Source organism: Nocardia sp. NPDC004151 (assembly GCF_042874235.1).
GTDB lineage: Bacteria > Actinomycetota > Actinomycetes > Mycobacteriales > Mycobacteriaceae > Nocardia.
Map to the genome: position 1 here is coordinate 338,634 of NZ_JBIAMR010000002.1, position 56,563 is coordinate 395,196.

Below are 56,563 nucleotides of genomic sequence, written 5' to 3' on the forward strand. Positions count from 1 at the left end.
CCCACCCTCGCCGAACGCCGCAAACAAGAAACCCGCATGGACATAGCCCGAACCGCAGCGCGCTTGTTCGCGGAACACGGCACCTCCGAGGTAACGGCCGAACAGATCGCCTCCGAATCCGGCGTGGCATTGCGCACCTTCTACCGCTACGCCCGCACCAAGGAAGAAGCGGTAGAACCTCTCCTGGCCACCGGCGCCCAACGCTGGCTCGAGCTGGTAGCCGCCGGCCCCCACCGCCTCCCCACCCTCCCCGAACTCGAAGCGGCCATCCAAACCTCCCTCACCTTCGACGGCGCCCTCGAAGACCTCGAAATCACCCGAGGCCTCATCCATGCCATGGACGACGACCCCGCCCTCCGCACCGTCTGGCACCGCATCAACCTGGAAGGTGAACGCGACCTGCTCCGCGTCCTCACCGATTTGGCCGGCCCAACAGCAGATCCCTTGCGGCTCCGCCTCCTCGCGGCAGCTTCGGCGGGCGCGATCCGAATCGCGGTGGAGCAGTGGGCATCCGACCGCGCGCCCGCCACCGGAGCGGGATCCCCAGCAGACCTGGCGGTTCGGTCCCTGCGCGCTCTCGCCGGCGGAATCGGTCACTGAATCTGCCGTCCTTCTGACAATTCGTAACGCCCACCGGTTCCGAGCGAATTCCTCGCTAGAGTTCTCGTTCTTGTCGGCGTTCTCGAGCAGGGGTGACCATGGTGGAAGAGTGGATGTTCGACGTCCCCACAACGGGGACCAAGCATCTTCCGCCGGATTCGCGCTACATGGAGGCTCTGAGTAGCCAGGGCTACGGCTTCGAGGCCGCGATCGCCGACCTCGTCGACAACTCGATCGATGCCGGCGCCAAGGATGTCGTCATCCATTTCCTGCGGTCGGGAGACCGTTTGGTGAGCCTGCTCGTCATCGACGACGGCTGCGGAATGACCGAGGACGAGCTCGATGTCGCGATGACCGTAGGCGGTCGCCGGAACTATGGCAGCAAAGCGCTGGGCATGTTCGGCACCGGTCTGAAGTCCGCCTCCTTGAGCCACGCCGCGGCCGTCACGGTGGTCAGTCGTACCCGGACCTCGCGGCCGGTCGGGCGTCGGTGGGCAATGGAGCACGCGCTCAACGGATTCCAGTGCGACATCGTCGAGCCGATGTACGCGCAGTCCCTGATCGACCGCTACGCCGACCGGCCGATCACGTGGCAGGGCACGGTGATCCGATGGGATGGCGTCAAGAACTTCCCGCAGAACGGATCGGGTGGCCAGACCGACCGCTACCTGCAGCGCACGATCAACAAGCTCGGCATGCACCTGGGACTCCAGCTGCACCGCTTCCTGGAGCGCGACGACTTCAACATTACCGTGGCGGTCGAGGACATCGACACGGGCACTGTCTACATGGACTTCGGTGTCCTGCCGCTCAATCCGTTCGGCTATCCCGTTTCGGGGCGCCCCGGCTACCCGCGCACCTTCACCGAGAAGGCGGGGGAGGGGTCGTCGGTGCAGTTCACCGCGCACATCTGGCCTCCGAAGTCCTCCCTCGACGAGTACCGAGCCATCGGCTCGCTGATGAACCGCCAGGGCTTCTTCTTCTACCGCCATGATCGTCTCGTTCAGGCGGGCGGCTGGAACAACTTCCGACAGCCGGAGCAGCACTTGTCCCCGGCGCGAGTCGCGATCGACATCCCGGACGGTCTCGACAGCCTCATCCGCTTGACGGTCAAAAAGGACGGCGTCGACGTCGCGCCTCAGCTCTTGTCTGAACTCGAGAGCGCCGTCGACGAGCAGGGCATGCCGTTCACCCAGTTCGTCGCGGACGCGGAGGCGACCTATCGGGAATCACGGAAACGATCCGGCGCGACTCGGAAACCGGTCATTCCGCCTGGGCGAGGGGTAGATCCGACGGTTCGTGAGGTCATCGAGGACGAGCTGCCGATTCTCCCGGGCGAGGAGCCGATCGACTTCCGCTGGGCCGCACTCGAGGGTGATGTCTTCTTCGACCTGGATCGCGAAGGCCGAACGATATACCTGAACAAGCGCTTTCGAAACGCGCTGCTCGGCGGTCGCCGCGGCGGGATGAACGATGCGCCGATGATCAAGTCATTGTTGTTCCTCTTGATGCACAACGTGTTCGAGAAGGAGTACAGCGGCAGCCGGGAGAAGGACAACCTGCAGCTCTGGCAGTCGATCCTGTTCACGGCCGCGACCGCCGAGGAGAAACGGATGAGCAACGATGGATGACGGCCTATCCCTGGTGCTGTCCTGGTCGGACGTCGACTACTACTTAAGTAGAGGCGAGGCTGCGAGCATCGTTCTGTCGTCGCCGGGCTCAAGCCCGCTGATCGTCTACGAGATCAACGGCGACGGCGTGGTCCTGTTCGTCGAGCTGGTCAATCGCGCCGCCCTGCCGCGGTCTCCGTTGCCGGCGGTCGTCGTCGATCGGGTCTCCCATCACGGCACGACGATGGCCCGGATCCGCACTACGCGACCTGAACTCATGCGGGACTTCCACGACCTGATCGCCGCGATCGCCGATCGGCTGCTGCGGGACCACCACACTTTGTCGACTGCGTTCGGCGAGACCATTCAATCCTGGTCGGCGTTGCTCGATCGTGGTCGTCTGGCGAATCGGCAACGCAGCATCGGGCTGCTCGGTGAGCTCACCGTGTTGCGCTCGTTGGTGGACACCCATGGCTGGGACGAGGCTCTGCGCGCCTGGGGCGGTCCTTTCGACGAGGAGCACGATTTCGTTCTCGGCGCCGTGGGTATCGAGGTCAAGACGACTGCCGCCGAGGCGCGTCGGCACACGATCAACGGGCTGGATCAGTTGACACCCGCAGTCGGACAGTCATTGTGGGTGGTGTCGGTTCAGCTGACCCGCGGGGGACCGGGCGGGCGGACATTGGGGGAGGCGGTCGAGGCGCTCACACAGTCGGCGAGCACTGAGAACGCCTCGGCGCAGTCGCGTTTCGAGCAGGCGCTCGCGGCCTCGAAGGTCGACCGTGAGAGTGGGGACGAGGATCGGTGGATCCTGCGGAACGAGCCCTTGATCGTCGCTGCTGCCGACGTGCCGCGGATCTCCGTGGAGCACCTCGATTCCGATGCTCGTGCCCGAATCTCAGCGGTGCGGTACGACATCGACTTCGCCGGACTGCCGCCTGCCGCCGACCCGCCCGTCGATCCCGTATCGCTGCGCCTGCCCTGAGCCTCTAGGAACGAATCATCGTGAACCCGGACACCGCACGTCTGAAGCTGCACCGAGATGTGCTCGACGCCATCGGCACTCGCCCCCGACCGCTGGAACGGGCCCTCACCTACCACGCCGAAGACCTGCCCGAGCTGCAGCCGTTCGCGTCCGAGGCGGACTTCCACGCGGCGCTGCTGTCCTCGACCGCCACCGATCAGCTCGTGGAACTGTGGCGAAAGCAGCTGACCCACTGGGACTTCAAGTCTGTCGTCGAGTGGTCGCAGGAGGAGCCGCGTACCGCGCTCCGCCGCAGCGAGGTTTACCGTCTGCTCAGGATCCGGCCGGAGACCAGTGCGCTGCTGGATTCGTTCGTCCCGGTGTACGACGCCGCCGGGCCCGTGGTGATCAGCGACAAGTTCACGCCCTGGTACACCCCGCCACGGGAGGTCGGCCGATCCTTCTACTGGCCGGCGTATCGAAAGTTGTTGGAGAACAAGGGCTGGCCAGCACACGCGGTGGACGGCCTCGATGACGCCACCGACCGCGTGGTCGAGCGCCTCGCCGACCCCGCGGCAGATGCCGCGTACCAGGCCAAGGGCTTGGTGGTCGGCTACGTGCAGTCGGGCAAGACGGCGAACTTTACCGGTGTGATCGCCAAAGCAGTCGATGCCGGGTACCGGCTGATCATCGTGCTTGGCGGCACCCTGAACATGCTCCGCGCCCAGACCCAGCGCCGCCTCGACATGGAACTCATCGGCCGGGAGAACATTCTGCGCGGCGCGAACGAATACGAATCCGACTACGCCGACGACCCGGACTGGAGCAAGGGCAACTTCGTCTCGTTCGGCGCGATGCCCTCCCTGCTGGGAGCATTCGACATCGTCCGCATGACCACCCGCGACGACGACTACAAGAGTCTGCTCCAAGGCATCATGGCGCTCGAGTTCGAGAAGCGCGAACCGAGCTTGCCGCTGCACGACCAGCGCAACCTGCACCACTCGAACGCGCGTCTGATGGTGGTGAAGAAGAACAAGACGGTGCTCGGCAAGCTGGTCAAGGATCTGAACCGGATCAAGACCGACCTGCGGGAGATCCCGGTGCTCATTATCGACGACGAATCGGATGAGGCGTCGCTGAACACGACCAACATGGTCAAACCCAACGCGGAGCGCACGGCGATCAACCTGAAGATCTCCGAGCTGCTGCACCTGCTGCCCCGCGCCCAGTACGTCGGCTACACCGCCACCCCGTTCGCGAATGTTTTCGTCGACCCGTCCGACGCCGAGGATATCTTCCCCAAGGATTTCCTCATCTCCCTGCCCAGGCCGCAAGGCTATATGGGCGTCAGCGACTTTCACGACATCGACTCCGAGATCCCGCTCGATGAACGCGATTTCGCGAACTCGAACGAGAAGGCGCATGTCCGTGCCATCACGACCGCCGACGGGGATGACGACACCGACGAATTGCAGCGCGCGCTCGACATGTTCGTCCTGACCGCCGCGGTGAAGATCTACCGTGAGGACAACGACCCGAAAGCCCCCACCTACAAGCATCACACGATGCTGATCAACGAATCCCGCCTGACCGAGGACCACCGCGAACTCTCGGGCCGAATCACCCAGATGTGGTGGAACTCAGGCTATACCGGCCCCGCCGGCCACAACCGACTGCGCCGGATCTTCGACACTGACGTCGCCCCCGTTTCCGCGGCCCGCGCCGAAGGCTACGCCGACCCCGCCTCCTACGACGATCTGCAACGGTACGTCGGCGCGGCCTTCCAACGCATCGGCGGCGACGACCGCCCCATCATGGTGATCAACAGCGACAAGGAATTGGAAACCGGCGCAGCGGACTTCGACAAGCGCCCCATCTGGAAGATCCTCATCGGAGGCCAGAAGCTCTCCCGCGGCTTCACCGTCGAGGGCCTGACGGTCTCCTATTTCCGCCGCGCCACCAACAACGCCTCCACCATGATGCAAATGGGCCGCTGGTTTGGCTTCCGCCGAGGCTACCGCGACCTTGTCCGCCTCTACATCAGCCGCCAGCAGGCATTGGGGGGCAAGGAGGTTGACCTGTACCAGGCGTTCGAGGCGATCTGCCTGGACGAGGAGAAGTTCCGCGAGGAACTCCGGCAGTACTCGGTCCTGATCGACGGCGAACCCCAGGTGACCCCGGCACAGGTTCCGCCGCTGGTCTCACAGCATCTGCCGTGGCTGAGGCCGACCAGCGCGAACAAGATGTACAACGCCCAGTTGGTCGAAATCCGCTCGCCTGGTATGTGGCGCGAGCCCTTCGGATACCCGAGCCGCTCGGCTTCAGCTGATTTGCGACATAACACCGGCTTGTGGTCGCCGGTGTTCGACCGACTATCCACCGAGACAACCGATTACGCCTACAACTTCGCGGAGAAGGACGTCGTCCATCGCGTCACCGCCTTGACCGGCAGCCTCGCTCCCGACGAGTTCCTCTCCATCGTCCGTGGGATGCGTTGGCTCGTCCCAGGCATCTTCGATCCCCATATCGAATACCTGACTGAGATCACCCGAGGCTCCGCTGTCGACGAGTGGGTCGTCCTGGTCCCCCAAACAATGCGAGGCGCCACCAAGGAAATCATCCTCGGCGACGCCGGTCGACGCTTCACCCGCTGGGAACGAGCCCGCCGACGAGACCCCCTCTTCGGCGCGATCAGTACCAGCCGGCACCGCAGCATTGCGATGAGAATCGCCGGCGGCCTCCCTGATTCCGGTGACCCCAATACGGAAGCCCTGGCAGGTCCACATCGCGGCGCCCTCATGCTCTATCCGGTCGTCGAGCCGACTTTCAGCTCGGAGATCACTCCGGACGGCCACATCGACCCCGGTAAGGTCGTGATCGGCTTCGGCTTCGTCGCGCCCGCCGCCGCTCGTGCGGCTGACGACCGAGTCATCCGGTTCCGGACCATCGACTCGTCGAATGCGGTCATTGTCGACGTCCCTCATGCCATGGATTGATCCATGTCATCACGATCGATTAGTCATGGCGAGAGTTGACGACTCGCAGGCAGGGGTGTCGTGGTCGGTCTCGAGCCATCCCGCGCGGCGTCAGGCTGATCGGAATTCGTACCAGTGCATTGAAAGCCAGTTTCGCTGCTTGGGAGACGGTGTGATGCCGAACTGGCGTTCGTGAAGGTCGGCATATAGTGGGTAGGAACGTATTTCGGGTGCGACATCAATGATGTCGGAATCGTCGACCGCAATGAGTCCACGGTCGAAGAGGCTATGGAGGTCGCGGCGGAGCAGAATCCCACCATGTGGATCATGCCGGCCAACCTCGGCATAGCTGTAGAGGTGGCACGCCTCCAGCGCCGGTGCCGGCAGAGGACCTGAGAACGCGCAGCTCGCTCCATATCGCCGCAGAAGTTCCGCGCGGAAGCCTGCTTGCCCCAGCCGAACACGGACCGGCCGGATATCGTGACCGCCTCGGACCTGTGCGGCGGTTCTGTCGACCATCAGCAACGGATCGCCGCTCGCCGCGACCCGCACAGCTGTCGCGAACTCATTCCAGCGAAGTTCGCGAATACTGTTCTGGGACTTGGGACGGATGCACAAGTTACGGAGTTCGGCGGCTTGTAATGTGCCAGCGAGGTCCACCCACCCCTGGCTGTGATTCGAGCGGTACGTCGTGACCTCGGCGTCCTGCAGTTCAGGTTCATTGAAAAGGGCCTTGCAGTCGTAGCAGCGGAACGTCGGTTTCATCGTCGTTCGTCGTTCGATGTTGGTTCGGCGGCAGTCGCGGCACCGCGCGATTGGACGCCTTCCGATCCCCTTGTCGATTGACTCGATCACCGAGGCCCCGAGTAGCTCTTCCTCATCCCATACCGCGATGACGTCGCCAGGGCGGACCTGCCGGAAATTGGGGACGCGGGAGTCCCAACTGTAGTGCGACGATGCCACATCACTGTAGAGAACGCCACTGCTCAGGCGACGATAATCCGATTTGACAAGGACGAGCCATGCCCGTGTTTCAGAGGCGGTGTCGAGCATCTAACGCGTTCTCCTGGAGCATATTTGGATCGTCCGCCGGATCTCCGGCCCTATGCCAGAGGTTCAGTATGCCGCGCGTCAGCGTCCACTGCGAATAGGTGATGCGTCAGATTCAGGCAGTCATATTGAAGCCGCTGCTCCGCGGCATGCCGCGGAGCAGAAGGTCTTTGTTCGGCAGCATCAGCGATGCCGCCTGCTTGCGGCGATCCGTGTGCGGTCCGGGACGATATGGCCGGCCGCGACGAGCATGTCGTAGGCGGTTGCCTTGCGGCGGAATTCGCGCTCCACTCGTGGTGCCGTTGCCGTGTGCGATTGGCCTCGGTCAGCGACATCGGCGTCTCCGGAACCTCGTGCGTCCAGCCGGCTGGCCACACGTCGGGATCCGGTTTCTGCCCGAGTCTTTCGCGTTCGAGACGTTCCTGAATAGCCGCGACCGCCAGTCCCGCGTCCGGGACCGGCCGCCAGCACGTCAGGCCGATGACGGTCGCGCTCGTCAGGGCCAGGAAGGAACCGACGATGATGAAGGTCGTTATGGCCGACATCGCTGTCGCTGCTTTCTTTCGAGATGGAGAACGGCTGGCGTGAGCTACGCCCCGCACGACGGGGCGGTGGTCGACCTTTCCCAGTTGTTGCGATCTCTGCCCATTTGCCGATGGACGCGATCGTCGCAGCACTACAGCTGGTAGCACCCTAATCTCAACGCTGATGTACTGATCAGCTAGCGGCCTGGAATTCGGCGAAGCGTACGGCCAAACGGTCAGCGCCAGGTTTCTCCCTGTCCTTCGCGGGTACGAAGAGTCGGCGGCCGTGCATCTCTTGTATGCCATGACGTAGCATCGGCCCGTCGATCTCATCCAGCAAAGCTTGGTTGATGCGGACCTCGAAGTCGGGCGTAATTCCGAGAAAGTTCTCGTCGTACGCCGCATGGTGGATCTTGCACAGACTTAGTCCGTTATCGACAGTCGGACTGCCGTTCGGTTCGCCGTCGGCGATGATGTGGGCGGCGTCGAGGAGCTTGGCGTGCTTGAGATGACATACGGCACAGCGGCATTCGTAGGCGCGTAGGACACGGCCGCGGAACTCTGGTTGGTGTAGACGCTGTTTGGTGACCCGCTCGGCGTACTGGCGTTCCAGAGGCTGGAGTTTCAGGGGATCGCTGACCATGCGGAGGTCTTCGTTCAAGGCGATGAGAAACTGGCGGTTCGGTTGGTCGTCTGCGACGACGTAGACGCGTGGTACCGGGACGAAGACGCCGTCGGCGATCTTGCGCAGTAGGAGGAGCGGCAGTTTGTGGGTGAGGGCGGCGCGGAGCTTCTTATTGTCGCCCTCGACGCTGCCTTCGCGGTAGGCGTAGGCGAACAGGGAGTCGTGTAGTTCCTCGTCCGCGTACTTGCCTTTGGGGTCGGACAGGATCGACAGGGTTGCCAGCATGTCCTTGGGGTTGCGGATGCCGCGGTTGCGGTCGATGAGACGGTGGGTCTGGCCGTTGAGCGTGAAGTCCCACAGTTGTTCGCGGGTAACGACTCCGGTGTCTCCGACCAGTTCCTCCAGATGTAGGAAGATCTCCTCGCGGAGGATGGCCTCGGCATCCCTTTCCATGGTGGCAGTCTGCCATGGACCTAGGGCCAAGACTTGATCTTCAACGCATGCGTTTCAACGCTGTGTTCGTGGCGCTGTCGGCCATGCAGGCCAAGGCCTCGCGCCCGTGCTCCAGGATGGCGGCGAGGGTTGTTATGTCGAGGCAGAGTTCGAACTCTCGATGCGTGTCGCCGAGGATGAGGGTGACTCGGTGGTCTTGGGGGTTGGGGACGAAGCGGACTGGGCAGTCGGCGGTGGTGATGACCCAGGCGCCGATGGTCAGTTGGTCGAACATGGTGGGCTCCTTGGGGGTAGTGGCGGTTATGTTGAAAGTGCATCAGTAGCCGCGGGGAGTGGTTAACCTGTTCTGGGTAAATCAGTGGGTTGTGCTCGAATGCCCAGGGCTGCGGTCGGTTTGGGGGTTCGGTTCACCCAGTTCGGGTGCTCGCCGATGAGGGGATTGGTCATGTCGGAGACTGGCTCGACCCTGCCCAGGAGGCAGTTGGGGCGGTATCTGAGGGAGGCGCGGAGCGCGTTAGGGATGTCGCAGGATCGGGTGGCGAGGGCTGCGGACGTGAGTACCTCGGTGTTGCAGCGGCTGGAAAGCGGGATACCCACGCGCCTGAAAGTTCGTGATCTGCAGGCGATTTGCGAGGTTCTGGAGATGGCAGGGGATGCGGCCGAAGCGATGGTCGGATTGCTGCAACAAGCTGGGGAGAAGAGTTGGTGGCACGAGTACGACAGCGTGATACCGGCGAACTTCGACGTGTATGTCGGACTCGAAACTGCGGCGCGAAGGCTGACCATGTATCAGCCGGCGCTGGTTCCGGGGTTGTTGCAGACTCCCGAGTACGCCCGCGCCCTCATTCGCGCTGTCAAGCCAGAGGAGACGCCACAGGACCATCAGCGGCGAGTCGACTTGCGGATGAGGCGACAGGCCAAGGTGTTTCGGAAGTATCAACCGCTTGTGCTCGATGTTGTGCTGCACGAGGCCGCGTTGAGATGCAAAGTCGGTGGGGAAGCGGTGCTGGCGGCTCAGTTGCGGCGGCTTGCGGAGGTCGGGAAGGCGCCGACCATTTCTGTTCGTGTGCTTCCATTCGATGCAGGTGCACCACTCGGAGATCCGGTGGGGCAGTTCGCGATTCTGGAATTTGATGACGATGTTCGTGGGGAGCGGGTATGGCCGCCGGTGGTGTATCTCGAGAGCTTCATCGGGTGTATGTACCTCGAGAAGGAGGGGGATGTGCGGCGGTACTATCGGGTTCTCGACAGCCTCCAGCGGGCTGCGTTGGACGAGATGGTCAGTCGGGGCCTGCTGCGGCAGGTAGCGAAGGAGTTTCAGGGTGACTGACGACCTATCCGCGGCGGAGTGGTTCAAGAGCAGCTACAGCGGGGACAAGGCGGACTGTGTCGAGGTTGCATTCCTTGCGGACACCCGTGTCGGAGTGCGTGATTCGAAGGACGTTCTCGGTCCTGCTCTCGTGTTCGCGCCCGGGGAATGGGATGTCCTCATGGTTGGCGTAGCTCGCGGGAGGTTTGATCGCGGGTAGGTTGGCCCGCAGTATCCGCGGTCTCGGCGCGTATGGGCCTATTCGTGCACAGATCGATACGAGATGGCAGAGATTGCCACTTGAGTGCTGGATTGTGCACGAATAGGCCCATTCAGTGCCCGCGGTAGCGTCTCCGTCGGCGTTTGATGACCGTTGCGGCCTCGTCGGCACACCTGTCGAGGGACCTGTAGACGTCGGATGCGGCGTAACGGAGGACGAGCCAGCCGGCGAGGATCAGGTCGTTTTGGCGGCGGCGGTCCTGGCGGAAGACTGCGGGGGCGCTGTGGAATTCGCGGCCGTCGATTTCGATGATGGTGTAGGAGCGTTCGTCTACCAAGTCGCAGATGTATTGGCCGACTGGGTGGTTCGACAGCAGGGTGAGGCCTCGTTGCTTCAACGCTCGAGTGAAGAGGCGTTCGGGGTCTGAGGCTGCTCGGGTTGCTGCTTCGCGGAGGTGGCGGCTGAAGGTGGTTCGGCCTGGGACGTTGGAGTGGGACAGGCGGAGCGCATCGGTTGGGCTTACCGTGCGGCCGAGGTGTTCGTCGATCATGGCTTCCGCGGCAGGGCGGGGGAGGACTGTAAGGCAGTCGAGCAGAGTGAGGGCAGGGTGGGTGATAGGGAGGTCTTGGGTTTCGGTAGCCCAACCGTCGGGGAGGTTGCGGCGGTAGAGGTGGAGCCAGGGCGGGGTTTTGCGGTACAGGTGCTTCGGGGCGGTTGCCTCGAAGAGGGTGGGGTCGGTGGGGGACATGCCTTGCAACCAGGCCGCGGTGCGGTGGCTCAGCAGGGCTTGGGGTAGCCAGGCGGCGATAGCGCGGCAGCGGGTGATGGAGTCCGGAGTATCTGTGCTGTACACGCCTGGGAGCAGGCGGGTGTAGGTGCCGCGGCGGCACCTGTTGTCGATGGTGGTTTTGGGAATGCCGTTAGCTGACAGCTCCGCCCGGGTCACGATCACGTTCTGAGGGTGACAGGGGTCCATGGCAGCGGTTGGGCGTCCAGCTCGGGATTCTCGCAGGGGTGTGGACAATGCCGGGATGTGGATAATCTCTGCAGATACGCTGGCAGAGGCCATGTTCTGGGCCTGATTCCTGGGTTAGCGTGGGTTATGGCTGCTGATCAACCACCCGTCATCCCGGATGTTCGTCGGAGCTTCGTCGAGGCGCGGGGAGTGAAGTTCCATGTGAGCGAAGCGGGGGAGGGGCGGCCGGTGCTGGCGTTGCATGGGTGGCCGCAGCATCACTATGTCTATCGGGATCTGCTGGGGAATCCTCCGGAGGGGTTGCGGGTCATTGCGCCGGATCTGCCGGGGTATGGGTGGTCGGGGGCGGCGCCGCATCGGTGGGCGAAGGATGACGTTGCGTCGGATGTGTTCGCGTTGATGGATGTGATGGGGCTTGGCAAGGATGTGCTGTTGGTGGGGCATGACTGGGGTGGGTATGTGGGGTATCGGATGGTGCTTCGGGAGGCGGGCCGGTTTCGGGGGTTTCTGGTGATGAATATGGCGCATCCTTGGGCGCCGAAGGGGGATGTGGCTCGGCAGTTTTGGCGGTTGATGGCGTATCAGCCGTTGATGGCGACGGTGGGGGTGCCGTTGCATCGGCGGACTCGATTCTTGGAGTGGTTGTTCGGGGCTGGGACGTCACAGGGGATGGATCGGGAGACTGTTCGGATCTTTGCGGAGCGGTTCAGGGATCCGGTGGTGGCTCGAACGGCCAGGGATACGTATCGGACGTTCCTGTTGAAGGAGATTCCGGCTTCGGCGCGGACGCCGGAGAGGCGGCGGGCGACTGTGCCGGTGCGTGCGTTGTTCGGGAAGGGCGATGCGGCGGTGCATTACTCGCTGGCCGCGGCGGATACGGCTCAGGCGGATGACTACACGCTGGAGCTGGTGGAGGGGTGCGGGCACTTCATCGTGGATGAGCGGCCGGAGTTGGTTCGGGAGCGGCTGGTGGAGCTGGATCGGGCTACTCGGTGAGGTTTCAGCGCCGCAAACTCTTCGGCGGGGCTCGCTGACGCATCGGGTGACTCGGGGGCGAGAGAATTGGGTTTGACCTGGGGTTGTCGGCGTGTGCGGCGGGCCCGGTGGAGCCGTCCCGGCTAGTGTGGCGGGCGCGATTCTGGACGGATGGCTAGAAATTGGTCAAGTGACCGACTAGTCTGCGGGAAACCTGGAATGGAACAGGTTCACTCTTGGCGTGGGCGGCTCGCGGTCGCTGTGGCGCGGTGACGGATAGTGAGGGTTCGGATGAGTCTGTCCCGGCGGGCTGTGTTGGCTGGCGCTGCTGTTGGTGGCGTGGGGGTCAGTGTGGCGTTCGGTGCGAATATTGTTGGGGCGCAGCCCATCAAGCATCGGGAAGCTGGGGCGGGTTATCTGGTTGGCGTGGGGATCGCTGATATCACCGGGGCGCCGGCGGGTCAGGGGATGATGGGGTACTCCGAGGCTGATCAGATCACTACGGGGCTGCTGTCGCGGTGTTATGCGCGCGCCTATGTCGTTGTGGATCAGGCGACGGGGGATCGGGTGGTGTTCGTCAATACGGACAATGCCTGTTTGTTCCAGTCGGTGCATCTGGTGGTGATGCAGCAGTTGCAGCAGCGGTTCGGGGGGCTTTATACCGAGCGGAACGTCAACCTCAACGCCACGCACAATCACAACTCCTGTGGTGGTACGGCGCGGGAGTACGCGTATTCGCTGGCGGCGATGGGGTTTCAGCAGAACTCGCATGATGCCGAGGTGAACGGGATCGTCAAGGCGATCGTCAACGCGCACGAGAACCTGGCGCCGGGGGCGATCACGCTCGGGCGCGGGGAGTTGCACGATGCGAGCGTGAACCGGTCGCGGGGGGCGTTCGAGGACAATCCGGCGGAGGACAAGGCGGCTTTCCCGGACGCCATCGACCCGCAGCTCACGGTGTTGCGATTCCGGCAGGGTGGCAAGGATGTCGGGGCGATCACCTGGTTCGCCACCCACGGCACCTCGATGACCGACCGGAACACGCTGATCTCCCAGGACAACAAGGGCTACGCCAGCTACCGCTGGGAGCACGACGAGATGGGGGTGCGGCATCTGGACGGGCCGCCCTCGTTCGTGGCGGCGTTCCCGCAGACCAATGCCGGCGATATGACGCCGAACCTGTGGATCAAGAAGATGCATCCGTCGGGGCCCACCGAGGACAATCGCACCAACTGCGCGATGATCGGCGAGCGCCAGTATCAGGCGGGACGCAAGGCTTTCGACGCCGCGGCGCCGATGAGCAGCACCGGTGTGGACTCGGTGCTGCATTACGTGGACCTGTCGGACGCCGCGATCGACGGCGCGTACACCCCGGACGGCAAGCCCGCTCGCACCGCGCCCGCCATGATGGGCGCCGCCGCGATGGCGACCAGTACCGAGGACAACTGGAACTCGCAGCTGTCGTTCCTGCAAGAAGGTGACGCCAACCCGATGGTGGCGGCGCTCGGCGGGTTGAACTCGCCGATCGAGGACTGGATGCGGGATGTGCAGTCGCCCAAGCTGATCCTCGCGCCGCTCGGCGTGCTGCCGCCGCGGCCGTGGGTTCCGCAGGTGGTGCCGCTGCAGTTGATGCGGATCGGCGATCTGGTGCTCGCGTCGGGGCCCGCGGAGTACACCGTCGTGTCGGGGCTGCGGATTCGGCGGCTGGTGGCGCGGGCGCTCAACGTGCCGCTGGAGAACGTGCTGCTGCAGGGCTACGCCAACGGGTACTGCGGGTACGTGACCACGCCGGAGGAGTACGCCAGCCAGCAGTACGAGGGCGGCGAGACGCTGTTCGGGCGGTGGACGCTGTCGGCGCACATGCAGGAATTCGATCGGCTGGCAAAGGCTTTGGCGGCGCGCGTCGACCTCGGGCGCGGGCCCGCACCGCTGGACTGGGCCTTCGGGTTGCAGCCCAACCTGCTCGCCCCGGTCCCGGCTGACACCCCGCACGCCGGTCGCGCCTACGGCGACGTGCTGACCCAGCCGCAGACGAACTACGCGGCGGGGCAGACGGTTTCGGTGGAATTCGTCGGCGCGCACCCGAACAACAACTTCCGGCTCGACGGCACCTACTTCGAGATCCAGCAGGGGACCGGCGACGACTGGCGGCGCGTCTACGACGACAACGACTGGTGTACCGAGCTGCACTGGTCGCGTCCGGCCGGACAGGATGCCGCCTCGACCATCGCCATCCAGTGGACGGTGCCCGACAGCGCCCCCGCGGGCCGCTACCGCATCCAGTACACCGGCGACAGCCGCGACGGCGCCGGCGCCAACCATGAATTCACTGGCACGTCAGCGGAATTCGTGATCGGCTGAGCCGATGTTCGTCCGACCCGCCGAGCCCGCCGACGAGAAACTCCTCTGGGCGATGCTCTACGAAGCCTCCTACGCCCGCGACCAGGGCATGGACTCACCCGACCAGCTTCGAGACGTTCCCGGACTCGGGCACTACGTCGAAGGATGGGGAGCCGCAGGCGATCTCGGCGTGGTCGGCGGCCTCGACGGAGCGTCGCTCGGCGCCGCCTGGCTGCGGCTGTTCAGCGCCGACGACCCGGCCTTCGGCTACGTCGACGCCGACACTCCGGAACTCGCCATCGGTGTCGCGCCCGAGAGCCGCGGCACCGGACTCGGCACGGCGCTGATGACCGCCCTCATCGACGCCGCGCGGAAAGACTACGACGCCGTCTGTTTGAGTGTGCGGCAGGACAATCCGGCGCTCCGGCTCTACCAGCGCCTCGGATTCGTCGCGGTCGACGGCTCCGACAAGGTCAATCTCGCCGGAACCACCAGCATCACAATGATTCTCCGCTTCCGCTGATCAGAGTTCGAACGACAACCGTCCCGGCGCGAGGTAGTCGTCGCGGTCGAGCAGCATGCGGACCTCCGGCCGCGAGCCCTCGGGCAGACGCTCCAGCTCCGCGTGCAGCGGCGTCACGAACGCCTCGCCGCGGGCCGTGATCAACGGCAGCCAGTTGTCGTGATGGTTGGGCACGAACACCTTCGGGCGCAGCGCCTCGATGTAGCTGCGCGGGTCGCGCAGCCCATTGGTGAACTGGTTGTAGCCCTGCACCGCGCCGATGTGCACATCGGAGGCGGGCAGACCCCGAAGGACGTCGAGAACCTCCGGCGCCTTGTCCAGCAGCGGGCCGGAGGAATCGTGCCAAGTCAGCACGAAATCGCCGAGCCGGAACTGGTAGAGCAGCACCCCGCCCTCCGGCGCGAGCAGGTTCCGGGCCAGGTGCCCGGCGTCGGATCGGCCCGGGGGATAGGCGCGGATATCGCACAGGCGCGGCTTGGGCCGGACCGGAGCGGCGGCGTCGGGCCCCTCGTTGCGAGGCGTGCGCGCCGAGTGCAGGTGCCGGACGGCGGTCACCGACAGCCCCGGCGCGAGTTCGAAGTCGTAGCGGTCGCCGGGTGCCGACGCGTCGGAACCCAGTTCCCGGCAGGCCAATTCGGCCCCGCCGACCTGCTTGCGGGCCGTCGCGCAGTGCGAGGCCGTCCCGTGCACGACGGCCCCGCTGGCGCGCGCGATGGCTCCGGCGTCGGCGGCGTGATCGAAATGCCCGTGCCCGATGAAGATCGCCGCGGGCTCGAGCGCCGCGACCTCCTCCGGGGTGGTCGGCACGTACCCGGCGGTGAGGCCGCGCGGCACCCAGGCGTCGAGCAGGAACACCACCCCGCCCATGGCGACCGCGAAACTGGCGCAGCCGAACCAGGACACGAGCACCTGATCCGCGCGCACGGCCCCGCTGTCCGGGTTGACGGCGTCCGCGCCGAAGAAGCGCTGTCGCGCCGCGATCATCCGGCTGTCGGCCACCGTTCCCCCTGTCTCCGTGGGTGGCGGACCACGCTGTCCGCCGGGGAGCATTCTGCCCGGAACCGACCGGACTGTCACTCAACGGCTTCCATCGGGACACGGAAGCGATTGCCGAGATCTTGCCGTTGCTCTGGGCTATCGCCAGGTGAATCCTGGAATCACACCGTGACGAAGTGGTGGGTGAATGTTCAGCGCGTTGTTAATCAATCGGTGTTGCATCGTATTCAGAGGTAGCTGAACGGAGGCTGCCCCGAGGGCAATTGGGGGCCCACCATGTACAACGACGTGCATGTGGCCGCGCAGGATCGCGAGGACCGCAAGTACACGATGCGCATCAGCCGGTTGGCGATCGACAAGCTCGGCATCCGGCTCTACGACCGGGTATCGGCGGTGCTGGCCGAACTCATCGCCAACTCCTATGACGCGGACGCCACCGAGGTCGAGGTGGTGCTGCCGTGGGGCGCGATGCTGGCCGGAACCATCAGGGCCGCCGACGAACCCGCCTACGAGATCGTGGTCTCCGACAACGGGCACGGCATGACCGCGACCGAGGTCAACGAGCACTATCTGATGGTGGGCTCGGACCGGCGGGTCCGCACCGGTTCCGACCTGTCGCGCGAGCGGCGGCGTCCGGTCATGGGGCGCAAGGGAATCGGGAAACTGGCCGCCTTCGGCATCTGCCGCACCATCGAGGTGATCACCGCGGGCAGCCGCGACGACGACCGAACCCCGGTGGGCTGGACCGTCTCCCACATCGTGATGGACCTCGACGACATGCTCTGCGACACCGAGAGCGACTACTTCCCGCGCCCGGGCGCCCTCGACGGCACGGTCACGGCCACCCGCGGCACCACGATCATCCTGCGCAACTTCTTTCGGAAAAGGGTGAATTCGGGAACCGAACTGAATCGGCAACTGGCCGCGCGTTTCGGTATCGAACGCCAGGACTGGCGGGTGGAGGTCCGCAACGCCATCGGCCGGGAGAGTTTCGTGCTCAGCCGCCTGCCGATCGACGTCATGGAGGAGACCCGCATCGACGTCAGCCGCGTCCCGGTCCGATTCGGCCGGCAATTCCTGCCGGTGACCGGCTGGATCGCCTATTCGAAACAGCCGTACCGGGACGAGGCCATGGCCGGGGTGCGCATTTACGCGCGCGGCAAGATCGTCGCCCAGACCCGGGATTTCGGTATCTCCTCCGGATTCACCGGCGAATTCAAACTGCGCTCCTACCTGGTCGGCGCGATCGACGTGGACTGGCTCGACGATGACGACGACCTGGTCCGCTCCGACCGCCAGGACATCATCTGGAACTCCCCGCGCGGCGAGGCTCTCGCCCAGTGGGGCAAAGCCCTGATCAAGGAGATCGGCCGGCTCGGCGAGAAGTCCGTCCGCCGCCGGGTCTGGGAGGAGTTCGTGGAACGCTCCCGCATCCACGAGACCCTCGACGCCATCGCCCCCGGCGACCGCCTGTTCCGCGACTCGGTGCTGGACGCGGCGCGAATCCTGGTGGCGCACAAGGATCGAGCCTCGCTCGACGATCCCGCGCACCTGGAGAACATGCTGCGGCTGGCGCTGTCGCTGGGCCCGCAGCGCAGCCTGCTCGACACCCTCAAGGAGATCGCCGAGGACGCCGACCCCGCGCTGGACGTGGTGGTCGCGCTCTTCGAACGCGCCCGCGTCGCCGAGATCTACTCGCTGGGCCAGATCGCCAGCGAGCGGGTCGCCGTGGTGGACCGGCTGCGCTCGCTCATCGACGACCGCCGCTCCCTGGAACGCCCCTTCCAGGAGCTGATCGAATCCGCGCCGTGGCTGCTGGCCCCCGAATGGACCCCGCTGGGCATGAACGAATCCCTCAAACGGGTGCGCGCCAGCTTCGAACGCTGGTACGCACAGAAATTCGGGACGCCGCTGGTGACCACGTCCATCGGCAGTGAGAAACGCGAACCCGATTTCGTGCTGCTGCACGACTCCGGGGAACTGTGGATCGTCGAGATCAAGCGGATGGACTACCACCTCACCGACGAGGAGTACAACCGCGCGGTCAACTACCTCTACGAACTCGACCATTTCCTCGACGAGAACCCGCGCATCGGCGCGCAATTCCCGCGCCGGCGGCTCACTTTCATCGTGGACCACATCGACCGGCTCGGCCCGGCGTCGCTCTCGTCGCTGGTCAGTGATCAGCGGGTGGATCGCCGTACCTGGCGCGAACTGCTCGACGCCACCTTGCGGGCCCACCGCGACTTCCTCGAACGGGTTTACGCCATGCGCGTTTCCGAGCCGCCGGGGGACGCGGCCTCGAATACGAGAGCGGGCTGAACGGCCACCGCGCCGCACCGCCGCACCGGGCCGGATGGGCGCGACCCGGGAAGAGGGCGGCGGTGCGAGGAGCGGGAAATGCGGGTGTCCCGGGTCGCAGGGAAGGGCCGGCCCGGACACCCGCCCCCGCCGTGCCGCGAAACGTGGTGCACGCGTGCGGGTCCGCGCCCGCCCAGGGGTATCGGGAGTGCCGCTGATACGCAGCGGCTCCCGTTCTCGATAACGATGCAAGGGAGCGCGGGCGGAGCGCAGTCGCATCGGGGCTGGTCAGAGCGCGCGACCACCCGCGACAGCCGCGGCCGTGACACCATGGACCGCGGCGCACGCGGGGACGTCATGTCCGGTCGGTTCGAGAAGGTTCGGTAATGGTGCACGGCACGGTGAAATGGTTCGACAGTGAGAAGGGGTTCGGGTTCCTCACCCCGGACGTCGACGGCCCGGACGTGTTCGTGGAGTACACCGCGCTACCCGGCGCCGGATTCCGGTCGCTGGCCGAGGGTCAGCGCGTCGAGTTCGAGGTGCGCGGCTCCAAGCCGGGGCCGGAGGCGGTGGCCGTGCGGGTCATCGCCGGCGCCGACTACTGACGCCCGCCCGCACCGGCCGCCGGGACGAAACCGGCCTGCCGGTGCGGGTGCTCCGCGGCGATTCCGTCAGCCGTGTGCCCGCCGTGGCGATTATGAACTGCCGGTCGGGAACGGGCTCGACAGACTGCAGCCGCTCTGTGAGACAGGGGTGTCCGGCGTGCTGCCGGGCAGGGCTGCCTCGACGTCGACGGCGAGCGTCTTCGTGGACTTACCGTCATCGACCGTGATGACGTGGTGCCCCGCCGTCGTCGGAAGCCAATACACGAACGGGGCGAAGTATGTGTCCAGTTCTGAATTGTAGTGTGGTGCAGCCTTTCCGATGCACTGGCCATTGTCATAGAAGGCCATCGTTGACAGGGGGTTGGATCCCGCTGAAATGCGGTAGTTGGTTCCGACGTAATGGGTTTGCGCCGGCGTGTCGAAATTTACCCACGTGACGTCGGCGGATGCGGTAGGTGCGGCACCCGTGACGATGGCGACGGTCGCGGCCAATCCGGTGATGCCACAGCCGATTCGGCGGCCATGGCGGGTGCTTGTGATCATCGTTCTCCTGTCTAGAACCCGAGGTTCCGGGCCAGGAGAAGCTATCGCTCGACCTAAGTGAAACGTATGGATTTCAACATCTGGGGGTGACCCAATCTGGGGCGGTCACCGGGGGCCGGTCCAGAGCCGCAGCTCGTCCCTGAACCGGCCGGCCGACGCGGGCGATGCCCGGAGGATTCTCTCAGCCCCGCACGCGCCGCCGGAAGAACTCGGCCGAGCGGGCCTGTGCCCGCTCCCGCCGTTCCGGATCCACCTCCACGAACTCCAGGGCGGCCCGCTCGAACTCGACCGAGATGAACTCGGTGATCGGTGCGGGCACCTCCCCGGAACCCATTTCGCGCGTGCGTGACTTCAATTCCGTCAATTCCCGGACGGACTCCACGAAATCGCTGTTCAGCTCACACTCGCCGAGCAAGGTCGGCAAATGCATCGGGGCGACCGAATTGTCTGGATGTTCGTGCAGCCATCGCAATGCCATTGCGGGTCGCAAAGAATAGAACACCTTCTTCAACGAGCGGTTGGAATCGAATAGACGCCACTGCCGGCGGCCCAGATGCAGGTAGTGGCGAGCCACCCGATCCCGGTCCGCGACTTCATCCGCGAGCGCGCGCAATTCGTCCCGGAATCCGGTGTCGCCGCGATACACGATCGGCGACATCAGCCATTCGATGAGCACGGCATTGCCGTTCACCAGCAGGCGCAGTGCCTTCACCAGGTCCCAGCCGTTGACATCGAGCAGTCCCACCAGTGGCGTCTCGATGACATCGCGTCCGGGCCACGGTGTGAGGTAGTCGTCGGCCGGGCGCAGGTAGACGAAGCGGCAGTCGTAGTCGGAGTCCGGGGACGGGAATCCCCAGGCACGGCTGCCGCTTTCGATGGCGAGCAGCACGTCGACGCGGTGTTCGCGCACGATCCGGTCCAGTTCGCCGTCGATCGTGGCGACCACCGCCGGGTCCATGGAGGCGGGGATCGAGCGCAGGGTCATGGCAGGCGACGGTAGCGCCCGGGATCGCGCTGGTCCATGCGTTTTTCGCACGACGGGCCCCCAGAATTAGGGGTGTGATAGCGACGTTATATGGCGGGAATTCGACACCCATATGAACGGGACCACAGAATTCCGGGGCTGTGACGCCGGTCACATAGTGTTAATCCCCCGTAACGGGCCGTGAAATCGGTCCGATAGGTTCTACGTCAGAAAGTTCCTACGGATTTCAGAAGAGGTATTTCCATGATCCCCGTTATCATCGACACCGGTTCCGCTGCCCTGAACGGCCTGCTCGACACCGGCTCGGCCGCTCTGCACGGCATCCTGAACACCCTGTGGACCGGCTCTTTCGGTCGCTAAGGACTACTGACGTCGATTTATTCGACTTTCGAAAGCCCGGCCCCGGACTCCGTAGCTCCGAAGCCGGGCTTTCGGCTATCTCGAACGCCTTTGCGGCACGACCCGTTTCCGCGGTCGGGTATCCCCGTGGCCGGTGTGACCAGGGGTCCGGCGGCCCCGAACCTGAACGCCTGCCCAGGAATAGCGGCCCGAATCACATCGCCCCAACCGAGCCGTACCGCGCGGCCCGTTCCCCGCGAGACTCGCGCAGCCCTCCGGAAACCCGCAGTTCACGGCTTTGATGGCAGTTGCCTACCAGGCGGTAAAGCGCCCCGATTCCCAGCCCACTAAGCTGACGCCCGTAAATCCCGGATCCCTTCCTCAGGAGTACCCCACCGTGAGCCAAGCAGGCCGCCCTGTTGTTCTGATCGCCGACAAGCTCGCCCAGTCGACCGTCGACGCGCTGGGCTCCGGCGTCGAGGTTCGCTGGGTCGACGGCCCGAACCGTCCGGAGCTGCTGGCCGCCGTGCCGGAAGCCGATGCGCTGCTGGTCCGTTCGGCCACCACCGTCGACGCCGAGGTGCTCGAGGCGGGCAAGAACCTCAAGATCGTCGCCCGCGCCGGCGTCGGCCTCGACAATGTCGATGTGCCCGCGGCCACCGAGCGCGGCGTCATGGTCGTCAACGCGCCGACCTCCAACATTCACACCGCCGCCGAGCACGCCGTCTCGCTGCTGCTCTCGGCCGCGCGCCAGATCCCGGCCGCCGACGCCACCCTGCGCGAGCACACCTGGCAGCGCAGCAAGTTCAACGGTGTCGAGATCTTCGGCAAGACCGTCGGCGTCATCGGCCTGGGCCGCATCGGCCAGCTGTTCGCGCAGCGTCTCGCCGCCTTCGAGACCAAGATCGTCGCGTACGACCCCTACACCTCCCCGGCCCGCGCCGCCCAGCTGGGCATCGAGCTGCTGACCCTAGACGAGGTGCTCGAGCGCGCCGACTTCATCTCCATTCACCTGCCCAAGACCCCTGAGACCAAGGGCATGCTGAACAAGGAGACCCTGGCCAAGACCAAGCCGGGCGTCATCATCGTCAACGCCGCCCGCGGTGGTCTGATCGACGAGCAGGCCCTGGCCGACGCCATCACCTCCGGCCACGTGCGCGCCGCCGGCATCGACGTGTTCGAGACCGAGCCGTCCACCGACAGCCCGCTGTTCGAGCTGCCGCAGGTCGTCGTCACCCCGCACCTGGGCGCCTCCACCGCCGAGGCCCAGGACCGCGCCGGCACCGATGTCGCCAAGTCGGTGCAGCTGGCCCTCGCCGGTGAGTTCGTGCCGGGCGCGGTGAACGTCACCGGTGGCGCGGTCAACGAGATCGTCGCCCCGTGGCTGGACATCGTCCGCAAGCAGGGCGCGCTGCTGGGCGCCCTGGCCAGCGAGCTGCCGGTCTCCATCGAGGTCCAGGTCCGCGGCGAGCTGTCCTCGGAAGACGTTGCGGTGTTCGAGCTCTCGGCGCTGCGCGGCGTGTTCTCGGCCCTCATCGAGGACTCGGTCACCTTTGTCAACGCCCCGTCGCTGGCCAAGGAGCGGGGCCTCGAGGCCACAGTCACCACCCACACCGAGTCCCCGACCCACCGCAGCCTGGTGGACCTCCGCGCCGTGTTCGGCGACGGCCGCACCCTGAACGTGGCCGGCACCCTGACCGAGCCCGCCCAGGTCGAGAAGATCGTCAACATCAACGGCCGCAACTACGACATGCGCGCCGAGGGCCTGAACCTGGCCGTCCTCAACTACGAGGACAAGCCGGGCCAGCTGGGCCGTCTGGCCACCAAGCTCGGCGACGCGGGTATCGACATCCTCGCCGCCCAGCTCACCCAGGACCTGGTGGACGAGGGCGCGACGGTCGTGCTGCGCGTCAACAAGGAGGTCCCGGCCGAGGTCCAGACCGCCATCGCCGAGGCCGTCGGCGCGGCCAAGGTCGCCCTGGTCAGCCTCGACTAGTAGACCTCGCACAACGCGCACCGGGCCCTCTCCACGAAAAGTGGAGGGGGCCCGGTGCGTTCGGTGGGGTGGGGGACCGCCGTCAGGGGCGATCGCGGGCTTCGACCGCGTCGCGCGCCTCGACCAGACTGGCCGTCGGATCCTGCTCGCGGTACGCCTTGATGGCGTGGATCTTCTTGCCGCGCAGCAAATGCTCGTCGATCGCGGTGTAGTCGATGGCGCTGTCGGGATCGTCGATGCCGAGATGCTCGAGGATCAGATCGATCTTGCGTTCCAGACGGCGGAGTTTGCGCTCGAGACGGAGATTGTCGAACATCCTCCCGACGCTACCGGCGCTATCCGCCGACCGAGTGCTTCGCGCGACCGCGCCGATCCCACTGGTTGGGAGCGATTCGCCCTGGTGAAAGGGGTCATGGCGGCACCCGCTATCGTTGCCGGGACTCTCCTGTCAGCGCGGAGAGGACCACCCGCGCGTTATCGAAACGGAGCATGGATTTCATGAAACTCGCTGTCATTCCGGGCGACGGTATCGGCCCCGAGGTCATCGCCGAAGCCCTCAAGGTGCTCGACGTGGTGGTGCCCGGTGTCGAGAAGACCGCATACGACCTGGGAGCCAAGCGGTTCCATGCCACCGGCGAGATCCTCCCGGAGAACGTGATCCCGGAGCTCAAGCAGCACGACGCCATCCTGCTGGGCGCCATCGGCGACCCGTCGGTGCAGTCCGGCCTGCTCGAGCGCGGCCTGCTGCTGCGCACCCGCTTCGAGCTGGACCACCACGTGAACCTGCGCCCCTCGAAGCTGTACCCGGGCGTCACCAGCCCGCTGGCCTCGAACCCGGACATCGACTTCGTGGTCGTGCGTGAGGGCACCGAGGGTCCGTACACCGGCACCGGCGGCGCGATCCGCGTCAACACCCCGCACGAGGTGGCCACCGAGGTCTCCACCAACACCCGCTTCGGCGTCGAGCGCGTGGTCCGCTACGCCTTCGAGACCGCCCGCAAGCGCCGCAAGCACCTGACCCTGGTGCACAAGAACAACGTGCTGGCCTTCGCCGGTTCGCTGTGGTCGCGCACCGTGGCCGAGGTCGGCGCCGAGTACCCGGATATCGAGACCGCCTACCAGCACATCGATGCCGCCACCATCCACATGGTCACCGACCCGGGCCGCTTCGACGTGATCGTCACCGACAACCTGTTCGGCGACATCATCACCGACCTGGCCGCCGCCGTCTCCGGTGGCATCGGCCTGGCAGCTTCGGGCAATATCGACGCCTCGGGCACCAACCCGTCGATGTTCGAGCCGGTCCACGGTTCGGCCCCCGACATCGCGGGCCAGTCCAAGGCCGACCCGACCGCCGCCATCCTGTCGGTGTCGCTGCTGCTGAACCACCTCGGCAAGACCGAGGAGGCCGCGCGCATCGAGGCCGCCGTCGCCAAGGACCTGGCCTCGCGCTCGGGCGCCGCCTCGACCGTCGAGGTCGGCGACCGGATCGCCGCGTCGCTCTAGGGTTTACGCGCCACCCATGCACGACCGGAGCCCCCGTCCCGCAACCGCGGAACGGGGGCTTCGTCGTCGTGCCCGAGCCTCGCCGGAGTGTCATCCTGGAGTGGATTCGGTGAAATCAACTGGGGCAGAGGGGCGTTTCGTCCGGATAGTGAGGCGTATCGCACAAATGCATTCGGATGCGAAAACGTAACGGGCGCAGGTCTTCCTGATTTGCCGCGAATCAGCCGCTACCGGGAACCCCTGGGTACCAACGGGACTGCCGCCAGTGCGATCAGCGCCGTCAGCAGGTAGGTGACCGGAAAACCGGCCGCCGTGATCAGTGCGCCGAAGGCCGGGGCGATCGCGGCCGCCGCCAGATTCTGGCCGGTGTTCTGGATACCCAGCCCACGACCCGACCAATACGGTCCCGCGATCTCGGCCACCGCCGTGAAGGCCAGGCCATTGTCGGCCACCGTGATGATCGAGGCCGCGATCAGGATCGGGATCGCCGCCCACCACTGCTGCGTCCAGGCCGCTACGGCCAAGGCGGACAGGGAGATTACCGCCGCCATCGCCACCGTGCGCAGCGGCCGCAAGCGGCTGCCCACCCGGTCCGACCACACGCCCGCGCCGATCCGCCCGGCCGCGCCCAGGATCTGGGTTACCGTCACCAGTGCGCCCGCCGCGGGCAGCGACAGGCCCACATCGCGGTGCAGCCACAGCAGGCCGAACGTCCAGATGGTGGCCTGGGGGATGACCAGCAGCACCGACACCACGTGGATGCGCAGCAGCGTGGAGTCCCCGCGGTACGGATTCGCGGGACGCCCTGAGCCCCCCGCGGATTCGGGTCGCGGCGGATCCACAATCCCGGCCAGGCAGCCGATCGCGGCCGCGCCCGCCAGCACCGCGGGCACCAGCACCGCCATCGAGAACCCGTGCGCCGCAGCGATGGCCGGGATCGCCAGCGCCCCGATCGCCACGCCCAGCGGCTGTGCGGTCTGCCGGATGCCCATGGCCAGCCCGCGCTGATCGGTCGGGAACCAGCCCACGATGACCCGCCCGCTGGCGCCGTTGGTGCTGCCCGCGCCCGCCCCGGCCAGGAACAGCAAGGCTCCCAGCGCAACGTAGTTCGAGACGGTGGCGGCGGCCAGGCCGGCCGCGAACATGACCGCCGGACCGGCCACCAGCGCCTTGCGCTCGCCGACCCGATCGACCACCCAGCCCCACGCGATCAGCGTGCAGCACAGGCCGACCAGGGGCATGGCCACCAGCAGACCGGCGGTGGCCAGCGGCATTCCGCGCTGGCTCAGCGCGGGCAGCAGGAAGGCGGCGCCGTTCACCATCACGGCGCTGGCGGTCTGGGCGAAGACGCCGAGGCCCAGCATGGTCCACCGTCGTGTCGTTCCCATCTCCGTCACGGTGGTCATGACCTCACCTCGCGTCTCATTATATGGAATAGACGTCTTACACTTTGAACATTCGGTCTTACGGTACACCTGGGGCGCAAGGCGATTTCCGGGGCGAGCTGTCTGTTTGCTCACATTCGGGGGTTGACCTTGTGAGTCCTGCGGCCCAGCCCGAGTTCGCTTGCGTATAAGGGCATTCCACATTCGGTCCGGGGCGGCGGGGGCTGGTATGCCGCCCCGCGCGGGGACGCTCGCTCGCATCCGCCCCGCCACTGCGCCCGGGTCCGGTCCGGCCCCGCGGTCGGGCGCGTTCGGGCAGGTCGAAGCCGGTCGATAGGATGCCAACCATGCGCCTAGGTCGAGTTGCCAGCCCAGATGGAGTCGCTTTCGTCAGCATCGAAGGGGACGGCTCCGACGCCGTCGCCCGAGAGATCGCCGAACACCCGTTCGGTACCCCGACCTTCACCGGTCGCAGCTGGCCGCTGGCCGATGTGCGCCTGCTGGCCCCCATCCTGGCCAGCAAGGTGATCTGTATCGGCAAGAACTACGCCGCGCACGCCGAGGAGATGGGCGGCCCGGCCCCGGCCGACCCGGTCATCTTCATGAAGCCCAGCACCTCGATCCAGAGCCCCAACGCCCCGATCATCCTGCCGCCCAGCTCTTCTCAGGTGGACTACGAGGGCGAACTGGCGATCGTGATCGGCCGCCCCTGCAAGGACGTGCCCGCCGCCCGTGCCAACGAGGTCATCCTGGGCTACACCGTCGCCAATGACGTCACCGCCCGTGACCAGCAGCGACACGACGGCCAGTGGACCCGTGCCAAGGGCTACGACACCTTCTGCCCGCTCGGCCCGTGGATCGAGACCGCGCTGGACCCTTCGGATCTGGAGATCGTCACCGAGGTCGACGGGCAGGTGAAACAGCGCAGTCGCACTTCACTTCTGCTGCACGATATTCCGAAGCTCATCGAATGGGTCACCGCCGTAATGACCCTGCTGCCGGGCGATGTCATCCTCACCGGCACCCCCGAGGGCGTCGGGCCGCTGCAGGCCGGTCAGACCGTGTCGGTGACCGTGTCCGGTATCGGCACCCTGTCCAATCCCGTTGCCGCCAAACGCTGAACGAAAGAGAGCCATGTCTGACGTCCGGGTTCGTTTCTGCCCGTCACCCACCGGCACGCCGCACGTGGGTCTGGTCCGCACCGCCCTGTTCAACTGGGCCTTCGCGCGCCACCACGGCGGCACCTTCGTCTTCCGCATCGAAGACACCGACGCCGCACGCGATTCCGAGGAGTCCTACGCGGCCATCCTCGACGCCCTGCGCTGGCTCGGCCTGACCTGGGACGAGGGGCCCGAGGTCGGCGGCCCCCACGCGCCCTACCGGCAGTCACAGCGACGCGAGATCCACCTCGACGTGGTGCAGCGCCTGCTGGCGGCGGGGGAGGCCTACGAGTCCTTCTCCACTCCAGAGGAAGTCGAGGCCCGCCACAAGGCCGCCGGCCGCGACCCCAAGCTGGGCTACGACAACTTCGACCGCGACCTGACCGACGAGCAGATCGCCGCCTACAAGGCCGAGGGCCGCCCCGCGGTGGTGCGCCTGCGCATGCCCGACCGCGACCTCACCTGGAACGACCTGGTGCGCGGCGAGACCACCTTCCGCGCGGGCGTGGTTCCCGACTTCGCGCTCACCCGCGGTAATGGCGATCCGCTCTATACGCTGGTCAACCCGGTCGACGACGCGATGATGAAGATCACCCACGTGCTGCGCGGCGAGGACCTGCTGTCTTCCACCCCGCGTCAGCTCGCGCTCTACGACTCGTTGAAACGAATCGGCGTCGCGGAGTTCACCCCCGAGTTCGGTCATCTGCCCTTCGTGATGGGCCAGGGCAACAAGAAGTTGTCCAAGCGTGATCCGGAGTCGAATCTGTTCCATCACCGCGACCGCGGGTTCATTCCCGAGGGTTTGCTGAATTATCTGGCACTGCTCGGCTGGAGCATCGCCGATGATCATGACGTCTTCTCCATGGCGGAGATGGTGGCGGCGTTCGAAATCTCGAAGGTGAATTCGAATCCGGCCCGATTCGATCAGAAGAAGGCCGACGCACTCAACGCCGAACATATTCGGATGCTCACCCCCGGTGATTTTGCTCACCGGCTGCGGGAGTACCTCACCGGGCACGGACATATCGGCGCCGAGATCGACGAGAAGCTGTTCGAAACCGCGGCCGATCTCGTGCAGACCCGCATCAAGGTGCTCGGGGATGCCTGGGATCTGCTGAAGTTCCTGTTCATCGCGCCCGCGGACTTCGCGATCGACCCGGCCGCGAGGGAAAAGAATCTGGGCGCCGATGCCGCTCCGGTGCTGCAGGCGACGGTGAAAGCCCTCGAAGGCGTCTCGGAATGGGCCACGGCCCCGCTCGAGACCGCGCTGAATACCGCGCTGATCGAGGAGCTCGAGCTCAAGCCGCGCAAGGCGTTCACCCCGGTGCGCGTCGCGGTGACCGGATCCCACATCAGCCCGCCGCTCTACGAGTCGATGGAACTGCTGGGTCGCGAGGTCACCATGGACCGGTTGCGCGCGGCCCTCGCGGAGATCGGCTGACGCCGGTGTCCGGCAGGGCCTGAGGGTACGCCGAAATTGATGCACAAACCGGCCTCTGAACAGCCGGTTTGTGTATCTACCGGGGGATGCTGCTAATCTTCTTCTCGGCCGCAGAGCAGCCAGGAACTTCCTCCGGGGAGATCCTGAAAGCCCAGGTCAATGGGGTATGGTGTAATTGGCAACACAGCTGATTCTGGTTCAGCCATTCTAGGTTCGAGTCCTGGTACCCCAGCTGCGAGAGCTCCGGCTCTCGAATTCGAGAAGGCCGGTGGATTGCGAAATCCGCCGGAATCTCATCCTGGTCCCGTCGTCTAGCGGCCTAGGACGCCGCCCTCTCAAGGCGGTAGCGCGGGTTCAAATCCCGTCGGGACTACAAAGTGAAGGCCCCCAGCCAACCGGCTGGGGGCCTTCGCTGTTTCCGGGGTTCTTAGGGCTCCTGACCGTGGGTGCTGCCGCCCAGCGGCATGGCGGGCAGGCCGAGTTTGCGGTGATCCCAGCTGCGGGTCCGCTCGGGCACCACACGCACCGCCACCCGCTTGTGCAGCATCTGCTCCACGAACGGCTTCATCTCTTCGCTGTAGGGCCCGGTATAGCGTTCCCACACGCTGATTCCCACTTTGAACAGCGCCTCGGGGTCGTCGACGACCTCGGCGCGGCCCTCGATGGAAATGCCGCGCAACTGGTCGTAGGTGTCGCCGGCCTCGACCATCACGGTGATACGCGGATCGCGCCGCAGATTCACCGTCTTCTGGGCCTTGGCCTTGGTCTCGAACCAGATCTCGCCGTCGATGAGCGCGTACCACATGGCCACCAGGTGCGGCCTGCCCTCGGCGCTCAGCGTGGCCATGGTGGCGACCCGGCTGCGCTCGAGGAATCCCGTGATCTCCTCGTCGGACATCACGATCTGCGCGCGTTGATTAACTCCCATGGGCCGACTGTAATTTACGGCGTATGAGCGCGGTCACACCGGCCATTTCCTGCCACTCGCGGGCTTCACCGGCCGGTTGCCGGGCCTCGGAGACGCCGCAGCCCCCGCCGGATCCGGCGGGGGCTGTGATCGGCGCCCTGTTCGTGGGCTGTCGGGAGTGTCGAGCGGCCGCTGAGGCTGTCGTGACGGCTGTGGTGACCCCGAGGGGTCACCCCGGGCCGCAAAGTCCGTCAGAGACGCTTGTGGAGGGCGTCGGCGGCGGCCACCAGGTCCGCGGCCCAGCGTGCGCCCGGGCGGCGGCCCATGCGGTCGATGGGTCCGGAGACCGAGACGGCCGCGATCACGCCGCCCGCCGCGTCGCGCACCGGCGCGGACACGCTGGCCACCCCGGCCGCGCGCTCGGCCGCGCTCTGCGCCCAGCCGCGGCGGCGGACCTCGGCCAGCGCGCGCTCGCCGAAGACGGCCTCGGGCAGGATGCTCCGCTGCGATTCGGGATCGGCCCAGGCCAGCAGGACCTTCGCGGCCGAGCCCGCGGTGAGCGGTAGTCGGGCCCCGATGGGCACGGTGTCGCGCAGGCCCGCGGCCGGTTCCATGGCCGCCACGCAGACGCGGGCATTGCCGTCGCGGCGGTAGAGCTGCACGCTCTCGCCGGTGATCTCGCGCAGGCGCGGCAGGATGGAGGAGGCGGCGTCCAGGAGCGGGTCGCTGGCGGTTGTCGCCAGTTCCGACAGGGCCGGACCGGGCCGCCACAGGCCCTGGCTGTCGCGGGCCAGCATGCGATGCGTCTCCAGGCCCACTGCCAGGCGATGCGCGGTGGCGCGGGGCAGGCCGGTGCGGGCGCACAGCTCGTTGAGGCCGCAGGGTTGCTCGGCTACGGCGTGCAGGACGGCCATGGCTTTGTCCAGAACCCCGATACCGCTATGCTGTCTCATAGAACGATATTAGCGTCTCGCATGTTGGGAAATGCAAATTGACTGCGCGGCAAACCGGCCGCTCCCCGGCATCGGACGCGAGCCACCGTGTCACCAGCCCGGGCACGGGAATGTCTATCGAGAGGTGATGGAGCTATGGCCGACCGGCCACGCACTCTGGCGGAGAAGGTCTGGGACGAGCATGTCGTCGTGCGCGGCGAAGGCGAGGGCGAGCACCGCCAGCCCGACCTCATCTACATCGACCTGCACCTGGTGCACGAGGTCACCAGCCCGCAGGCGTTCGACGGCCTGCGCGCCGCGGGCCGCCCGGTCCGGCGCCCGGATCTCACCATCGCCACCGAGGATCACAACGTCCCGACCGCCGACATCGACAAGCCGATCGCGGACCCGGTCTCGCGCCTGCAGGTCGAGACGCTGCGCAAGAACTGCCAGGAATTCGGTGTCCGCCTGCACCCCATGGGCGACGTCGAGCAGGGCATCGTGCACGTGGTGGGCCCGCAGCTGGGCCTGACCCAGCCGGGAACCACCGTGGTGTGCGGTGATTCGCACACCTCCACCCACGGTGCGTTCGGCGCGCTGGCGATGGGTATCGGCACCTCGGAAGTGGAACACGTGCTGGCGACGCAGACGCTGTCGCTGCGCCCGTTCAAGACCATGGCCATCAATATCGACGGTCGGCTGCCCGACGGCGTCACCTCCAAGGACGTCATCCTGGCGGTCATCGCGCAGATCGGCACCGGCGGCGGTCAGGGCTTTGTGCTGGAGTACCGCGGCGAGGCCGTGCGCTCCATGTCCATGGAGGCCCGGATGACCATGTGCAACATGTCGATCGAGGCCGGCGCCCGGGCGGGCATGGTGGCCCCCGACGAGGTCACCTACGAGTACCTGAAGGGCCGTCCGCACGCCCCGCAGGGCGCGGACTGGGATGCCGCCGTGGCGGCCTGGGACGCCTTGAAGACCGACGAGGGCGCGGTTTTCGACGCCGAGGTGCATCTGGACGGGTCCGCGCTGACCCCCTTCGTCACCTGGGGCACCAACCCGGGACAGGGTGCGCCGCTGGGCGACTCGGTGCCGGATCCGGAGCAGATCGTCGACGAGAACGAGCGCGCCGCCGCCGAGAAGGCGCTGGAATATATGGACCTGACGCCGGGTACCCCGCTGCGGGACGTCGCCGTGGACACGGTTTTCGTGGGTTCGTGCACCAACGGCCGGATCGAGGATCTGCGCGCGGTGGCCGACATCCTGAAGGGCCGCAAGGTCGCGGGCGGGGTGCGGATGCTGATCGTGCCGGGCTCGATGCGGGTGCGGTTGCAGGCGGAAAAGGAGGGTCTGGGCGAGATTTTCACCGCCGCGGGCGCGGAATGGCGTCAGCCGGGCTGCTCGATGTGCCTGGGCATGAACCCGGATCAGCTTTCCCCCGGTCAGCGCTGTGCCGCCACCTCGAACCGCAACTTCGAAGGGCGACAGGGCAAGGGCGGGCGTACGCACCTGGTCTCGCCGCTGGTCGCGGCGGCCACCGCGGTGCGCGGAACCCTGTCCTCACCTGCGGATCTGAACTGATCGCCCGCCGGTAGCGGCCCAGATGCCGCTGCCCCCACTGACTCAGGAGAAACAACGATGGAAGCCTTCAAGGTCCACAAGGGGATCGGTGTTCCGTTGCGCCGATCCAATGTCGACACCGACCAGATCATCCCGGCCGTCTATCTGAAGCGCGTAACCCGAACGGGTTTCGAGGACGGCCTGTTCGCGGCATGGCGGACGGATCCGAACTTCATTCTGAACACCGAGCCTTACAACCGGGGTAGTGTCCTGGTCGCCGGTCCGGATTTCGGGACCGGATCGTCACGTGAGCACGCGGTTTGGGCCCTCAAGGACTTCGGGTTCCGGGTGGTGATCTCCTCTCGCTTCGCCGACATCTTCCGTGGGAACGCGGGCAAGGACGGGCTTCTGACGGCCCGGATGGCCCAGAGCGATGTGGAATTGCTCTGGAAGTTGCTCGAGGAACAGCCGGGTTTGGAATTGGCGGTGGACCTCGAGGCGCGGACCGTGTCGGCCGGAACCGTCGTGTTGCCGTTCGATATTGACGACTACACGCGGTGGCGCCTGCTGGAAGGCCTGGACGACATCGGTCTCACTCTCCGGCACAGCGACGAGATCGGCCAGTTCGAAAACGCAAGGCCGACTTGGAAACCCGCAACCATTCCGGCCCGTATTTCGCAGACGTAATCATTGATGGGCGTTAGCTGGACGCCCTCAAACCCGGTAGCTGAGCGTGTGCCATGCGTCATGTATTTCCGCGTGGCACATAGACTCTTGCCCCGAAAGGGTTTACCGTGGTACCTAGTCGGTCCGACGACGGGCCAATTAGTCTGCGGAGGATTCAATGAACAAGGCGGAACTGATCGATGTTCTGACCGAGAAGTTGGGTACTGACAGGCGCACCGCTACTGCAGCTGTCGAGCAGATGGTCGACACGATCGTGCGTGCTGTGAACAAAGGTCAGAGCGTCACCATCACGGGATTCGGCGTCTTCGAGCAGCGGAAGCGCGCGGCGCGTGTCGCTCGCAACCCGCGCACCGGCGAAACCGTCAAGGTGAAGCCGACTTCGGTCCCGGCCTTCCGTCCCGGTGCACAGTTCAAGGCGATCATCGCGGGCAAGCAGAAGATCGCCTCGAGCGGCCCGGCTGTGAAGCGTGGTGTGGCTGCCCCGGTTTCGGGCAAGGCCGGTGCGAAGAAGACCACCGCCAAGAAGACCGCGAAGAAGGCCGCCACCAAGGCTCCGGCCAAGACCACCGCCAAGAAGGCGGCGTCGAAGGCCCCCGCCAAGAAGGCCGCCGTGAAGAAGGCGGTCGCCAAGAAGGCCGCCGTGAAGAAGACGGTCGCAAAGAAGGCTCCGGCCAAGGCCGCTGCGGTCAAGAAGGCCGCGGTCGCCAAGAAGGTCACCGCCTCGAAGGCCACCACGGCCAAGAAGGCGGCCAAGAAGGCTCCCGCCAAGAAGGCCGCCGCCAAGCGCACCGCGCGCCGCTAATCCGGCGACAACCCGTCGCTGACGGGGGTTTTCGAGCAGGACGACACGTGAGACGGCCCGGCATCGCCGGGCCGTTTCGCATGTCCGGGGCTGGTTTTCGGGCGTTGGGGGAGCGTTGGGGGCCGGTAGGGGGCCGGAATCGGCCGTCCGCCGGGTGGATTCGGCCGGACGGCGGCCGGTACGGCGGCGTTCCAAGGGTTCTGGGTGGCCGCCGGACGACAGATGACCCGGTCAGCCTTGGGGTAGGTCGGTCGGGACGAGAACACGGTCGAGATGGTCGGCGGCGACCAGCCGGCCACCGTGGAAGGACAGCACCCACACGCTGCCCTTGCGATTGCGGGCCGGTGGCAGGCTCACCCCGTCCTCGGCGGCCCACCACTCCAGCAGATCCGGAATCACCTTGCCCTGACTGGAGATCACCCGGACCGACTCGGTGGAAACCAGGTCGCGGGCGCGTTTTCGGGCGGCATCGGGTGCTGACGCGTAACCGGATTCGGAGAACAACGGCTCCAATTCGATATCGACGCCCAGTTTCTCGGCCAGCGGGGTCACGGTTTGGACACAGCGCGATGGTGGGGCCGAGATGATTTCGGCCGCGCCGAAGGCGAGCAGGTTGGGCGCCAGGGCGCGAGCCTGTGCGCGACCGGCCTTTTCGAGCGGCCGCAGGTCGTCGTCGCCGATGTAGCGGTCGCTGCGCCCGGCCTTGGCGTGCCGGACCAGCAGCAGGGTGGCGGTGTCGGCGGGCTGGCGCAGGAAGTTGCGGATGATGGTGCGATCCATGGGATAGGAGACGGCGTCCATCACCCGGTCGAGGCGGTACCAGTGCAGGACGTCGACTTCCGAGTTGGACTCGAAGGCCCCGTCGACGACCTCGGCGGCCCAGTAGTCCACCCGTTTCAGCTTCCGATGGCCCGGGATCGGATACGTCACGTGGCCGAGATAGCGCCCCAGGCGCGAATTCAGCCCGGTCTCCTCGGTGACCTCGCGCACGGCCGTGATCACCGGCGTCTCACCGGGATCCAGCTTGCCTTTGGGCAGTGACCAGTCGTCGTACTTGGGGCGGTGCACGAGGGCGATCTCGACGGCGTCGGTGCCCGGGGCGTGCCGCCACAACACCGCCCCCGCCGCGAGGATGTTGGCCTTGACCGGTGGATCGGTGAACTCGGCGGCGGGGTCCTTGGTGGTTCTGCTCACTGGCGGTCCGGACGACGCAGCCGCATGAGGTATTCCTGGTGGTCGCGAATCTGGTCCGAGGGCACCTCGGGGCCGGGCTGGGCCTGCCAGCTGCCGTCGGGGCGCAGCACCCAGCACCGGGTGGCCGGGTGGGTGGCGGAGTCGAACACCTGTCCGAGCTGGTTGGCCAGACGCGGATCCTTCACCTGCGCCAGCACTTCCACGCGCCGGTCGAGGTTGCGGTGCATCATGTCGGCCGAGCCGATCCAGTACTCGTTCTGCGCCTGGAAGTGCAGCACCCGCGAATGTTCCAGGTACCGCCCGAGAATCGAGCGCACCTGGATGTTGTCGCTCATGCCGGGCACGCCGGGGCGCAGGCCGCAGATGCCGCGCACCACGATCTCGACCGGCACCCCGGCCTGGGAGGCCCGGTAGAGCGCGTCGATGACCTGTTCGTCGACGATGGCGTTGGCCTTCACGCGGATTCGCGCGTCGGCGCCCTCGCGTGCCAGTTCGATCTCGCGTTCGATCCGCTCGATGATCCCGGCGCGGACGCCGACCGGGGCCACCAGCAGGTTGCGGTAGTTGGCCTTTCGCGAATAGCCGGTCAGCGAGTTGAACAGGTCGGTGAGGTCCGCGCCGATCTCCGGTGCGGCGGTGAGCAATCCGACGTCCTCGTACAGGCGCGCGGTCTTGGGGTTGTAATTCCCGGTGCCGATGTGACAGTAGCGACGGATGGTGGCTCCCTCGCGCCGCACCACCAGGCAGGTCTTGCAGTGGGTCTTGAGTCCGACCAGGCCGTAGACCACGTGCACGCCCGCCTGCTCCAGCGCCCGCGCCCATTTGATGTTGGCCTGCTCGTCGAAGCGGGCCTTGATCTCGACCAGCGCCACCACCTGCTTGCCCGCCTCGGCGGCGTCGATGAGGGCGTTGACGATGGGGGAGTCGCCGGAGGTGCGGTACAGGGTCTGCTTGATGGCCAGCACCTGCGGATCGGCGGCGGCCTGTTCGATGAACCGCTGCACGCTGGTGGAGAAGGAGTCGTAGGGGTGGTGCACCAGCACGTCGCCCTCACGCAGGGCGGCGAAAACGTTTCGGGGCGTTTCGCGTTCGCCGAAGGCGGGCGGGGTGGCGGGGACGTAGGGGGCGTCCTTGAGATTGGGCCGGTCCACGCCGTAGACCTGCCACAGGCAGGACAGGTCGAGCAGGCCGGGCACCTCGATGACGTCGGCGGGGTCGACGTCGAGTTCGCGGAGCAGCAGATCGAGCATGTGCTCGGTCATGTCGTCGGAGACTTCCAGGCGCACCGGAGAGCCGAAGCGGCGGCGGGCGAGTTCGCGTTCGAGGGCCTGCAGCAGGTCCTCGTCGCGGTCCTCCTCGACCTCCAGGTCGGCATTGCGGGTGATGCGGAACGAATGCTGTTCCACCACTTCCATTCCCGGGAACAGCTGATCCAGGTGCGCGGCGATCAGCTCCTCCATGGGGAGGAAGGCGGCCAGGGACGGGCCCGACGTGGCACCGGACGGGCCTTGTGCCGCATTGGATTCACGGTTGCCGGCGCGGCGGACCCGCACGAAGCGGTCCACATTGTCGGGCACCTTGACGCGCGCGAAGTGCTCGCCGCCGGTCACCGAATCCTTAACCGTCACGGCGAGATTCAGACTCAGGCCGCTGATGTAGGGGAAGGGGTGGGCCGGGTCGACCGCCAGCGGGGTCAGCACCGGGAACACCTGATCCTGGAAATATCCGGACAGGCGTTCCTTTTCGCTGTCCTCCAGGTCGGCCCAGCGGATGATGTCGATGCCCTCGGCGGTGAGCGCGGGCAGCACCTGGTCGAGGAAGACGCGGGCGTGCCGGGCGGCGATCTCCTGGGTGCGGACGGCGATCATCTCGAGCTGCTCGGTGGGGGACAGGCCGTCGGCGGACCGTACCGACAGGCCGGTCTCGGCGCGGCGCTTGAGCCCCGCGACGCGCACCATGTAGAACTCGTCCAGATTCGACGCGAAAATGGCGAGGAATTTGGCTCGTTCGAGCAGCGGCTGCGACCGGTCCTCGGCCAGCGCGAGCACGCGGGCGTTGAAGTCGAGCCAGCTGAGTTCCCGATTGACGTACCGGTCCGCGGGCAGCGGCGGTATCGCGGTGGGCGGTGGGGTGGCCGCGGGCGGCGCCGCCGGTAGTAGCGGCGATTGCTTGACGGTTTCCGTATCGCTCACTCTCACGATCATTCCTTATGTCGTGGGTGTGGTGCTGTTCTGACACCGTCCAGTGCAGCGCAGATCACGCCGCGTCAGGACAGTGATGATTCGGCCCGGCACCTGTTCCCGGTTTCGTGACACGCTTGCGACACGGTGATTTCTCGGAGTAGCGCGCTGGTCGCCGGCCCGACGCCGAGCGCGGCGGCGCGCTCGAGATCCGCGGCGGTATCGACGTCCTGACGCAGTCCAGGCCAATCGCCCAGCAACTCCACCGCGCCCCCGGCGATATGGCGGCGGGCGGAGTCCGGACCGAAGAGCGGGTTCAATGCGGTGGTCAGCGGATCGTCCCCGCCACCGCGCACCAGCAGGGCGACGGTGCCACTGCCCTCGTGATCGGTCACCACCGACCGGCGCTGCCCGGCCCTCGCCAGCAGCTCGCCCAGTTCGGCGGGACGCAGCGCGGGCAGATCCGCTTGCAGGGCAAGTAGATCGACCGGACCGTGCGCCCGCCGCACCGCGTCCGCGCCCGCGGCCAGCGCCGCGTTCAGACCGGTGGTGTGCGCGGGGACCACCTCGGGTTCGGGATGCACGCGCGCGCCGAGTTCACGAACCAGATCCGACACGGCCGGATCCGGCGTCACGACGGTGACCGACGCGATGCCACGCGTCGTCGCGGCCGCGGTCACGGTGTCGGCCAACATGGCCAGCACCAGCCGGGGCCGGTACTCGGGCGCCAGCCCATCGGCCAGCCGACTCTTGGCGAGTCCCAAGCTCTTGACCGCGATGACCGCGTGCACTGTGTCCAATTCGCCCTCCGCTTCGCTCCGGGCTGTCCGCGGCCCCCGAGGTCTCGGTTCTTCCCTCCTCCGATCCTCCGCTTCGCTCCCCCGCTCCAAGCGCGGGGAGGCGGAGCGCAGTCCAGAACCGAGACGGGCCGCGAACCTGAGGGTCGAACCACGGCGGGGCGCGAGCATGTCCGAATCTTCCCACTCGTAGGTGACGGGCGCGTGAGCGGCGTCGAATTTTCGGGAGACGCCACTGCGGGGTGGCTCACGGTGCGCGCGCATATATTTGTTGGATGGCAAGGGCAGCGGTGTTGGGAGCGGGGTCATGGGGGACCGCGTTCGCGAAGGTGTTGGCGGAGGCGGGAACCGAGACCACCATGTGGGCTCGGCGGCCGGAGGTGGCCAAGGTGCTGGCCACCGAGCATCGAAATCCCTGGTATCTGCCGGATGTGGTGTTGCCGCCGCTGGCCGCGTCCGATGATCCGGCCGTCGTGCTGGACGGGGCCGACATCGTGGTGCTGGCGGTGCCGTCGCAGTCGCTGCGCGCCAATCTCGCGGCCTGGAAGGACCTGATTCCGGCGGAGGCCACGCTGCTGAGTCTGGCCAAGGGCATCGAGACCGGGACGCTGCTGCGGATGAGCGAGGTGATCGCGGAGGTCTCCGGTGCGGATCCGAACCGCATCGCGGTGCTGTCGGGCCCCAACCTCTCGCACGAGATCGCGGCCGGGCAGCCCGCCGCGACCGTGATCGCCTGCCCGGACGTGGCGCGCGCGGAGGCGGTGCAGCACGCCTGTGCCACCGGCTATTTCCGGCCGTACACCAATTCCGACGTGATCGGCTGCGAGATCGGCGGGGCGTGCAAGAACGTCATCGCGCTCGCCTGCGGGATCGCCTCGGGCATGGGGTTGGGTGACAACTCGATCGCCACCCTCATCACGCGCGGGCTGGCCGAGATCATCCGGCTGGGAGTGGCGGTCGGCGCGGAGCCGGTGACCTTCGCCGGACTGGCCGGTGTCGGTGATCTGGTGGCCACCTGCACCTCGCCGCTGTCGCGCAATCGGTCCTTCGGGCACGCGCTGGGCGCGGGCGGCACCATGGAGACCGCCCTCGAGGCGACTCATGGCCAGGTCGTGGAGGGTGTGAAGTCCTGCACATCGGTGCGGGCGCTGGCGGCCGCGCACGGGGTGGAGATGCCGCTGACCAACGCGGTGCATCAGGTGTGCCACGAGGGGCTCTCGGCGGCCGAAGCGGTGGGGCAGCTGCAGGGACGCCGTCTCAAATCGGAATGACCTACGCCCGGGTCGGGACGACCGCGTAACACTGCCGCCACAATCGACCGGGTACGGTTCGGGGCATGACCAACAGGACCAGGGTGGCGGTGGTGTTCGGCGGCCGCAGCAACGAGCACGGGGTGTCGTGTGTGTCCGCGCGCACCGTGTTGGCGAGCCTCGATCCGGAACGCTACGAGGCGGTTCCGATCGGCATCACCCGGGACGGCACCTGGGTGCTCGGTGACGCCGACCCGCGGACGCTGTCCGCGCGGGATCGGGCGCTTCCCATGGTCGACGACAAGGGCACCGCGCTGGCGCTGACGGCGGATCCCTCGCGCGCGGGCGCGCTGGTGCCGCTGGACGGTGCGGAGACCGTGCTCGGCGCCGTCGACATCGTGTTCCCGGTGCTGCACGGCGCGTTCGGTGAAGACGGCACGCTGCAGGGTCTGCTGGAACTGGCCGAACTGCCCTATGTCGGTCCGGGCGTGCTGGCCAGCGCGGCCGGCATGGACAAGGAATTCACCAAGAAACTGCTTGCGGCCGAGGGTCTTCCGATCGGCGTGCAGATCGTGCTGCGTCCCGGCGTCGCGACCGTCTCCGCCGCCGACCGCGATCGCCTGGGCCTGCCGGTGTTCGTGAAGCCCGCCCGCGGCGGCTCCTCCATCGGCATCACCAAGGTGGACAGCTGGGACCTGCTCGACGCCGCCATCGAGGAGGCGCGCCGCCACGACCCGAAGGTGATCGTGGAGGCCGGGATCGTCGGCCGTGAGGTCGAGTGCGGCGTGCTGGAATTCCCGGACGGCCGGGTGGAAGCCAGCGTGGTGGCCGAGATCCGGATGCCGGAGGACGACGCGCAGGCCCCCGACTTCTACGACTTCGACACCAAGTACCTCGACGACGTCTGCGAGTTCGACGTTCCCGCCAAGCTGGACGACGCTGTGTCCCAGGAGATCCGGGACCTCGCGGTGCGCGCCTTCCGCGCCCTGGACTGCCAGGGCCTGGCCCGCGTCGACTTCTTCGTGACCGCCGACGGGCCGGTCATCAACGAGATCAACACCATGCCCGGCTTCACCTCGATCTCCATGTACCCGCGTATGTGGGAGGCCGCGGGGATCGACAACCGGACCCTGGTGAGCACCCTCATCGAGACCGCCCGCGCCCGCGGCACCGGCCTGCGCTGACCTCGTCGCAGACGGCCCGGTTCATCATTTCGGATGATGGACCGGGCCGTTCGCGTGCGACCGCGGGGCGATGCCGGCGGCCCGGCCCGCGCGTAGCCTCGACGGTGTGCTCGTCGCCCTCACGATTCCCGGTCTGGCCCTGCTGATCATCGCGGTGGCCTTCGCCGACGTCGCGTATCGCAAGCTGACCGGGCGCACCGCGCTGCCGTGGATGCGGAACGAGGACGGCCGGGGCGCGGCGGCCATCGGCCTGGAACAGTTCGACGCGGCCTTCAGCTCCGGCAAGCGGCTGGAGATGGAACAGCGGCAGTCGGTGCTCATGCACCGGGAGAATCCGGGCGACGGCGACGAGGGACCCGAGGTCGACCTCACCGCCGGGAAGGCCACGCTCCGCAAGCTCTGAGCGACCGCCTTCTCCGTATATATCTGTCAGTTGGGGATCGGGTTCGGATCCATCGGCTTCTCGGGCATGGCCTTCTTGATGGCCTCCGAAACCTCCTGCAGCGGAGTCGCTCCGGCATTGTCGGGCATGGTCAGCGCGATGTAGGTGCCGCGGTCCACGGCCCACCAGGTGCCGGAGGTGACGCCGCTGGTCTGGTCGCGCAGCTCGAACCAGTTGACCCCGTTCACCACCTGCAACGGCGAGGACTTGGTGAATTCGAGCGGCCGGTCCAGCCCGCAGCGCACCACGATGGCGTCGCCGCCGTCGGGCAGCTGCCAGGCATGGGTGGCGGGCGGCGCGGGCTGCATCAGTTCGGCGGTGGTGTAGTCGCCGATCTTGTCGGGCAGGGCGGGGAGCAGCGCGGTGCATTCGGGTCCGGCGGCCGCGGGCGCGGGCACCGAACCGAGGGCCAGCGGGTCGCGGCTGTGGTGCCGGTTGGCCAGCACGCCCATGACGATCAGTCCGACGACCAGGGCGACCGGCAGTGCGACGGCGGTGGCGATGAGCGCGGGCGAGCGACGCATCTCGTACTCGGCGTCCCCGGCGTTCGCGGACTCCGGCGTCGAGTCGGCGTCGGCCTCGGTGGCGGGCGTCTCGGCCGCCGCGTCCTCGAGGGCGTCGGGCGCCGCCGCGTCGGTGTTGTCCGCTTCGGTGCCGCGGGTGTCGTTGCTCATCCGGTCGTCGATCCCCGATCGTGCCGTGCCGGGTGTGCGCATCCTCGCGGTGTGCTGCCCGGCTGCTGGTCGTCGATTGCGGGTTCGAGGGTACCGTCGAGCGGTCGGCCGCCCGCATCACACTCGCCCCGAAGGAGACCGCCATCACCACCGCCAGCGATCCGCAGTCCGTTCCGGCCGCCCGCACCGTGGGCGAGCTCGGCGAGTTCGGGCTCATCGCGCTGGTGAACGCGGGGCGCACGCAGACGCCGGGCGTGCTGCTGGGCCCGGGTGACGACGCCGCCGTGATCGCCGCGCCCGAGGGCCGGTTCGTGGTGACCACCGACATGCTGGTGCAGGACCGGCACTTCCGGACCGACTGGTCGAGCCCGCAGGAGATCGGCCGCAAGGCCATCGCCCAGAACGCCGCCGACGTGGTGGCCATGGGCGCGGTGCCGAGCGCGTTCGTGGTGGGGCTGGGCTGTCCCGCGGAGACGCCGGTCGAATTCGTGCGCGCGCTCGCGGACGGGATGTGGGCCGAGGCCGGGCGGGCGGGAGCGTCCATCGCGGGCGGCGACATGGTGCGCAGTCCGCTGATCGTCATCAGCGTCACGGCCTTCGGGGATCCGCGCCGCGCGCCGATCAGGTTGTCGGGTGCGCGGCCGGGCGATGTGGTGGCGGTGGCCGGGCCGCTGGGTCATTCGGGCGCGGGGTTCGCGGTGCTGTCCGCGGGCACGGCCGGGAAGCTCGAGTTCGCGGACGTGGTTGCCGCGCACCGGGTTCCGCGGCCCCCGTACGACGCGGTGCTGGAGCTGCCCGATACCGCGGAGATCACCGCGCTCACCGATGTGTCGGACGGCTTGCTGGCCGACCTCGGGCATATCGCCGAATCCTCGCGGGTGTCCATCGATCTGGAGTCCGCCGCCCTGGCGGACCCGGAGTTGGAGGCGGTCGGCAAGGCGCTGGGCGTCAGCCCGCTGGACTGGATTCTGGCGGGTGGCGAGGACCACGCCTTCGCCGCGACCTTCGCCGATTCGAGCGAGGTGCCGGAGGGCTGGCGACGCGTCGGCCGAGTTGTCGCGGGCGAGGGCGTGACGGTGGACGGAACCTCCCGAACCGGACCTGCCGGTTGGGATTCCTTCGTATAGCAGGGTCCGGTACCGCGATGAAACTCGACACGATAAGTTTTCCCGACATGGGCGCGAAACCACTGTCGGAAGTCATCGATACGGGCTGGGCCGAGGCCCTCGAACCGGTGGCCGACCGTATTGCCGCGATGGGTGAATTCCTGCGAGTCGAAAACGCCGAGGGGCGTGGCTATCTCCCGAAGGGGGAGAACGTGCTGCGGGCCTTCCAGCGGCCGTTCGACAAGGTGCGGGTACTCATCGTGGGTCAGGATCCGTATCCGACGCCGGGGCATCCGGTGGGCCTGAGTTTCTCGGTGGCCCCGGACGTTTCGCCGATTCCGCGCAGCCTGACCAATATCTACTCCGAGCTGACCAAGGACCTCGGCCTGCCGATGCCGTCCAACGGTGACCTGTCGCCGTGGTGCGATCAGGGCGTGCTCATGCTCAACCGCGTGCTGACCGTACAGCCGGGCCAGCCGGCCTCGCATCGCGGCAAGGGCTGGGAAGCGGTGACCGAGCAGGCAATTCGCGCGCTGGTTGCCCGTGACCAGCCTCTGGTGGCGATCCTGTGGGGCCGCGACGCGTCCACGCTGAAGCCGATGCTGGGCGATACTCCGTACATCGAGTCTGCGCATCCGTCACCGCTGTCGGCTTCGCGGGGATTCTTCGGATCCCGTCCTTTCTCCCGAACCAACGAATTGCTGGGTACCCTGGGGGCCGCGCCGGTCGACTGGCGTCTGCCGTAGCGCTGATCCGTTACCTGATTCAGGAGCATGTGTATGCAGAAGAAGACTGCCCGTGGTGTTTTCGTCGCTCTGGCCGCCGGTGCCGCGCTGGCCTCGGCCCCGGCCATCGCCAACGCCGAGCCGTTGACCCTGGACCCCTACGTCCCCGAGTCCACGACCTCGGTCAAGCCCGTCGGCAGCCTGCTCGACACCAACAGCGTGAGCGGACTCTCGTCCAACGTCACCTCGCGGACGGCGTGCCTGCTGCAGTCGATCAGCCAGCAGGTGGATTGCCTCAACGGCGCGTCCTGAACCGCGGCGCCGGGCCTCACCCCGTCAGGGCCCGGCGCACCATCCGCACTTGCATTGCGGGAGAGAAGGCTTCGACTCGGCGTTCGCCGTCGGGTTCGAAGCCGTATTTCGTATAGAAGGCCCGCGCGCGGGGGTTCTCCTCGAACACCCACAGCGCGATGTCGCCGGTCTCCGGCAGCACCTCGTCCATCAGCGCCTGGGCCACGCCCGTGCCGTGATAGGTCGCGCGCACGTAGAGGGCGCTGAGCTCGTATTCGGCGGCGGGTGACTCCTCGCGATTCTCGCCGCTGCCCGCGAAGCCGATGACGGCGCCGTCGTCGAGCACCGCGACCCGGATCCGCCCCGGGTACTCGAACAGGATCCGGTTCCACGCGGCCGCCCGCCGCTCCACGTCGAAGGCGTCGAGCACGTGCTGAGGCACCAGTCCCCGATACGCCTCCCGCCAGCAGGCTATGTGGCATTCGGACATGCTGTGGACATACTTCGGTTCGAGTGGAACGACCTGCCACTCACCCATGGTTGCCACCCTGTCTCGTCCCTGGAACGGCAAAAGCCCCGGTTCACCCATTGTGGGTGCCGGGGCTTCCGACGAAAAGCGCTTATCAGCCGCGAACGACCTTGCCCGCCTTCAGGCAGGAGGTGCAGACGTTCATGCGGCGGGTGTTGCCGGGGGCAACCTGGGCGCGCACGGTCTGGATGTTCGGGTTCCAGCGACGGTTGGTGCGCCGGTGCGAGTGCGAAACCGACTTACCGAAGCCGGGGCCCTTGGCGCAGACGTCACAGACGGCAGCCATAGTCGCGAGCTCCTTCATGTCATAGAGGGACCCGCTGCACGACGTACAGCGTGTCCGAAAGCCTAATGTCTTGGACCGTACCTACCGGCTGAGAGCCGGTGAACGCATGCCGATGCCTGAGCGAGCAGGACCGTGCCTGCGTGAGGCAACCGCCCAAGAGTAGCCAACCCGTCCCGGGCGTGTCCAATCAGCCGTTCACGGAATATGTAGTTCCGGTCCGTGACCTGCCCGATTGCTCGAGCAGGGTTGACCCGCAACCACAGTCTCGGGTCTTCCCGTGGCAATACCACTGCCCGGCGAACCGGGTCTGACATGGTTTCCATCGGGCAAGTTTTCCGTCCCGCCGCAACTCTGCGAGGACGCCAACACCGCTAAATTCCGGGCGGCGTTGAGATCGCGGTCCAGTATCAGCCCGCATTTGTCACAGATGAACACCCGCTCCGACAGGTCCAGTTTGGCTTTCACCGCACCACACGAGGGGGATGAACACTTTTTCGAACTCGGGAAGAACCGATCCGCCACCAACAGACGACCACCATGGCGGAGGGTCTTGTAGCTGAGTTGGCGACGAAACTCACCGAACCCGGCATCAGCGATATGTGTGGCCAGGCACCGATTCCTCAGCATCCCCGCCACATTCAGATCCTCCACAACGATGTTGCCGAACCGGGCCGCGAGCGCGGTGGTGAGTTTGTGCAGGCCGTCACGGCGCATCGCAGCGACCCGCGTCTCGAGCCTGGCCACCTTCGCATTCGCCTTGCACCATCGTCGTGACGGTGGCACCCCACGGCGGTGGTCGGGCCCTCGACGGCGGGCACGAGCACGAGCCAGACGCCGCCGAGCCCGCTGCACCCGCTGATAGTGGCGTGGATTGAGCACCCGCCCTTCAGTATCGGTCACTCCCGGCACCGGTTGGGAGTGACCGCGAGGGCTTTCACGCCGACATCGGTCCCGACCCGCGCATCGGGCCGGACAGGCGGCCGGTCACGGCGCTGCACGTGGACGGTGAACGACACCCACCAGCGGCCGCCCCGCCGCGAGATGATCATCGACCCGATCCGGGCGGTCCCGTTCACCAACCGCCGCGCGAGTTTGCGGGTCGATTCCCCGGTCCGCACCAACCCGATGCGCGGAATCTTCACCCGGCGACATCCCTCGGCGAGGCCGTAGGACCCGGTGGTCACAGTGAACGCGGGCCGGGATTGCTTTCTCTTCCAGCGCGGGAGTCCCATCCGTGGCCCGGCGCGGACACCACGCTTGGAGGCGGTGTAGTTCGCGAACGCGGTGGCAAGTTGGGCGAGTCCGCTCGCGTAAGACTCCTTGCTGTTCTCTATCCACCAGGGCGCGACCCGGTCCTTGTCGGCGTTCCACGCCTTGCGCAAGCTGTAGGCAGACGTGCTGACTCGGGGGGTGAGATGTTCGGCTGCGATCCCGTAGCTGGTTTCTGCGGCACGTTGGTCCCAGTTGGCGAGGACGTGGCGCAGGCCCCAGTTGTAGGCGAAACGGGCTGCCCCGCAATGGGACCGCAACAACTGTTCCTGATCGCTGGTCGGTTCCAGCGCGAACCGGTAGGCCTGCACCGTCGGCTCCGACACCACCTCTGGTGACGCGGTCTCGGGCCCGGTTTCGCTCACGTGTTCGAGGCTAGGTAATTCCTCGGCGACACGGCAAACCCCAACCAGTCGACACGCCACACCGATTCGCTTGGTGACGGCGCGAAATTTCGCAGAACACCACAAATTAGCCCAAATCGCCCAGCAGCTCGAATCCCTGGCATCGGGTTCGTATGCGGTGTGCGAATGTCAGGCGAGGGTGCGGTGTCGGTTGCCCCGACTAGGCTGGCGAGGGGATTTCACGACGTGAGCGGAAGGACGGTGACGGTGCCCGGGGTAGCGGACGCGCTCGACGGTACGGCCCTGTTGAACTGGGGTCGCCTCACCCTCACCGCCCTGGAACGCCACCGGGACGAGATCAACGCCCTCAATGTCTTCCCCGTCGCCGACTCCGACACCGGCACCAACCTGCTCGCCACCATGCGGGCGGCCGTCTACGGGGCGGAGGAAGCGGTGCGCGCCGCCGACGCCGCCGTTCGTGCGATCGTCCCCGCCCCGGACCGGGCAACCGAACCGGGCGAGATGGAGGAGAGCGGGCCGGCCGCCGCGGCGGAGCGTGGTCGCGGCGGGGACGGTCGGCTCGACGGTGACCAGGTGGCGCCCACGGATCGGCTGTCGGGTGAGCGGGGGCTGCCGGCTCGGACCGTGGCGGCGGCCATGGCGCGCGCGGCGACCTTCGGGGCGCGCGGGAATTCGGGGATCATCCTGTCGCAGGTTTTGCGGGGGATCGCGGACGCGGTGGCCGAGGGGCCGCTGACCGAGCGGGCGTTGCGGGTGGCGCTGCGGCGGGCGGCGCGGTTGGTGCGGGAGGCACTGAGTTCGCCGGTCGAGGGGACCATGCTCACCGTGCTGGACCGGGCCGCCGAGCGCGCCGCCGAGGCCACGGACCGGGATCTGCTCGCGGTGGCGCTGGCCGCGGCGGACGGGGCGGCCAAGGCGCTGGGGGAGACGCCCGCGCAATTGGGAGTGCTGCGGGAAGCCGGGGTCGTCGACGCCGGGGCGCGCGGATTACTGGTGCTGCTGGACGAATTGGTGGCGGCCGCCGGAGGTCGAGCGCCCGCCCGGCCGGTCTACCGGCGCGGTGCGCCCGACGAGCGACCGGCGCACCGGCCGGATGAGAGGCATCGCCGGGCGGGCGGGGATTCCGCCGCTGCGGCGGCTGTTCCGCCCGGCTTCGGCGCCGAGGACGACGCCGATCGTGAGATCGACACCGACTCCGTCGATTCGGGCGTGGCCGGAGTGGTGTCGAGCCCGCGTGCGGGTGCGCCGACCGCGGCAGCCGGTGGCATCGGGAATTCCGGTGATGAGGCGACGAGTTCTGTTGTGGCCGTACCGAATTCGCGTGCTTTCGGGCCTGGTTCGCACGTAGCCGGATCGGGTTCGGGCATGACCGAGTCGGGTTCGGGGTCGCACCGCCCGCGGGCCGCATGGGCCGCGGTGCCGCACTACGAGGTCATGTTCCTGGTGCGGGAGACGGATGAACCGCGCGTCGGTGTGCTGCGGGATCGGCTGGCGGAGCTGGGCGATTCGGTGGTGGTCGTGGGCGACGGCGCCGATACCTGGTCCGCGCATGTGCACTGCGGTGACGCGGGCGCTGCTGTCGAGGCCGGGCTGGTCGCGGGGGCGGTGACCGGGATTCGGATCGAGATCCTCGACGATTCCGGGCATGCGCCGCGGGGAAAGGCGGATCGGGCGATCCTGGCGGTGGCGTCCGGGGCCGGGGCGGTGCGGTTGTTCGAGGACGCGGGGGCGGTCGTGATCGAGGGGGCGGTCACCGCGGAGGTGCTGCTCGAGGCGATTCGGCGAATGCCGCATCGGGAGGTGCTGGTGTTGCCGAACGGGGCCTTGCCCGCGCACGAGCTGGTGGCGGTGAGTGTGGCGGCGCGCGACGGCCGGCGGGAGGTGTTGATGCTGCCGTGCGCGTCGATGGTGCAGGGCCTGGCGGCGTTGTCGATGCACGATGCCGGACGGGTCGCGGCCGATGACGCGTTCGCCATGTCGGAGGCGGCGGCCGGAACCCGGTGGGGTGCGTTGCGGGTCGCGCCGGAGCGCGCGCTGACCATGGTGGGGATGTGCGGCGCGGGCGACGGGCTCGGGTTGGCCGGCCACGATGTGGTGGTCATCGATTCCGATGTACGGGCCGCCGGTCGCACGCTGCTGGACCGAATGCTGGGCCTGGGCGGGGAATTGGTGACCATGCTCCTGGGCGGCGATGCGCCCGAGGGGCTTTCCGACGACTTGACCGCGCATGTGGCGGCGGGCTTCCCGGGTGTGGAAGTGGTGGTGTACCCGGGCGGTCAGGCCGGTGACCTGGTGCAGATCGGGGTGGAATAGATGGCGACGCTGGCTGATCGGCTCGATCACGTGCTCGGGGTGAAGGCGGCGGAATCGCTGCAGGAGCACTTCGACATGCAGACCGTCGAGGATCTGCTGCGGCACTATCCGCTGCGCTACGCCACCCAGGGGCAGCCGCTCACCGAGGAGCAGCCGGAGGAGGGCCAGCACATCACGGTGATGGGCCGGGTCACCAAGACCGATCTGCGCCCGATGAAGAACCGTCGCGGCAGCCTGCTCAAGGTGAACCTGGACACCGGCGGCCCGCGCCCGGTGGAGATCACCTTCTTCAATGGCGACAAGGTCCGCTATCTGGTGAAAGATGGTGTGCGGGCGATGATGTCGGGCACCGTGCACTGGTGGCGGCCGGACCGCTGGAACCTCTCACACCCCGACTATCTGATCCTGCCCGAGCAGGGCGAGTCGATCGAGAACCTCACCTCGGTGCGTGGCGGCGGCGCGCTGCGCGGCCTGGCGCAGACCGCGAAAGGCGCTGGGGGAGTGGATGTCTCGTTCTTCGAGCGCGAGTTCATCCCGGTCTATCCGTCGACGGCGAAGGTGCAGAGCTGGGATCTGCTGCGCTGCATCCGGCAGGTGCTCGATCAGCTGGACCCGATCGACGACCCGCTCCCGGAATCGCTGCGCACCGAGCATTCGCTGCTGCCGGTGTCGGACGCGCTGCGCCTGATCCACCTACCCGAGCACAAAGCCGATATCGAGGCCGCCCGCGGCCGGCTGCGTTTCGACGAGGCGATGGCCCTGCAGCTGGTGCTGGCCGAGCGCCGCCATCAGACCGAGGGCCGCACCGCGAAGCCGTGCCCGCCGCGCACCGACGGCATCGCCGCCGCCTTCGACAAGCGGCTGCCGTTCGAGCTGACCGAGGGGCAGCGCGCGGTCATCGACGAGATCTCCGCGGACCTGTCGCGTCCGCACCCCATGCATCGGCTGTTGCAGGGTGAGGTGGGTTCGGGCAAGACCATCGTGGCCCTGCACGCCATGCTGCAGGTGGTGGACAACGGTCAGCAATGCGCGCTGCTCGCGCCCACGGAAGTCCTGGCCGCCCAGCACTATCGGTCGCTGTCGAAGATGCTCGGCGATCTGGGGACGGCGGGTGAGCTGGGCGCGGACGAGAACGCCACCAAGATCGTGCTGGTGACCGGTTCGATGTCGGCGGGTCAGAAGAAGGCCGCCCTGCTGGACGCGGTGACCGGTGACGCCGGTCTGGTGATCGGCACCCACGCCCTGATCCAGGACAATGTGGAGTTCTTCGACCTGGGCATGGTGGTGGTCGACGAGCAGCACCGGTTCGGTGTCGAGCAGCGGGATGCCCTGCGCGCCAAGGCGAAAGGCGCGGCCAGCCCGCACCTGCTGGTGATGACCGCGACGCCGATTCCGCGCACCATCGCCATGACCACCCTCGGTGATCTGGAGACCTCGGTGCTGACCCAGCTGCCGCGCGGCCGGTCGCCGATCACGTCGAAAGTCGTTCCCGCCAAGGTGAAACCGGCGTGGGTGGATCGCGCGTGGGAGCGCATCCACGAAGAGGTGACGCAGGGTCGGCAGGCCTATGTGGTGTGCTCGCGCATCGGCGACGAGGAGGAGAACGGGAAGGGCAAGGGCCGCAAGGCGAAAGCCGGGGAGGAGAAGGAAGGCCCCACCACCCATTCCGCCGTCGACATGTACGAGATGCTCGCGGCGGGCCCCTTCAAGGATCTGCGCGTCGGCCTGCTGCACGGCCGGCTGCCCGCGGACGAGAAGGACCGCGTCATGCGGGATTTCAACGACGCCGAGATCGATGTGCTGGTCTGCACCACGGTGGTCGAGGTCGGTGTCGATGTCCCGAACGCCACCGTCATGGTGATCGTGGACGCGGATCGCTTCGGCGTCAGCCAGTTGCATCAGCTGCGCGGCCGGGTCGGGCGTGGCAAGCACGCGGGTCTGTGCCTGCTGATCACCGAGACCAATCCGATGGGGACGGCCATGGCCCGGCTGGAGGCGGTCGCGGGCACCACCGACGGCTTCGAACTCGCGGTCCTGGATCTCAAACAGCGTCGTGAGGGTGATGTGCTGGGCTCGGCCCAGTCCGGTACCGCCCGCAGCCTGCGCCTGCTGTCGCTGCTGGACGACCTCGAGGTCATCACCGCCGCACAGGAAGTGGCGCGTGAGATCGTGTCCTCGGATCCAGGTCTGAAGAACCATCCGGGTCTGGCGGGCATGATGCGCGCGGCCGTGGATGGCGAACGTCTGGAGTATCTGGCCAAGTCCTGACGGACTATTCGGCGGTGGCGTCGTCGGGGGTCAGGCCGGCGAGTTCGCGCCACCGCGCCATCTCCTCCTCGTGCGAGCCGGACAGCGTGGCCTCGGTGACGTCCACCGCGGCGGCGTCGTCACTGTCGCCGTCGCGGGTGAGCAGCATCAGCGGCCAGCTCGGTTCGTCGGTGTGGGCCGGGCCGAACGGCTGCCAGTCCCAGGGCCCGCCGAAACGCCAGGCGCGGCCGGAGGAGTCGGCGACCTCGTCGCCCGGTTCGAGGAAAGCGTAGGGGCGGAACCGCAATTCGACGGTCCGGGGGATGCCGTCGTCGGGATCGAACACCGGTTCCTGATCGGTTGCTCCGGGCTCGTCGGCGAGACCGGCACGTAGGTAGGCGATCTCCCGGCGCGGCCGGGGCAGCCAGCCGATGGCGCGGGGCGGTTCGTGCTCGCGCAGCCCGGTCACGCGAACCAGGGTCGGCGGAATCCCGACCCGGCACGGCGCGTCGGCCGCGAGTTCGCCGTCGGCGGGCCGGATTCGGAACAGCTCGTGTTCCCAGCCGGGTGCGCCGGGTCCGGTCGGCACCGTGACGACGCCGTTCCAGCCGTCGCCGTCGGGATCATCGGCCCACCAGGGCCATTCGACGCGGACCTGGTCCGCCGTCAGCTCGGTGACCCGTGCCGCGGTGAACGGACAGGACAGCTCGAGGATGTCACCGACCCGGTATTCGAACGCCACAGCCACCGAACCTAGCCCGTCCGTGGCGTGGACGTCCCCTTCGCCGGGCTAAACGGCGGCGGGGAATTCGTCGGCCTTGACGCCCTCGATGAAGGATTCCCACTCGCGCACGGTGAAGAGCAGCACCGCGCCGTTGCTACCCTCCTTGCTGTGGGCGACCACGATGCCGCGGCCGGGCCAGTAGCCGACCTGCACGCAGCTGCCGTTGGCGCCGCCGACGGTGCTGGTCCGCATCTGCAGTCCGTCCGGCAGATCTGCCTTGGTAGTCATGAGCGGGTTCCCTTCGTCCTTTCACAGTCGGGTTCGGACGCGAGGCGAAGACGAGCAGCCGGGGTCCTCGATGCGGGACAACGCCGTCTGGCATCGGCTGACGCGGTTCACACTACCGGCTCGGTGCTGGAAGTGTGCCCGGTATCGACTGTCAAAACGGTGATCCGTCATGGGGATTCAGAGTGGTGTTCGCCCGTACGGGGATTCGGCGAATTCGCCCGTACGGGCACCCGGGTTCGGCGCGGAACGGGTCACACCTCGAGGTCTTCCTCGATGCCCTTGAGGCGGTGGCGGGCCATGGCCAGGTTGGCCCGGGTGCGGTCGAGCGCCAGATACAGGAACAGGCCCTTGGATTTCCGTCCGGTCATCGGCCTGATGATGTGATACTGGCTGCTCAAGGTGATGAGGACGTCCTCGATCTCCTCCTTGATGGCGAGCTGGTCGATGGTGCGCATCTTGGCCCGCACCACCTCGGTGTTGCCCGCGGCTGCGACCTGGAGGTCCAGCGCCTTGGAGCTGCCGAGCATGCCGAGCGCCATGCCGCTGTTGTAGTCGACCACGGCCGCGCCGATCGCGCCGTCGATCACCATCATGTCCTTCAGTGCGATATCCATGTTGGACATGGGGTTTCCTTTCAATCGGTGTTTCACTTGGGGTTCGAAGTCTGTGTTCCGGGCGGCAGCGCGGCGGCCGGATCGGCGTCGCCGGTGACGGCCGCGAGATGGTCGGCGATGGCCCGGGCGGTGGGCCGCGATTCCAGGTGCACGCGGCCGATATTCGTGCCGGGCCCGGCGAGCACGGTGAGCGAGGCGGTCCAGCCCACGGCGTAGATGACGACGTCGCCGCTCTCGCCGTGCACCACCACCTCGTGGAAGCCGCCGCCGTGCGCGGTCGCGGCGAGCCGGTGCGAGAGCGAGAGCTGTGCGGCGGTGAGCGCCGCCATGCCCGCCGGCTCGATGTGCGAGGGCAGATCGTGTGCGATGAGCAGCCCGTCGGTGGATGCCACCAGCGTGCCGGTCAACTGCGGCACCCGGTCCCGCAGCGCCTTCAGCTCCCTGTGTACTTGCGTGTTCGGTTCTGGGCCGGACATCGCCACTTTGGTCAACCTTCCTATCAATCCGCCGAGCCGCCTTCGCCGCGCGGTCACGCGAGCTCCTCCAAGGCCGCCTCCCTATCCGTTCGCGGTCATGCCAGTTCCTCCAGTGCCGCCCGTAGCCGGATGAGGACGTCCCGGTCGGGCGGTTCCCAGCGGTCGGGGACGGCGACCGCCGCGGCCTGCGACACCCGGCGGCGCAGCGGCGGGGCGGAATTCGCTGCCGCCGCGGAGTTCTCGTCCGGGGCGGGGGATCGTTCGGCCGGTTGCCGGTCCGGCTCGGTGACGGCGCCGATGTGGTCGGCCAGGGCCACCATGACCGGCGCCTCGATCAGCCCCGCCGCGGTGAGTTCGCGCACCGCGAGCAGGCAGCCGTAGGTGGTGCGGCCCAGATCCTCGCCGAGCCCGGTGATGGTGCGGCGGGCGTCGACCGCGGCGAGCACCTCGGCCTGGCCGCCGGTGAGCACCACCCGCCGCCGCTGCACTCGTCGCACCGGGACCACGGCGACGCGATCCACCAGCTCCACCGGCCACACGCCGGCGCTGGGGTCGCCACGGCGGGCGCATTCGTGGATGAGCGCGCCCGGGGTGATGCGGCAGGTGTGGGCCAGCCAGTGCGCCGGCCCTTCTCGGAACTCCACCCGGGCGGGCGCGGCCAGCAATAGGTAGGCGGCATCGAAGACCGACAGCAGCGCAAGGGTTTCCAGCCGCGGGCCGGTCGGTAACTGGTCGGGGGTTCCGGACCGGGCGCGGCGCCAGCCCTCGGCGTCGGTGAGCCCGGCGGTTATCGCCAGGCGATCGAGTCCGGTGGTGCGCCGGCAATCGGCGGCCACGATCGCGCCCTCGACGAGATGAAATGCGCCATCGCCCACGGTGAGTACGCCGGTGCCGCGTTGCTGTTCCAGTCGTCGTAGTTCGATGACGAGTTCACTGTCCATGATCATCCTCGGAGAATTCGGCGAGAATTATCCGCAGCTGGTACCTGGCCATGGCGAGATTGCCGGTGTCGCCGTCGAAGAGAACGTGCACGAAAAGCCGTCCGTCGAAATCGCCGTCGATCAAATTCAGCAGGTGATATCCGCCGGTTCCGCACACGATGATCTCGCTGATGTCGTCGCCGGAGCGGCCGGTGGCCATGGCCGGGGAGGTGAGCACCGAGCGTACGACATCGGTTGCGGCAGCAGCATCTTCGTGTTGATCGACGACGTCGTGGCGACCGGCGGCGGCGATGGCCAGCCCGCTCGCGCCGTCCACGAGGGTGACGCTGCATGCACCGGGAATGTCCATGATGCGTTTGAGGCATCCGTCGATACCGATCACTGCCGCCCACCGCTTGTTCCGGGAAATATTCGAGCGAATCCAGACGCTACACAGGATGGGCGGGGGATGGGGAGCAAACGCCGGATTAATCCGGGTAACTCATGATTTTCCAGGTGCGCGATCAAGAATGCTAGACAGTATTAATACCTTTCGGTATTTGATGAAATCGGGCGAAATGGATATCCAAAATGGATGAGGGCAAGCATGATGCAAGCCTCGCTTCCGGCTGTCCGGACTCAGTGGGGCAGACGGGGGTACGGCAGATCCGAACTGGTGTGCTCGTCGATCGCCAGCGGCCGCCCGATCTGCGGGAAGGCGCGCTGGGCGCAGGACGGGCGCTCGCACACCTTGCAGCCCGCTCCGATGGGTACGGCCGCGGCGGGATCCTCGATCTCCAGGCCGCGTGAATAGACCAGGCGGTCCGCGTATTCGATATCGCAGCCCAGTCCGATGGCGAATTCCCCTCCGGCACCGCCGAACCCGCTCGGCGTGGGCGCGGTGGTGCGGGCCACCCACAGGTAGCGCCGCCCGTCGGGCATGGACGCCACCTGCGACAGCATCCGGCCGGGCTGGTCGAACGCCTCGTGCACCACCCACAGCGGGCAGCTGCCGCCGACCCGGGAGAAGTGGAAGGCGGTGGCGGACTGGCGTTTCGAGATATTGCCCGCCCGGTCGCTGCGGATGAGGAAGAACGGCACGCCGCGCTGCCCCTGGCGTTGCAGCGTGGCCAGGCGGTGGCAGACGGTCTCGAAGCCGACCTCGAAGCGCAGGCCCAGCAGGTCGATGTCGTAGTGCAGTTCCTCGGCCGAGCGCAGGAACTTGCCGTAGGGCAGGATCAGCGCCCCCGCGAAGTAGTTGGCCAGCCCGATCCGGGCCAGCGTGCGGGATTCGCCGCTGAGGGCGGGGTTCTCGTCGAGCACCTCGTCGAGCAGCGCGCCGTGCAGCAGGAAGGCCAGGGTGGTGGCGATCTGGAAGGCGCGCTGCCCCGGCCGCAGCCGGCGGGCCAGGGTGAGCGTGCGGGTCTCGGGTTCGTAGTGGCGCTTGGGGATGTTCGGGTCGGCCCCGTCGCCGCGCACCAGGACGGTGACGCCCGCGCGTTCCTCGGCCACCCGCGCCAGCTGGCGGTCCAGGGAGCCGATGGTCAGCCCGCTCTCCTCGAACAGCCGCTCGGCGGCCAGGTCCAGCTGGGCGATGTGATTGTGGTGATCGTAGAAGAAGTCGCGCACGTCCTCGTAGGGCATCGCGACGCCGGGCACGCCGGCGGGGGTGGCCACCTTGGAGGACAACAGATCCAGCTGGTCGGTCGCGGCCCGTAGTCGGCGATGCATGGCCACAACGATTTTCGCGACCTCGGGCATGCGGGTGGCCAGATCCTCGACCTCGGCCACCGGCGCGGCATTGCCGCCCGCGGCCTCCACCAGGATCTCGTGCAGGTCCGAGACCAGCCGCGCGTCGGAGTCCGCCGCGAAGAACTGCACGTCCAGGTCGAAGGTGGAATTCAGTTTGAGCAGCACGGGAATCGTGAGCGGTCGCTGATCACGCTCGAGCTGGTTGAGGTAGCTGGGCGACAGGTCCAGAGATTTGGCCAAGGCCGCCTGGGTCATCCGCCGTTCCTCGCGCAACCGCCGTAGTCGGGCCCCCGCATACATCTTGCGCACGTGGGGGATGGTACCGATTCGGATTCGCAAACATCGCAATTTGAGGAGACTCGCGGCGATTTCGCCGACGCTGCGTGGTACTTCACCGTGCCGTCCAGCATGCGTAGCATGCGAATTCGAGACTACCGGCGGTTTTGCGCGCGAGTGCCCATAGTACGACCAACGCCACGCCGACGGGCTGGAACGGCGGTCGGAAAGTGCCCCGAAATCGGCGGACTCACCCCAGAATCAGGTGAACCTGGAGTTCGCCGACCAGGAATCCGAGCACCGCGCCGATCGCGACCAACTTCCATTCGTCCTGCTTGAAGGCGGGGCGCAGCAGGCCCTCGTACTCGTCGTCGGACAACTGCTTGGTCTTCTCGATGACCAGACTGCGGACATCGAGGGCCTCGATGGCGTGCTGGTCGAAACCGGAGTGGGCGGCGGCCTTGATGTGGTCGAGGACGAAGGTGACCGCGTCGCGTTCGATGGCGGTGTAGCTGTCGCCCGCGACCATCATGACCAGCGGCCGGGCCGGGCCGGTCTGTAGTTCCAGGAACTCGCTGACGTGGCGGCTCAGCAGGGATGCCAACCGGTCGGCTCGTTCGCCATGGAGGACGGCCTCGAGAATGCGTGCGGGGGTGAGGATCTCGGTGGCGATCAGGTCGCCGTAGTCGGTGCAGACCTGCTCGCGCCGCTTGTGGAACAGGCCCTGCCACTTGAACGGTCCGATACCGACCGGACGGATCGGGCGGAAGATCATCTGCAGCGCCAGCCAGTCGGTGAGCAGACCGGTGAAACCGCCGAACGCGGGCATGAGCAACGGGTTGTGGGTCAGCGACCAGGTGAACATCTGCACGAAACCCAGTACGGTGCCGAAGATCAGCCCGGAGCGCACGATGAAGCGCAGCTCGTTGTTGCCGACCCGGCGCACCATCTCCACCAGCAGCGATTTGTCCTCGACCAGGGCGCTGATGGCCATGCCGCGCAGGTCCATCACCTGGTCGAGATTGGTGCGCAGGTCGAAGACGACGTCCTCGATCAGTTGCGGCAGATCCCGTTGCGCGCGTTCGATGATGGCGCGTTGCGCGGCCTCGGGCATGTTCACCCACAGCCGCGGCTCGTGCTTCATCATCATGGTGCGCACCATGTGGTCGACGCCCGCGTCGAGGGGTTCGCGCAGGCGCGTGGTGAGTTCGCCGATGTCGATGCGGGCGATGATGTCCTGCGGATCGATCAGCTTGCCGAACATGAGGTCCACGGCGATGGTGGCCATGCGCGGCGCGGAGCGGGGGATGACGCCCTGCCAGCCCAGCCACGGTGGGATGCCCTTGAACTCGAGCGGTTTCATGAGCATCTG

At 67.2% G+C, this 56,563-nt stretch carries 53 protein-coding genes and 2 tRNA genes (2 of these 55 only partly in view); 28 read left to right on the forward strand and 27 right to left on the reverse strand.

What is annotated here, in order from left to right; all coding sequences use genetic code 11:
• From ACFYTS_RS05220 to ACFYTS_RS05235, 4 genes are all read left to right on the forward strand, one after another.
• Positions 1–600, forward strand: the 3' portion of a protein-coding gene (locus ACFYTS_RS05220) for a TetR/AcrR family transcriptional regulator (protein ID WP_387301480.1). Its footprint begins 24 nt before the window's first position; 600 of the gene's 624 nt are visible here — the last part of the coding sequence; its start codon lies beyond the left edge, outside the window; it ends in the stop codon at positions 598–600.
• 98 nt (positions 601–698) lie between these two features.
• A complete protein-coding gene (locus tag ACFYTS_RS05225) occupies positions 699–2,231 on the forward strand; it encodes an ATP-binding protein (RefSeq protein ID WP_387301482.1) in 1,533 nt (510 codons plus the stop codon).
• Entirely contained in the window at positions 2,224–3,195 is a 972-nt protein-coding gene (locus ACFYTS_RS05230; RefSeq protein ID WP_387301484.1) for a PD-(D/E)XK motif protein, read from the forward strand. Before ACFYTS_RS05225 ends, ACFYTS_RS05230 begins: the two co-directional genes overlap by 8 nt.
• 359 nt (positions 3,196–3,554) lie before the next feature.
• Positions 3,555–6,170 (forward strand): Z1 domain-containing protein, encoded by a 2,616-nt coding sequence (locus ACFYTS_RS05235; protein ID WP_387301486.1) that lies wholly within the window; start codon positions 3,555–3,557, stop codon positions 6,168–6,170.
• 90 nt (positions 6,171–6,260) lie between these two features.
• Here the strand turns inward: ACFYTS_RS05235 and ACFYTS_RS05240 are convergent, their stop codons facing one another.
• From ACFYTS_RS05240 to ACFYTS_RS05250, 3 genes are all read right to left on the reverse strand, one after another.
• On the reverse strand, positions 6,261–7,202 hold the full coding sequence (locus ACFYTS_RS05240) for an HNH endonuclease (RefSeq protein ID WP_387301488.1): 942 nt from the start codon (positions 7,200–7,202) through the stop codon (positions 6,261–6,263).
• Positions 7,203–7,916: 714 nt separating this feature from the next.
• Positions 7,917–8,801 (reverse strand): HNH endonuclease, encoded by an 885-nt coding sequence (locus tag ACFYTS_RS05245; RefSeq protein ID WP_387301490.1) that lies wholly within the window; start codon positions 8,799–8,801, stop codon positions 7,917–7,919.
• A gap of 40 nt (positions 8,802–8,841) precedes the next feature.
• Complete coding sequence (locus ACFYTS_RS05250) at positions 8,842–9,075, reverse strand: hypothetical protein (RefSeq protein WP_387301492.1); 234 nt, start codon at positions 9,073–9,075, stop codon at positions 8,842–8,844.
• A gap of 171 nt (positions 9,076–9,246) precedes the next feature.
• Here ACFYTS_RS05250 and ACFYTS_RS05255 point away from each other — a divergent pair, with 171 nt between their 5' ends.
• Together ACFYTS_RS05255 and ACFYTS_RS05260 are read left to right on the forward strand one after the other, a co-directional pair.
• Positions 9,247–10,131: a helix-turn-helix domain-containing protein gene (locus ACFYTS_RS05255; protein ID WP_387301494.1), complete on the forward strand. Its 885-nt coding sequence runs from the start codon at positions 9,247–9,249 to the stop codon at positions 10,129–10,131.
• On the forward strand, positions 10,124–10,330 hold the full coding sequence (locus ACFYTS_RS05260; RefSeq protein ID WP_387301496.1) for a DUF397 domain-containing protein: 207 nt from the start codon (positions 10,124–10,126) through the stop codon (positions 10,328–10,330). The genes ACFYTS_RS05255 and ACFYTS_RS05260 overlap by 8 nt, the downstream gene beginning before the upstream one ends.
• Positions 10,331–10,442: 112 nt before the next feature.
• Here ACFYTS_RS05260 and ACFYTS_RS05265 read toward each other — a convergent pair whose 3' ends face one another.
• Entirely contained in the window at positions 10,443–11,282 is an 840-nt protein-coding gene (locus tag ACFYTS_RS05265) for a DUF559 domain-containing protein (protein WP_387301497.1), read from the reverse strand.
• A 150-nt stretch (positions 11,283–11,432) separates the two neighbouring features.
• Here ACFYTS_RS05265 and ACFYTS_RS05270 point away from each other — a divergent pair, with 150 nt between their 5' ends.
• The 3 genes from ACFYTS_RS05270 (at position 11,433) to ACFYTS_RS05280 (ending at position 15,144) form a co-directional block, all read left to right on the forward strand.
• Positions 11,433–12,302, forward strand: coding sequence for an alpha/beta fold hydrolase (locus ACFYTS_RS05270; protein ID WP_387301499.1), 870 nt, complete (start codon positions 11,433–11,435; stop codon positions 12,300–12,302).
• A gap of 270 nt (positions 12,303–12,572) precedes the next feature.
• Positions 12,573–14,642, forward strand: a complete 2,070-nt coding sequence (locus tag ACFYTS_RS05275) for a neutral/alkaline ceramidase (RefSeq protein ID WP_387301501.1) — start codon at positions 12,573–12,575, stop codon at positions 14,640–14,642.
• Positions 14,643–14,646: 4 nt separating this feature from the next.
• On the forward strand, positions 14,647–15,144 hold the full coding sequence (locus ACFYTS_RS05280; RefSeq protein ID WP_387301503.1) for a GNAT family N-acetyltransferase: 498 nt from the start codon (positions 14,647–14,649) through the stop codon (positions 15,142–15,144).
• Here ACFYTS_RS05280 and ACFYTS_RS05285 read toward each other — a convergent pair whose 3' ends face one another.
• Entirely contained in the window at positions 15,145–16,143 is a 999-nt protein-coding gene (locus tag ACFYTS_RS05285; protein ID WP_387301505.1) for an MBL fold metallo-hydrolase, read from the reverse strand. It lies immediately after the preceding gene.
• Positions 16,144–16,416: 273 nt separating this feature from the next.
• Between ACFYTS_RS05285 and ACFYTS_RS05290 the strand changes: the two genes are divergently transcribed.
• On the forward strand, positions 16,417–18,462 hold the full coding sequence (locus tag ACFYTS_RS05290; RefSeq protein WP_387301507.1) for an ATP-binding protein: 2,046 nt from the start codon (positions 16,417–16,419) through the stop codon (positions 18,460–18,462).
• Between the two features lie 365 nt (positions 18,463–18,827).
• On the forward strand, positions 18,828–19,046 hold the full coding sequence (locus ACFYTS_RS05295) for a cold shock domain-containing protein (RefSeq protein WP_357279223.1): 219 nt from the start codon (positions 18,828–18,830) through the stop codon (positions 19,044–19,046).
• Between the two features lie 90 nt (positions 19,047–19,136).
• On the opposite strand, the gene ACFYTS_RS05300 is transcribed toward ACFYTS_RS05295, so the two are convergent.
• Entirely contained in the window at positions 19,137–19,589 is a 453-nt protein-coding gene (locus tag ACFYTS_RS05300; protein WP_357279220.1) for a hypothetical protein, read from the reverse strand.
• A 181-nt stretch (positions 19,590–19,770) separates the two neighbouring features.
• Positions 19,771–20,574: a nucleotidyltransferase domain-containing protein gene (locus ACFYTS_RS05305; RefSeq protein ID WP_357279218.1), complete on the reverse strand. Its 804-nt coding sequence runs from the start codon at positions 20,572–20,574 to the stop codon at positions 19,771–19,773.
• A gap of 736 nt (positions 20,575–21,310) precedes the next feature.
• Between ACFYTS_RS05305 and serA the strand changes: the two genes are divergently transcribed.
• Positions 21,311–22,909, forward strand: a complete 1,599-nt coding sequence (gene serA / locus ACFYTS_RS05310) for a phosphoglycerate dehydrogenase (protein ID WP_357279216.1) — start codon at positions 21,311–21,313, stop codon at positions 22,907–22,909.
• 82 nt (positions 22,910–22,991) lie between these two features.
• Here the strand turns inward: serA and ACFYTS_RS05315 are convergent, their stop codons facing one another.
• Positions 22,992–23,225 carry a hypothetical protein gene (locus ACFYTS_RS05315; RefSeq protein ID WP_387301511.1) on the reverse strand — a complete coding sequence of 78 codons (234 nt, stop codon included), beginning with the start codon at positions 23,223–23,225 and terminating at the stop codon, positions 22,992–22,994.
• A 182-nt stretch (positions 23,226–23,407) separates the two neighbouring features.
• Between ACFYTS_RS05315 and ACFYTS_RS05320 the strand changes: the two genes are divergently transcribed.
• Complete coding sequence (locus ACFYTS_RS05320) at positions 23,408–24,415, forward strand: 3-isopropylmalate dehydrogenase (RefSeq protein WP_357097590.1); 1,008 nt, start codon at positions 23,408–23,410, stop codon at positions 24,413–24,415.
• A gap of 227 nt (positions 24,416–24,642) precedes the next feature.
• Here the strand turns inward: ACFYTS_RS05320 and ACFYTS_RS05325 are convergent, their stop codons facing one another.
• Positions 24,643–25,821, reverse strand: coding sequence for an MFS transporter (locus ACFYTS_RS05325; protein ID WP_387301513.1), 1,179 nt, complete (start codon positions 25,819–25,821; stop codon positions 24,643–24,645).
• 326 nt (positions 25,822–26,147) lie between these two features.
• Here ACFYTS_RS05325 and ACFYTS_RS05330 point away from each other — a divergent pair, with 326 nt between their 5' ends.
• From ACFYTS_RS05330 to ACFYTS_RS05345, 4 genes are all read left to right on the forward strand, one after another.
• Positions 26,148–26,921, forward strand: a complete 774-nt coding sequence (locus tag ACFYTS_RS05330) for a fumarylacetoacetate hydrolase family protein (protein WP_387301515.1) — start codon at positions 26,148–26,150, stop codon at positions 26,919–26,921.
• Between the two features lie 13 nt (positions 26,922–26,934).
• Positions 26,935–28,401 carry a glutamate--tRNA ligase gene (gltX, locus tag ACFYTS_RS05335; protein WP_387301517.1) on the forward strand — a complete coding sequence of 489 codons (1,467 nt, stop codon included), beginning with the start codon at positions 26,935–26,937 and terminating at the stop codon, positions 28,399–28,401.
• A gap of 160 nt (positions 28,402–28,561) precedes the next feature.
• A tRNA-Gln gene (locus ACFYTS_RS05340) sits at positions 28,562–28,633 on the forward strand.
• A gap of 68 nt (positions 28,634–28,701) precedes the next feature.
• A tRNA-Glu gene (locus ACFYTS_RS05345) sits at positions 28,702–28,774 on the forward strand.
• A gap of 54 nt (positions 28,775–28,828) precedes the next feature.
• Here ACFYTS_RS05345 and ACFYTS_RS05350 read toward each other — a convergent pair.
• Together ACFYTS_RS05350 and ACFYTS_RS05355 are read right to left on the reverse strand one after the other, a co-directional pair.
• A complete protein-coding gene (locus ACFYTS_RS05350) occupies positions 28,829–29,329 on the reverse strand; it encodes a PPOX class F420-dependent oxidoreductase (protein WP_357279204.1) in 501 nt (166 codons plus the stop codon).
• A 230-nt stretch (positions 29,330–29,559) separates the two neighbouring features.
• Positions 29,560–30,261: an IclR family transcriptional regulator gene (locus tag ACFYTS_RS05355; protein WP_357097580.1), complete on the reverse strand. Its 702-nt coding sequence runs from the start codon at positions 30,259–30,261 to the stop codon at positions 29,560–29,562.
• A 135-nt stretch (positions 30,262–30,396) separates the two neighbouring features.
• Between ACFYTS_RS05355 and leuC the strand changes: the two genes are divergently transcribed.
• From leuC to ACFYTS_RS05370, 3 genes are all read left to right on the forward strand, one after another.
• On the forward strand, positions 30,397–31,821 hold the full coding sequence (leuC, locus tag ACFYTS_RS05360) for a 3-isopropylmalate dehydratase large subunit (protein ID WP_387301520.1): 1,425 nt from the start codon (positions 30,397–30,399) through the stop codon (positions 31,819–31,821).
• 57 nt (positions 31,822–31,878) lie between these two features.
• The gene (leuD, locus tag ACFYTS_RS05365) at positions 31,879–32,487 is read left to right on the forward strand and encodes a 3-isopropylmalate dehydratase small subunit (RefSeq protein WP_357279199.1); all 609 of its coding nucleotides are present in this window, start codon (positions 31,879–31,881) and stop codon (positions 32,485–32,487) included.
• Between the two features lie 157 nt (positions 32,488–32,644).
• Positions 32,645–33,289: an HU family DNA-binding protein gene (locus tag ACFYTS_RS05370; RefSeq protein WP_357279197.1), complete on the forward strand. Its 645-nt coding sequence runs from the start codon at positions 32,645–32,647 to the stop codon at positions 33,287–33,289.
• A gap of 231 nt (positions 33,290–33,520) precedes the next feature.
• Here the strand turns inward: ACFYTS_RS05370 and ACFYTS_RS05375 are convergent, their stop codons facing one another.
• From ACFYTS_RS05375 to cofC, 3 genes are all read right to left on the reverse strand, one after another.
• Positions 33,521–34,483 (reverse strand): NUDIX domain-containing protein, encoded by a 963-nt coding sequence (locus ACFYTS_RS05375; RefSeq protein ID WP_387301523.1) that lies wholly within the window; start codon positions 34,481–34,483, stop codon positions 33,521–33,523.
• Entirely contained in the window at positions 34,480–36,687 is a 2,208-nt protein-coding gene (locus tag ACFYTS_RS05380) for an RNA degradosome polyphosphate kinase (protein WP_357279193.1), read from the reverse strand. The genes ACFYTS_RS05375 and ACFYTS_RS05380 overlap by 4 nt, the downstream gene beginning before the upstream one ends.
• Before the next feature lie 62 nt (positions 36,688–36,749).
• Positions 36,750–37,463, reverse strand: coding sequence for a 2-phospho-L-lactate guanylyltransferase (gene cofC, locus ACFYTS_RS05385; protein WP_357279191.1), 714 nt, complete (start codon positions 37,461–37,463; stop codon positions 36,750–36,752).
• A 272-nt stretch (positions 37,464–37,735) separates the two neighbouring features.
• Here cofC and ACFYTS_RS05390 point away from each other — a divergent pair, with 272 nt between their 5' ends.
• The 3 genes from ACFYTS_RS05390 (at position 37,736) to ACFYTS_RS05400 (ending at position 40,297) form a co-directional block, all read left to right on the forward strand.
• The gene (locus ACFYTS_RS05390) at positions 37,736–38,731 is read left to right on the forward strand and encodes an NAD(P)H-dependent glycerol-3-phosphate dehydrogenase (protein ID WP_357279189.1); all 996 of its coding nucleotides are present in this window, start codon (positions 37,736–37,738) and stop codon (positions 38,729–38,731) included.
• 65 nt (positions 38,732–38,796) lie between these two features.
• A complete protein-coding gene (locus ACFYTS_RS05395) occupies positions 38,797–39,894 on the forward strand; it encodes a D-alanine--D-alanine ligase family protein (protein ID WP_357279187.1) in 1,098 nt (365 codons plus the stop codon).
• A 106-nt stretch (positions 39,895–40,000) separates the two neighbouring features.
• Positions 40,001–40,297 carry a DUF6191 domain-containing protein gene (locus ACFYTS_RS05400; RefSeq protein WP_379101717.1) on the forward strand — a complete coding sequence of 99 codons (297 nt, stop codon included), beginning with the start codon at positions 40,001–40,003 and terminating at the stop codon, positions 40,295–40,297.
• 26 nt (positions 40,298–40,323) lie between these two features.
• Here the strand turns inward: ACFYTS_RS05400 and ACFYTS_RS05405 are convergent, their stop codons facing one another.
• Positions 40,324–41,010: a DUF3515 domain-containing protein gene (locus tag ACFYTS_RS05405; RefSeq protein WP_387301526.1), complete on the reverse strand. Its 687-nt coding sequence runs from the start codon at positions 41,008–41,010 to the stop codon at positions 40,324–40,326.
• Positions 41,011–41,198: 188 nt separating this feature from the next.
• Between ACFYTS_RS05405 and ACFYTS_RS05410 the strand changes: the two genes are divergently transcribed.
• Genes ACFYTS_RS05410 through ACFYTS_RS05420 form a run of 3 tightly spaced genes read left to right on the forward strand, consistent with a single transcriptional unit; the run spans position 41,199 to position 43,153 of the window.
• Positions 41,199–42,137 (forward strand): thiamine-phosphate kinase, encoded by a 939-nt coding sequence (locus ACFYTS_RS05410; RefSeq protein WP_387302071.1) that lies wholly within the window; start codon positions 41,199–41,201, stop codon positions 42,135–42,137.
• 47 nt (positions 42,138–42,184) lie between these two features.
• The gene (locus ACFYTS_RS05415; protein WP_357279964.1) at positions 42,185–42,862 is read left to right on the forward strand and encodes a uracil-DNA glycosylase; all 678 of its coding nucleotides are present in this window, start codon (positions 42,185–42,187) and stop codon (positions 42,860–42,862) included.
• 33 nt (positions 42,863–42,895) lie between these two features.
• A complete protein-coding gene (locus ACFYTS_RS05420; RefSeq protein WP_357279179.1) occupies positions 42,896–43,153 on the forward strand; it encodes a hypothetical protein in 258 nt (85 codons plus the stop codon).
• Positions 43,154–43,169: 16 nt separating this feature from the next.
• Here ACFYTS_RS05420 and ACFYTS_RS05425 read toward each other — a convergent pair whose 3' ends face one another.
• From ACFYTS_RS05425 to ACFYTS_RS05440, 4 genes are all read right to left on the reverse strand, one after another.
• Complete coding sequence (locus ACFYTS_RS05425) at positions 43,170–43,670, reverse strand: GNAT family N-acetyltransferase (RefSeq protein WP_357279177.1); 501 nt, start codon at positions 43,668–43,670, stop codon at positions 43,170–43,172.
• Between the two features lie 85 nt (positions 43,671–43,755).
• Positions 43,756–43,947, reverse strand: a complete 192-nt coding sequence (rpmB, locus tag ACFYTS_RS05430; RefSeq protein WP_011210730.1) for a 50S ribosomal protein L28 — start codon at positions 43,945–43,947, stop codon at positions 43,756–43,758.
• A 195-nt stretch (positions 43,948–44,142) separates the two neighbouring features.
• A complete protein-coding gene (locus ACFYTS_RS05435) occupies positions 44,143–44,856 on the reverse strand; it encodes an RNA-guided endonuclease TnpB family protein (protein ID WP_387301529.1) in 714 nt (237 codons plus the stop codon).
• Complete coding sequence (locus tag ACFYTS_RS05440) at positions 44,844–45,581, reverse strand: helix-turn-helix domain-containing protein (protein WP_387301531.1); 738 nt, start codon at positions 45,579–45,581, stop codon at positions 44,844–44,846. The genes ACFYTS_RS05435 and ACFYTS_RS05440 overlap by 13 nt, the downstream gene beginning before the upstream one ends.
• Before the next feature lie 225 nt (positions 45,582–45,806).
• Between ACFYTS_RS05440 and ACFYTS_RS05445 the strand changes: the two genes are divergently transcribed.
• Positions 45,807–47,894, forward strand: coding sequence for a DAK2 domain-containing protein (locus tag ACFYTS_RS05445; protein WP_387301533.1), 2,088 nt, complete (start codon positions 45,807–45,809; stop codon positions 47,892–47,894).
• Entirely contained in the window at positions 47,895–50,162 is a 2,268-nt protein-coding gene (gene recG, locus ACFYTS_RS05450; RefSeq protein WP_387301535.1) for an ATP-dependent DNA helicase RecG, read from the forward strand. It abuts the gene before it with no gap.
• 4 nt (positions 50,163–50,166) lie between these two features.
• On the opposite strand, the gene ACFYTS_RS05455 is transcribed toward recG, so the two are convergent.
• The 8 genes from ACFYTS_RS05455 to ACFYTS_RS05490 form a co-directional block, all read right to left on the reverse strand.
• The gene (locus ACFYTS_RS05455) at positions 50,167–50,883 is read right to left on the reverse strand and encodes a hypothetical protein (RefSeq protein ID WP_387301537.1); all 717 of its coding nucleotides are present in this window, start codon (positions 50,881–50,883) and stop codon (positions 50,167–50,169) included.
• A gap of 48 nt (positions 50,884–50,931) precedes the next feature.
• A complete protein-coding gene (locus ACFYTS_RS05460) occupies positions 50,932–51,153 on the reverse strand; it encodes a DUF397 domain-containing protein (RefSeq protein ID WP_357097547.1) in 222 nt (73 codons plus the stop codon).
• 251 nt (positions 51,154–51,404) lie between these two features.
• Complete coding sequence (locus tag ACFYTS_RS05465) at positions 51,405–51,776, reverse strand: hypothetical protein (protein WP_387301539.1); 372 nt, start codon at positions 51,774–51,776, stop codon at positions 51,405–51,407.
• 23 nt (positions 51,777–51,799) lie between these two features.
• Entirely contained in the window at positions 51,800–52,243 is a 444-nt protein-coding gene (locus ACFYTS_RS05470; RefSeq protein ID WP_357279166.1) for a roadblock/LC7 domain-containing protein, read from the reverse strand.
• Positions 52,244–52,338: 95 nt separating this feature from the next.
• Positions 52,339–53,184, reverse strand: a complete 846-nt coding sequence (locus tag ACFYTS_RS05475; RefSeq protein WP_357279164.1) for a hypothetical protein — start codon at positions 53,182–53,184, stop codon at positions 52,339–52,341.
• Positions 53,174–53,566, reverse strand: coding sequence for a hypothetical protein (locus ACFYTS_RS05480; RefSeq protein ID WP_387301542.1), 393 nt, complete (start codon positions 53,564–53,566; stop codon positions 53,174–53,176). The genes ACFYTS_RS05475 and ACFYTS_RS05480 overlap by 11 nt, the downstream gene beginning before the upstream one ends.
• 236 nt (positions 53,567–53,802) lie before the next feature.
• Positions 53,803–55,224, reverse strand: coding sequence for a short-chain fatty acyl-CoA regulator family protein (locus ACFYTS_RS05485; RefSeq protein WP_357279160.1), 1,422 nt, complete (start codon positions 55,222–55,224; stop codon positions 53,803–53,805).
• Positions 55,225–55,441: 217 nt separating this feature from the next.
• On the reverse strand, positions 55,442–56,563 hold the 3' portion of the coding sequence (locus ACFYTS_RS05490) for a DUF445 domain-containing protein (RefSeq protein ID WP_387301544.1). Its footprint extends 93 nt past the window's final position; the window shows 1,122 of its 1,215 coding nt (coding positions 94–1,215); its start codon lies beyond the right edge, outside the window — the gene reads right to left on this strand; it ends in the stop codon at positions 55,442–55,444.

Excerpts from the sequence above, each read along its gene's own strand:
- ACFYTS_RS05275 (WP_387301501.1), top strand. The coding sequence starts at position 12,573 with ATGAGTCTGTCCCGGCGGGCTGTGTTGGCTGGCGCTGCTGTTGGTGGC.
- ACFYTS_RS05330 (WP_387301515.1), top strand. The coding sequence starts at position 26,148 with ATGCGCCTAGGTCGAGTTGCCAGCCCAGATGGAGTCGCTTTCGTCAGC.
- ACFYTS_RS05315 (WP_387301511.1), bottom strand. The coding sequence starts at position 23,225 with ATGTTCGACAATCTCCGTCTCGAGCGCAAACTCCGCCGTCTGGAACGC.
- ACFYTS_RS05420 (WP_357279179.1), top strand. The coding sequence starts at position 42,896 with ATGCAGAAGAAGACTGCCCGTGGTGTTTTCGTCGCTCTGGCCGCCGGT.
- ACFYTS_RS05390 (WP_357279189.1), top strand. The coding sequence starts at position 37,736 with ATGGCAAGGGCAGCGGTGTTGGGAGCGGGGTCATGGGGGACCGCGTTC.
- gltX (WP_387301517.1), top strand. The coding sequence starts at position 26,935 with ATGTCTGACGTCCGGGTTCGTTTCTGCCCGTCACCCACCGGCACGCCG.
- ACFYTS_RS05245 (WP_387301490.1), bottom strand. The coding sequence starts at position 8,801 with ATGGAAAGGGATGCCGAGGCCATCCTCCGCGAGGAGATCTTCCTACAT.
- ACFYTS_RS05470 (WP_357279166.1), bottom strand. The coding sequence starts at position 52,243 with ATGTCCGGCCCAGAACCGAACACGCAAGTACACAGGGAGCTGAAGGCG.
- ACFYTS_RS05230 (WP_387301484.1), top strand. The coding sequence starts at position 2,224 with ATGGATGACGGCCTATCCCTGGTGCTGTCCTGGTCGGACGTCGACTAC.
- ACFYTS_RS05405 (WP_387301526.1), bottom strand. The coding sequence starts at position 41,010 with ATGAGCAACGACACCCGCGGCACCGAAGCGGACAACACCGACGCGGCG.
- ACFYTS_RS05425 (WP_357279177.1), bottom strand. The coding sequence starts at position 43,670 with ATGGGTGAGTGGCAGGTCGTTCCACTCGAACCGAAGTATGTCCACAGC.
- ACFYTS_RS05460 (WP_357097547.1), bottom strand. The coding sequence starts at position 51,153 with ATGACTACCAAGGCAGATCTGCCGGACGGACTGCAGATGCGGACCAGC.
- leuD (WP_357279199.1), top strand. The coding sequence starts at position 31,879 with ATGGAAGCCTTCAAGGTCCACAAGGGGATCGGTGTTCCGTTGCGCCGA.
- ACFYTS_RS05380 (WP_357279193.1), bottom strand. The coding sequence starts at position 36,687 with ATGATCGTGAGAGTGAGCGATACGGAAACCGTCAAGCAATCGCCGCTA.
- ACFYTS_RS05370 (WP_357279197.1), top strand. The coding sequence starts at position 32,645 with ATGAACAAGGCGGAACTGATCGATGTTCTGACCGAGAAGTTGGGTACT.
- ACFYTS_RS05300 (WP_357279220.1), bottom strand. The coding sequence starts at position 19,589 with ATGATCACAAGCACCCGCCATGGCCGCCGAATCGGCTGTGGCATCACC.
- leuC (WP_387301520.1), top strand. The coding sequence starts at position 30,397 with ATGGCCGACCGGCCACGCACTCTGGCGGAGAAGGTCTGGGACGAGCAT.
- rpmB (WP_011210730.1), bottom strand. The coding sequence starts at position 43,947 with ATGGCTGCCGTCTGTGACGTCTGCGCCAAGGGCCCCGGCTTCGGTAAG.
- ACFYTS_RS05225 (WP_387301482.1), top strand. The coding sequence starts at position 699 with ATGGTGGAAGAGTGGATGTTCGACGTCCCCACAACGGGGACCAAGCAT.
- ACFYTS_RS05295 (WP_357279223.1), top strand. The coding sequence starts at position 18,828 with ATGGTGCACGGCACGGTGAAATGGTTCGACAGTGAGAAGGGGTTCGGG.
- ACFYTS_RS05270 (WP_387301499.1), top strand. The coding sequence starts at position 11,433 with ATGGCTGCTGATCAACCACCCGTCATCCCGGATGTTCGTCGGAGCTTC.
- ACFYTS_RS05415 (WP_357279964.1), top strand. The coding sequence starts at position 42,185 with ATGGGCGCGAAACCACTGTCGGAAGTCATCGATACGGGCTGGGCCGAG.
- ACFYTS_RS05355 (WP_357097580.1), bottom strand. The coding sequence starts at position 30,261 with ATGAGACAGCATAGCGGTATCGGGGTTCTGGACAAAGCCATGGCCGTC.
- ACFYTS_RS05250 (WP_387301492.1), bottom strand. The coding sequence starts at position 9,075 with ATGTTCGACCAACTGACCATCGGCGCCTGGGTCATCACCACCGCCGAC.
- ACFYTS_RS05320 (WP_357097590.1), top strand. The coding sequence starts at position 23,408 with ATGAAACTCGCTGTCATTCCGGGCGACGGTATCGGCCCCGAGGTCATC.
- ACFYTS_RS05325 (WP_387301513.1), bottom strand. The coding sequence starts at position 25,821 with ATGACCACCGTGACGGAGATGGGAACGACACGACGGTGGACCATGCTG.
- ACFYTS_RS05255 (WP_387301494.1), top strand. The coding sequence starts at position 9,247 with ATGTCGGAGACTGGCTCGACCCTGCCCAGGAGGCAGTTGGGGCGGTAT.
- recG (WP_387301535.1), top strand. The coding sequence starts at position 47,895 with ATGGCGACGCTGGCTGATCGGCTCGATCACGTGCTCGGGGTGAAGGCG.
- ACFYTS_RS05465 (WP_387301539.1), bottom strand. The coding sequence starts at position 51,776 with ATGTCCAACATGGATATCGCACTGAAGGACATGATGGTGATCGACGGC.
- ACFYTS_RS05305 (WP_357279218.1), bottom strand. The coding sequence starts at position 20,574 with ATGACCCTGCGCTCGATCCCCGCCTCCATGGACCCGGCGGTGGTCGCC.
- ACFYTS_RS05240 (WP_387301488.1), bottom strand. The coding sequence starts at position 7,202 with ATGCTCGACACCGCCTCTGAAACACGGGCATGGCTCGTCCTTGTCAAA.
- ACFYTS_RS05395 (WP_357279187.1), top strand. The coding sequence starts at position 38,797 with ATGACCAACAGGACCAGGGTGGCGGTGGTGTTCGGCGGCCGCAGCAAC.
- ACFYTS_RS05280 (WP_387301503.1), top strand. The coding sequence starts at position 14,647 with ATGTTCGTCCGACCCGCCGAGCCCGCCGACGAGAAACTCCTCTGGGCG.
- ACFYTS_RS05350 (WP_357279204.1), bottom strand. The coding sequence starts at position 29,329 with ATGGGAGTTAATCAACGCGCGCAGATCGTGATGTCCGACGAGGAGATC.
- ACFYTS_RS05475 (WP_357279164.1), bottom strand. The coding sequence starts at position 53,184 with ATGGACAGTGAACTCGTCATCGAACTACGACGACTGGAACAGCAACGC.
- ACFYTS_RS05290 (WP_387301507.1), top strand. The coding sequence starts at position 16,417 with ATGTACAACGACGTGCATGTGGCCGCGCAGGATCGCGAGGACCGCAAG.